Source organism: Mesorhizobium sp. 128a, from assembly GCF_053848025.1.
The window spans coordinates 173,015-228,463 of sequence record NZ_JBSPKY010000007.1 but is presented as its reverse complement, the minus strand read 5'-3'; the positions used below and the strand labels follow the sequence as shown (position 1 = coordinate 228,463).

At 63.3% G+C, this 55,449-nt stretch carries 55 protein-coding genes and 1 pseudogene (2 of these 56 only partly in view); 25 read left to right on the top strand and 31 right to left on the bottom strand.

Annotated elements, in window-relative coordinates:
• The 8 genes from ACWTU9_RS14625 to ACWTU9_RS14590 form a co-directional block, all read right to left on the bottom strand.
• Positions 1–170, bottom strand: partial view of a cytochrome c-type biogenesis protein gene (locus ACWTU9_RS14625; RefSeq protein WP_455858878.1) — the 5' end (the start) only. It extends 298 nt beyond the left edge of the window; only the first 170 of its 468 coding nucleotides appear in the window; its start codon is at positions 168–170; its stop codon lies off the left edge, out of view.
• The gene (locus ACWTU9_RS14620) at positions 167–2,158 is read right to left on the bottom strand and encodes a heme lyase CcmF/NrfE family subunit (RefSeq protein ID WP_455858877.1); all 1,992 of its coding nucleotides are present in this window, start codon (positions 2,156–2,158) and stop codon (positions 167–169) included. Before ACWTU9_RS14620 ends, ACWTU9_RS14625 begins: the two co-directional genes overlap by 4 nt.
• A 2-nt stretch (positions 2,159–2,160) precedes the next feature.
• Positions 2,161–2,601: a cytochrome c maturation protein CcmE gene (ccmE, locus tag ACWTU9_RS14615; RefSeq protein ID WP_455858876.1), complete on the bottom strand. Its 441-nt coding sequence runs from the start codon at positions 2,599–2,601 to the stop codon at positions 2,161–2,163.
• A gap of 3 nt (positions 2,602–2,604) precedes the next feature.
• Positions 2,605–3,744 carry a c-type cytochrome biogenesis protein CcmI gene (gene ccmI, locus ACWTU9_RS14610; protein WP_455858875.1) on the bottom strand — a complete coding sequence of 380 codons (1,140 nt, stop codon included), beginning with the start codon at positions 3,742–3,744 and terminating at the stop codon, positions 2,605–2,607.
• Between the two features lie 117 nt (positions 3,745–3,861).
• Positions 3,862–4,305 carry a hypothetical protein gene (locus ACWTU9_RS14605; protein ID WP_455858915.1) on the bottom strand — a complete coding sequence of 148 codons (444 nt, stop codon included), beginning with the start codon at positions 4,303–4,305 and terminating at the stop codon, positions 3,862–3,864.
• 175 nt (positions 4,306–4,480) lie between these two features.
• On the bottom strand, positions 4,481–5,908 hold the full coding sequence (locus tag ACWTU9_RS14600; RefSeq protein ID WP_455858874.1) for an ATP-binding protein: 1,428 nt from the start codon (positions 5,906–5,908) through the stop codon (positions 4,481–4,483).
• Positions 5,892–6,557, bottom strand: a complete 666-nt coding sequence (locus ACWTU9_RS14595) for a response regulator transcription factor (RefSeq protein WP_454573922.1) — start codon at positions 6,555–6,557, stop codon at positions 5,892–5,894. The genes ACWTU9_RS14600 and ACWTU9_RS14595 overlap by 17 nt, the downstream gene beginning before the upstream one ends.
• A gap of 82 nt (positions 6,558–6,639) precedes the next feature.
• The gene (locus tag ACWTU9_RS14590; protein WP_454573921.1) at positions 6,640–6,894 is read right to left on the bottom strand and encodes a hypothetical protein; all 255 of its coding nucleotides are present in this window, start codon (positions 6,892–6,894) and stop codon (positions 6,640–6,642) included.
• 280 nt (positions 6,895–7,174) lie between these two features.
• On the opposite strand from ACWTU9_RS14590, the gene ACWTU9_RS14585 reads away from it, so the two are divergent.
• On the top strand, positions 7,175–7,561 hold the full coding sequence (locus ACWTU9_RS14585; RefSeq protein WP_455858873.1) for an ester cyclase: 387 nt from the start codon (positions 7,175–7,177) through the stop codon (positions 7,559–7,561).
• Positions 7,562–7,674: 113 nt separating this feature from the next.
• Here ACWTU9_RS14585 and ACWTU9_RS14580 read toward each other — a convergent pair whose 3' ends face one another.
• The 3 genes from ACWTU9_RS14580 to ACWTU9_RS14570 all read right to left on the bottom strand — a co-directional run bounded on the left by ACWTU9_RS14580 (position 7,675) and on the right by ACWTU9_RS14570 (position 8,996).
• Positions 7,675–8,082, bottom strand: a complete 408-nt coding sequence (locus tag ACWTU9_RS14580) for a DUF3168 domain-containing protein (RefSeq protein ID WP_454573919.1) — start codon at positions 8,080–8,082, stop codon at positions 7,675–7,677.
• Between the two features lie 387 nt (positions 8,083–8,469).
• Entirely contained in the window at positions 8,470–8,736 is a 267-nt protein-coding gene (locus ACWTU9_RS14575; RefSeq protein ID WP_454586533.1) for a DUF1488 domain-containing protein, read from the bottom strand.
• Positions 8,733–8,996: a hypothetical protein gene (locus ACWTU9_RS14570; protein ID WP_455858872.1), complete on the bottom strand. Its 264-nt coding sequence runs from the start codon at positions 8,994–8,996 to the stop codon at positions 8,733–8,735. The genes ACWTU9_RS14575 and ACWTU9_RS14570 overlap by 4 nt, the downstream gene beginning before the upstream one ends.
• 392 nt (positions 8,997–9,388) lie before the next feature.
• Here ACWTU9_RS14570 and groL point away from each other — a divergent pair, with 392 nt between their 5' ends.
• From groL to ACWTU9_RS14555, 3 genes are all read left to right on the top strand, one after another.
• Entirely contained in the window at positions 9,389–11,017 is a 1,629-nt protein-coding gene (gene groL, locus ACWTU9_RS14565) for a chaperonin GroEL (protein WP_455858871.1), read from the top strand.
• 111 nt (positions 11,018–11,128) lie between these two features.
• Positions 11,129–11,293: a hypothetical protein gene (locus tag ACWTU9_RS14560; RefSeq protein WP_455858870.1), complete on the top strand. Its 165-nt coding sequence runs from the start codon at positions 11,129–11,131 to the stop codon at positions 11,291–11,293.
• A gap of 193 nt (positions 11,294–11,486) precedes the next feature.
• The gene (locus ACWTU9_RS14555; protein WP_454573914.1) at positions 11,487–11,846 is read left to right on the top strand and encodes an SPW repeat protein; all 360 of its coding nucleotides are present in this window, start codon (positions 11,487–11,489) and stop codon (positions 11,844–11,846) included.
• Between the two features lie 171 nt (positions 11,847–12,017).
• Here the strand turns inward: ACWTU9_RS14555 and ACWTU9_RS14550 are convergent, their stop codons facing one another.
• From ACWTU9_RS14550 to ACWTU9_RS14535, 4 genes are read right to left on the bottom strand one after another with little or no spacing between them, the layout of a single operon-like run.
• Positions 12,018–13,571 (bottom strand): trimethylamine methyltransferase family protein, encoded by a 1,554-nt coding sequence (locus tag ACWTU9_RS14550; RefSeq protein ID WP_455858869.1) that lies wholly within the window; start codon positions 13,569–13,571, stop codon positions 12,018–12,020.
• 20 nt (positions 13,572–13,591) lie between these two features.
• Positions 13,592–13,807 (bottom strand): glycine cleavage T C-terminal barrel domain-containing protein, encoded by a 216-nt coding sequence (locus ACWTU9_RS14545; RefSeq protein ID WP_455858914.1) that lies wholly within the window; start codon positions 13,805–13,807, stop codon positions 13,592–13,594.
• Between the two features lie 57 nt (positions 13,808–13,864).
• Entirely contained in the window at positions 13,865–14,074 is a 210-nt protein-coding gene (locus tag ACWTU9_RS14540) for a hypothetical protein (protein WP_455858868.1), read from the bottom strand.
• The gene (locus ACWTU9_RS14535) at positions 14,074–14,826 is read right to left on the bottom strand and encodes a COG4280 domain-containing protein (protein WP_455858867.1); all 753 of its coding nucleotides are present in this window, start codon (positions 14,824–14,826) and stop codon (positions 14,074–14,076) included. The genes ACWTU9_RS14540 and ACWTU9_RS14535 overlap by 1 nt, the downstream gene beginning before the upstream one ends.
• A gap of 392 nt (positions 14,827–15,218) precedes the next feature.
• Between ACWTU9_RS14535 and ACWTU9_RS14530 the strand changes: the two genes are divergently transcribed.
• The 4 genes from ACWTU9_RS14530 to ACWTU9_RS14515 all read left to right on the top strand — a co-directional run bounded on the left by ACWTU9_RS14530 (position 15,219) and on the right by ACWTU9_RS14515 (position 19,980).
• Positions 15,219–17,375 (top strand): transglycosylase domain-containing protein, encoded by a 2,157-nt coding sequence (locus ACWTU9_RS14530; RefSeq protein ID WP_455858866.1) that lies wholly within the window; start codon positions 15,219–15,221, stop codon positions 17,373–17,375.
• An 80-nt stretch (positions 17,376–17,455) separates the two neighbouring features.
• Complete coding sequence (locus ACWTU9_RS14525; protein ID WP_455858865.1) at positions 17,456–18,040, top strand: DUF1214 domain-containing protein; 585 nt, start codon at positions 17,456–17,458, stop codon at positions 18,038–18,040.
• Positions 18,033–18,581 (top strand): DUF1254 domain-containing protein, encoded by a 549-nt coding sequence (locus ACWTU9_RS14520; protein WP_455858864.1) that lies wholly within the window; start codon positions 18,033–18,035, stop codon positions 18,579–18,581. Before ACWTU9_RS14525 ends, ACWTU9_RS14520 begins: the two co-directional genes overlap by 8 nt.
• 400 nt (positions 18,582–18,981) lie before the next feature.
• Positions 18,982–19,980, top strand: a complete 999-nt coding sequence (locus ACWTU9_RS14515) for a hypothetical protein (RefSeq protein ID WP_455858863.1) — start codon at positions 18,982–18,984, stop codon at positions 19,978–19,980.
• On the opposite strand, the gene ACWTU9_RS14510 is transcribed toward ACWTU9_RS14515, so the two are convergent.
• From ACWTU9_RS14510 to ACWTU9_RS14500, 3 genes are all read right to left on the bottom strand, one after another.
• The gene (locus ACWTU9_RS14510; RefSeq protein WP_455858862.1) at positions 19,967–20,314 is read right to left on the bottom strand and encodes a DUF1491 family protein; all 348 of its coding nucleotides are present in this window, start codon (positions 20,312–20,314) and stop codon (positions 19,967–19,969) included. The two genes, ACWTU9_RS14515 and ACWTU9_RS14510, sit on opposite strands and share 14 nt — an antisense overlap.
• A 73-nt stretch (positions 20,315–20,387) precedes the next feature.
• Entirely contained in the window at positions 20,388–21,176 is a 789-nt protein-coding gene (locus ACWTU9_RS14505; protein ID WP_455858861.1) for a peptidoglycan-binding domain-containing protein, read from the bottom strand.
• Complete coding sequence (locus ACWTU9_RS14500; protein ID WP_455858860.1) at positions 21,151–22,896, bottom strand: PAS domain-containing sensor histidine kinase; 1,746 nt, start codon at positions 22,894–22,896, stop codon at positions 21,151–21,153. Before ACWTU9_RS14500 ends, ACWTU9_RS14505 begins: the two co-directional genes overlap by 26 nt.
• A gap of 537 nt (positions 22,897–23,433) precedes the next feature.
• On the opposite strand from ACWTU9_RS14500, the gene ACWTU9_RS14495 reads away from it, so the two are divergent.
• Positions 23,434–23,808, top strand: coding sequence for a DUF5330 domain-containing protein (locus tag ACWTU9_RS14495; RefSeq protein WP_455858859.1), 375 nt, complete (start codon positions 23,434–23,436; stop codon positions 23,806–23,808).
• A 116-nt stretch (positions 23,809–23,924) separates the two neighbouring features.
• Complete coding sequence (locus tag ACWTU9_RS14490; protein ID WP_455858858.1) at positions 23,925–24,353, top strand: SufE family protein; 429 nt, start codon at positions 23,925–23,927, stop codon at positions 24,351–24,353.
• 60 nt (positions 24,354–24,413) lie between these two features.
• Here ACWTU9_RS14490 and ACWTU9_RS14485 read toward each other — a convergent pair whose 3' ends face one another.
• Positions 24,414–24,839 carry a MucR family transcriptional regulator gene (locus ACWTU9_RS14485; RefSeq protein ID WP_023673680.1) on the bottom strand — a complete coding sequence of 142 codons (426 nt, stop codon included), beginning with the start codon at positions 24,837–24,839 and terminating at the stop codon, positions 24,414–24,416.
• A 415-nt stretch (positions 24,840–25,254) separates the two neighbouring features.
• The gene (locus tag ACWTU9_RS14480; protein ID WP_455858913.1) at positions 25,255–25,626 is read right to left on the bottom strand and encodes an SH3 domain-containing protein; all 372 of its coding nucleotides are present in this window, start codon (positions 25,624–25,626) and stop codon (positions 25,255–25,257) included.
• A 113-nt stretch (positions 25,627–25,739) separates the two neighbouring features.
• Between ACWTU9_RS14480 and ACWTU9_RS14475 the strand changes: the two genes are divergently transcribed.
• From ACWTU9_RS14475 to ACWTU9_RS14465, 3 genes and pseudogenes are all read left to right on the top strand, one after another.
• Positions 25,740–27,857 (top strand): S9 family peptidase, encoded by a 2,118-nt coding sequence (locus tag ACWTU9_RS14475; protein WP_455858857.1) that lies wholly within the window; start codon positions 25,740–25,742, stop codon positions 27,855–27,857.
• Between the two features lie 2 nt (positions 27,858–27,859).
• A pseudogene (locus ACWTU9_RS14470) lies at positions 27,860–28,458 on the top strand (LysE family translocator).
• Between the two features lie 147 nt (positions 28,459–28,605).
• Positions 28,606–28,995, top strand: coding sequence for an SET domain-containing protein (locus tag ACWTU9_RS14465; RefSeq protein WP_454586550.1), 390 nt, complete (start codon positions 28,606–28,608; stop codon positions 28,993–28,995).
• Between the two features lie 6 nt (positions 28,996–29,001).
• On the opposite strand, the gene ACWTU9_RS14460 is transcribed toward ACWTU9_RS14465, so the two are convergent.
• The 4 genes from ACWTU9_RS14460 to ACWTU9_RS14445 all read right to left on the bottom strand — a co-directional run bounded on the left by ACWTU9_RS14460 (position 29,002) and on the right by ACWTU9_RS14445 (position 32,231).
• The gene (locus tag ACWTU9_RS14460) at positions 29,002–29,952 is read right to left on the bottom strand and encodes a c-type cytochrome (protein ID WP_455858856.1); all 951 of its coding nucleotides are present in this window, start codon (positions 29,950–29,952) and stop codon (positions 29,002–29,004) included.
• A 9-nt stretch (positions 29,953–29,961) separates the two neighbouring features.
• Positions 29,962–30,399: a c-type cytochrome gene (locus tag ACWTU9_RS14455; protein ID WP_455858855.1), complete on the bottom strand. Its 438-nt coding sequence runs from the start codon at positions 30,397–30,399 to the stop codon at positions 29,962–29,964.
• 164 nt (positions 30,400–30,563) lie between these two features.
• Entirely contained in the window at positions 30,564–31,166 is a 603-nt protein-coding gene (locus tag ACWTU9_RS14450; RefSeq protein ID WP_112395582.1) for a superoxide dismutase, read from the bottom strand.
• 186 nt (positions 31,167–31,352) lie between these two features.
• Positions 31,353–32,231, bottom strand: coding sequence for a branched-chain amino acid aminotransferase (locus ACWTU9_RS14445; protein ID WP_455858854.1), 879 nt, complete (start codon positions 32,229–32,231; stop codon positions 31,353–31,355).
• A gap of 168 nt (positions 32,232–32,399) precedes the next feature.
• On the opposite strand from ACWTU9_RS14445, the gene ACWTU9_RS14440 reads away from it, so the two are divergent.
• On the top strand, positions 32,400–33,062 hold the full coding sequence (locus tag ACWTU9_RS14440) for a haloacid dehalogenase type II (protein ID WP_455858853.1): 663 nt from the start codon (positions 32,400–32,402) through the stop codon (positions 33,060–33,062).
• A 177-nt stretch (positions 33,063–33,239) separates the two neighbouring features.
• Positions 33,240–34,049 (top strand): L,D-transpeptidase, encoded by an 810-nt coding sequence (locus ACWTU9_RS14435; RefSeq protein ID WP_455858852.1) that lies wholly within the window; start codon positions 33,240–33,242, stop codon positions 34,047–34,049.
• Positions 34,050–34,264: 215 nt separating this feature from the next.
• Here ACWTU9_RS14435 and ACWTU9_RS14430 read toward each other — a convergent pair whose 3' ends face one another.
• The 3 genes from ACWTU9_RS14430 to ACWTU9_RS14420 form a co-directional block, all read right to left on the bottom strand.
• Complete coding sequence (locus ACWTU9_RS14430; protein ID WP_455858851.1) at positions 34,265–34,918, bottom strand: TetR family transcriptional regulator; 654 nt, start codon at positions 34,916–34,918, stop codon at positions 34,265–34,267.
• 85 nt (positions 34,919–35,003) lie between these two features.
• Positions 35,004–38,114, bottom strand: a complete 3,111-nt coding sequence (locus tag ACWTU9_RS14425) for an efflux RND transporter permease subunit (RefSeq protein ID WP_455858850.1) — start codon at positions 38,112–38,114, stop codon at positions 35,004–35,006.
• Positions 38,114–39,220, bottom strand: a complete 1,107-nt coding sequence (locus tag ACWTU9_RS14420; RefSeq protein ID WP_455858849.1) for an efflux RND transporter periplasmic adaptor subunit — start codon at positions 39,218–39,220, stop codon at positions 38,114–38,116. The genes ACWTU9_RS14425 and ACWTU9_RS14420 overlap by 1 nt, the downstream gene beginning before the upstream one ends.
• An 86-nt stretch (positions 39,221–39,306) precedes the next feature.
• On the opposite strand from ACWTU9_RS14420, the gene ACWTU9_RS14415 reads away from it, so the two are divergent.
• On the top strand, positions 39,307–39,885 hold the full coding sequence (locus tag ACWTU9_RS14415) for a TetR/AcrR family transcriptional regulator (RefSeq protein WP_455858848.1): 579 nt from the start codon (positions 39,307–39,309) through the stop codon (positions 39,883–39,885).
• A gap of 46 nt (positions 39,886–39,931) precedes the next feature.
• Positions 39,932–41,239 carry a beta-ketoacyl-ACP synthase II gene (fabF, locus tag ACWTU9_RS14410; protein ID WP_455858847.1) on the top strand — a complete coding sequence of 436 codons (1,308 nt, stop codon included), beginning with the start codon at positions 39,932–39,934 and terminating at the stop codon, positions 41,237–41,239.
• 373 nt (positions 41,240–41,612) lie between these two features.
• Here fabF and ACWTU9_RS14405 read toward each other — a convergent pair whose 3' ends face one another.
• Positions 41,613–43,163, bottom strand: a complete 1,551-nt coding sequence (locus ACWTU9_RS14405) for a helicase HerA-like C-terminal domain-containing protein (RefSeq protein ID WP_455858846.1) — start codon at positions 43,161–43,163, stop codon at positions 41,613–41,615.
• Positions 43,164–43,496: 333 nt separating this feature from the next.
• On the opposite strand from ACWTU9_RS14405, the gene ACWTU9_RS14400 reads away from it, so the two are divergent.
• The 3 genes from ACWTU9_RS14400 (at position 43,497) to ACWTU9_RS14390 (ending at position 47,345) form a co-directional block, all read left to right on the top strand.
• Positions 43,497–44,939, top strand: coding sequence for a methylmalonyl-CoA mutase subunit beta (locus ACWTU9_RS14400; protein ID WP_455858845.1), 1,443 nt, complete (start codon positions 43,497–43,499; stop codon positions 44,937–44,939).
• The gene (gene scpA, locus ACWTU9_RS14395; protein WP_455858844.1) at positions 44,936–47,056 is read left to right on the top strand and encodes a methylmalonyl-CoA mutase; all 2,121 of its coding nucleotides are present in this window, start codon (positions 44,936–44,938) and stop codon (positions 47,054–47,056) included. Before ACWTU9_RS14400 ends, scpA begins: the two co-directional genes overlap by 4 nt.
• Positions 47,057–47,117: 61 nt before the next feature.
• The gene (locus tag ACWTU9_RS14390; protein WP_455858843.1) at positions 47,118–47,345 is read left to right on the top strand and encodes an AbrB/MazE/SpoVT family DNA-binding domain-containing protein; all 228 of its coding nucleotides are present in this window, start codon (positions 47,118–47,120) and stop codon (positions 47,343–47,345) included.
• Between the two features lie 19 nt (positions 47,346–47,364).
• On the opposite strand, the gene greA is transcribed toward ACWTU9_RS14390, so the two are convergent.
• Positions 47,365–47,838: a transcription elongation factor GreA gene (gene greA / locus ACWTU9_RS14385; protein ID WP_455858842.1), complete on the bottom strand. Its 474-nt coding sequence runs from the start codon at positions 47,836–47,838 to the stop codon at positions 47,365–47,367.
• A gap of 137 nt (positions 47,839–47,975) precedes the next feature.
• Here greA and ACWTU9_RS14380 point away from each other — a divergent pair, with 137 nt between their 5' ends.
• The gene (locus ACWTU9_RS14380; protein ID WP_455858841.1) at positions 47,976–49,331 is read left to right on the top strand and encodes a TIGR03808 family TAT-translocated repetitive protein; all 1,356 of its coding nucleotides are present in this window, start codon (positions 47,976–47,978) and stop codon (positions 49,329–49,331) included.
• On the opposite strand, the gene ACWTU9_RS14375 is transcribed toward ACWTU9_RS14380, so the two are convergent.
• Together ACWTU9_RS14375 and ACWTU9_RS14370 are read right to left on the bottom strand one after the other, a co-directional pair.
• Positions 49,324–50,328: an asparaginase gene (locus ACWTU9_RS14375; protein ID WP_455858840.1), complete on the bottom strand. Its 1,005-nt coding sequence runs from the start codon at positions 50,326–50,328 to the stop codon at positions 49,324–49,326. The two genes, ACWTU9_RS14380 and ACWTU9_RS14375, sit on opposite strands and share 8 nt — an antisense overlap.
• 26 nt (positions 50,329–50,354) lie before the next feature.
• On the bottom strand, positions 50,355–51,521 hold the full coding sequence (locus tag ACWTU9_RS14370) for an acetyl-CoA acetyltransferase (protein ID WP_455858839.1): 1,167 nt from the start codon (positions 51,519–51,521) through the stop codon (positions 50,355–50,357).
• A 201-nt stretch (positions 51,522–51,722) separates the two neighbouring features.
• Between ACWTU9_RS14370 and betI the strand changes: the two genes are divergently transcribed.
• The 4 genes in view from betI to betA are tightly spaced (each overlapping or abutting the next) and all read left to right on the top strand, a layout consistent with a single transcriptional unit that may run on beyond the window.
• A complete protein-coding gene (gene betI, locus ACWTU9_RS14365; RefSeq protein ID WP_454573882.1) occupies positions 51,723–52,307 on the top strand; it encodes a choline-binding transcriptional repressor BetI in 585 nt (194 codons plus the stop codon).
• Positions 52,304–53,833: a choline-sulfatase gene (betC, locus tag ACWTU9_RS14360; protein ID WP_455858838.1), complete on the top strand. Its 1,530-nt coding sequence runs from the start codon at positions 52,304–52,306 to the stop codon at positions 53,831–53,833. The genes betI and betC overlap by 4 nt, the downstream gene beginning before the upstream one ends.
• Positions 53,830–54,828: a threonine/serine dehydratase gene (locus ACWTU9_RS14355; RefSeq protein ID WP_455858837.1), complete on the top strand. Its 999-nt coding sequence runs from the start codon at positions 53,830–53,832 to the stop codon at positions 54,826–54,828. The genes betC and ACWTU9_RS14355 overlap by 4 nt, the downstream gene beginning before the upstream one ends.
• Positions 54,821–55,449, top strand: partial view of a choline dehydrogenase gene (gene betA, locus ACWTU9_RS14350; RefSeq protein ID WP_455858836.1) — the 5' portion only. The gene runs 1,024 nt beyond the window's last position; 629 of the gene's 1,653 nt are visible here — the first part of the coding sequence; the start codon lies at positions 54,821–54,823; the stop codon falls past the right edge of the window. Before ACWTU9_RS14355 ends, betA begins: the two co-directional genes overlap by 8 nt.

Here is a 55,449-nt window from a genome sequence, read left to right as displayed (position 1 = left end):
ATGGACTGGTTCTGGCAGACCATGCAACGCAGGCCCTCCGACAGGCTCCGCGCCCTCGCCTCAAGTGCCGGGTCAGCGAGAACCTCGTCCGGCTTGACTGCCTGGGCGGCGCCGGCAAACAAAAGTGCCAGCAACAGGATCAACGAAACCAGCGAGAACCTGGTGCTCACGGCACACCTGCCGACGGCATGGCTGAAGCCTGCTTGCGGCGGCGCGACGGCGCGCCGACACGCAGGCGGCGGTCGAACATTGACATTGCCGCGCCCGCCATCATCACGAGAGCACCGCCCCAGATCAGCGTCACCAGCGGCTTCCACCACAGGCGCACGACGACCGAACCGTCGGTGCCCTCGTCGCCCAGCGACAGATAGAGCTGGCTGAACCCGATCGTCTCGATGCCGGATTCTGTCGTCGTCGTCTGCCGCACCGGAAAGAAGCGCTTGGCCGAGGTGATCTCAGCCGAAACACCGCCATCAGCCCCGATCAGGGAAAAGCGGCCGCGATCTTCGCTATAGTTCGGGCCTTGCGCGGGATAGAGCCCTTCGAAGCGAAGCGTGTGGCCGGACAGTTCGACGCTCTCACCGGCATGCATCGACAGGATTTTTTCGGTGCCGAAGCACAGCGTGCCGACAATGCCGAGCGTCGTCAGCCCAAGACCGAGATGGGCAAGTGCCGTGCCGAACACCGAACGCGGCAGGCCGGCGAAACGGCGCAGCATGATGGCCGGCGACACATTGCCAAAGCCGGATTTGACGGCAAGGTCGGTGAGCGCGCCGCAGACCAGCCAGCAGGCGAGGCCGACGCCGACGGCCGCGAACACCGAGGCGCCGTCGATGAACAAGCCGGTGACCAGTATCGCCGAGAGGGCGACAGCAAAGGCCGCCATGAGGCGCTGGGCGGCGGCATAGAGGTCGCCGCGCTTCCAGGCGAGCAGCGGCCCGAACGGAACCAGGACCAGCAGCGGCAGCATCAGCGGACCGAATGTCAGGTTGAAGAACGGTGCGCCGACCGAGATCTTGCCGGCCGAAAGCGCCTCGACCGCCAGCGGATAGAGCGTACCGACCAGCACGGTGGCGGTCGCAGTGGTCAGGAACAGGTTGTTGAGCACCAGCGCGCCTTCGCGCGAGATCGGGTGGAACAGGCCGCCAGCGGTCAGCCTTGAGGCGCGCAGCGCAAACAGTGCCAGCGAGCCGCCGATGAACAGCGTCAATATGCACAGGATGAAGATGCCGCGCGTCGGATCGGTGGCGAAGGCATGCACCGAGGTCAAGACGCCGGAGCGCACCAGGAAGGTGCCGAGCAGCGACAGCGAGAAGGTCAAAATGGCAAGCAGCAGCGTCCAGATCTTCAGCGCCGACCGCTTTTCCATGACGATGGCCGAATGCAGCAGCGCGGTGCCCGCCAGCCACGGCATGAAGGAGGCGTTCTCGACCGGGTCCCAGAACCAGAAGCCGCCCCAGCCGAGCTCGTAATAGGCCCAGTATGAGCCCATGGCGATGCCGCCGGTCAAAAACATCCAGGCGACCAGCGTCCATGGCCGCACCCAGCGCGCCCAGGACGCATCGATGCGGCCTTCGATCAGCGCCGCCACCGAGAAGGAAAAGCAGATGGAGAAGCCGACATAGCCGAGATAGAGCAGCGGTGGGTGGATGGCGAGGCCGAGATCCTGCAGGACCGGGTTGAGGTCACGACCCTCGATCGGCGCCGGATTGAGCCGGATGAACGGATTGGACGTCGCCAGGATGAACAGGAAGAAGGTGGCGCCGATCGCCCCTTGCACGGCCAGAACATTGGCGCGCAGCGTCGTCGGAAGGTTGGAGCCGAAGACGGCGACGAGCGCGCCGAAGAAGGTCAGGATCAGCACCCACAGCAGCATCGAGCCTTCGTGATTGCCCCAGGTTCCGGTGATCTTGTAGATCAGCGGCTGCAGCGAATGCGAGTTTTCCCACACGCTCGCCACCGAGAAATCGGAGCTTGCATAGGCGCCGGCAAGTGCGGCGAAGGACAGCGCGGTCAGCGCGAAGCCGGTAACTGTGACAGGCCCGCCGACGGCCATCAGCCGCTGGTTGCCGGTGCGGGCGCCGATGAGCGGCACGAGCATCTGCACCAGCGACAGTGCGAAGGCGAGGACGAGCGCGAAATGTCCGGTCTCTACCATTATCAGTTCGTGCTTTCCTGCCAGACGCCCTTGGCCTTCAGCCCGTCGGCCACTTCCTTGGGCATGTAGCGTTCGTCATGCTTGGCCAGCACGCTGTCGGCGACAAAGACGCCGTCGGTGCCGAAAGAACCCTCGGTGATGACGCCCTGCTCCTCGCGGAACAGGTCGGGCAGGATGCCGGTGTAGGTGACCTTGACCGATTTGTGCGTGTCGGTCACCGAGAACGCAACGGTTGCGCCCTGCCCGCGCACGACCGTGCCCTCTTCGACGAGGCCGCCGAGCCTGATGCGCTGACCCGGCTCCAGGCTGGCGGTGGTCAGATCGGCAGGCATGTAGAAATAGGAGGCCTTCTGGCCGAGCGCATAGAAGGTCAGTCCGGTGGCGGCGCCGAGGAAGGCCAGCCCTCCGACAATCACCGACAATCGCTTCTGCTTGCGCGTCATGTCCTACTCCGTCGCCGTCAGGCCGAGCGAGGCGGCAAAGGCGGTGAATTTCTTCGCTTCGTCACTGTCGGCGCCGAAAACGGCAATACCGCGATGCAGCGCGTCGCGCGCCTGGTCGGCCTTGCCCAGCACCACATAGGAACGAATGAGCCGCATCCATCCTTCCGTGTCGCGCGGATTTTGCCGCAGTTTTTCGTCAAGACCAGCGACCATGGTGTCGATCATGGCCTGCCTGTCCTGCGGCGCCATCGACGAAGCGGCATCGACGGCTGCCGCATCGGGGCCTTTCGCGGGTTCTCCTAACGCAACATTGCGGCTGGCGGCCTCGGCCAGCGCCTGCTGGACGGCACCGCGCCAGGGTGAGTCCGGCGGCAGGAGCCCGAGCATCTTCTGCCAGGCAGCGGATGCTTCTGCCAGACGGCCTTCCTGCGCCAGCGCCATGGCCAGGTAGAAGGACGCTTTCGGGTTTGCCGGATCGAGCTTCAACGCCTGCTCGAAAGCGGCTTGGGCATCGGCCGAGACAATACCGCCGGCCGCATTGGCGATCGCCTCGCCGAGCCCGGCCTCGCGGGCAGCGGTGTCGCCGTCGAGGCGGATGGCGTTGCGATAGGCGGTCACGGCATCGGAAAAACGCTGCAGGCGCAGATAGATCGGGGCCAGCACGTCCCAGCCACGTCCATCGCTGGGATTGGCCGCAAGATGAGCCTCGGCGCGTGCCACCAACTCATCCACTGAGCTATCGGCCGGATTCTTGGCCAGCCGTTCGGCAAGGGGCTGCGACGGCAGATCCGGCGAGCCCAGCTGGCTGTACAGGCTCCAGCTGAGCAGCGGGACTAGCAACACCGCTCCCGTCGCCACCAGCCTGGCCGCCCTCGACGGCTGCCGCATGCCGGGTGCATGGGCCGGACCAACATCCCCCAGGCGAAGGATGCGGCGGGCGATTTCGGCACGCGCTTCCTCGGCTTCCGCCGGCTGGATCAGGCCGCGCGCGGCGTCACGCTCGAGCTCGGCCAACTGGTCGCGATAGACTTCGAGATCGTGCTCGCTGCTGGTTGAAGCGCCCTTGCCACCGCCTGTCAGCGGCAGCAGCACCGCCAGGCTTGCGCCCAGCGTGAGGATTGCGGCTATGACCCAGAACAGCATGGTTCTTCCAATAGAACGAGTGCCCTGCCCTGCCAACACGGGCATGCTGCGACGCTTTGACGGGACATCAAGTCCCGATCAAGGCAAGGCCCGGTTCCGATCCGCCGGACCGGGTTGTCAGGTCAGCGGCGTCCAGCTGCCGTCGGCGTTGCGACATGCGGTGCCACGCGCGGTCTGGCCGGCCGTGCCGGTAAACACCGTATGGGTATACTGGCGGCAATCCTGCGAACCGACGCGATAGGGCTGGGCCGCGACGACTTCGCCGGAATGGGCCGAACTGTCGCTCTTCCACGTCACCTTCTGGCCGCTCGCGGTGTATTCGAGCGCCTTGTATTCCGCCTCGAGCGCCTTGCGCTTCTCGGTCTCGTTGAGGCCACTGCCGATGGAGCCACCGACGAGCCCGCCGGCCATGGCCGAAATGATCGTCGTCGCGACTTTGGCCCCTGAAGGAGGCGACGCGGGCGGGTTGGTGATGGAAATATCCGGGCCGCCGCCTTTGCTCAGCGTTCCGCAGCCGGAAAGAGCGAGCAGTGCGGAAACGAGCGCAACGCGAATCTTCATGCCTACAACCAGTTTTCTTGAACGGGATGCGCCGGGGGCCCGCGTCATCAGGGATATCTACAAGCCATACTATTGATATTTGTCGGAAATTTGGCGTTTCCGACGGCTTTTTGAGCAATCGCCGGGCCGCCATAACACAGGCACCCAGCCATGTCGATTGGCCGTGGAAAAAGCATCACTGGAGGCTCCGCAACCGGACTATCGCCTTCAGCCCGCCCATGGCGGAACGCTCCAGCGCCAGAGCGCCGCCATACTCGTTGACGAGGTCGGCGACAATGGCAAGTCCGAGACCGGTCCCCGGCTTTGTCTCGTCAAGGCGCCGTCCGCGTTTCAAGGCATCGCGGGCCTTGTCCTCGGGAATGCCGGGACCGTCATCTTCGATAGCGATCTCGAACAGCCTGGAGGCGTCCTTTCCAGCCGGCATGACGGACACGGCAACAGTGCTCCTTGCCCATTTCATGGCATTGTCCAGCAGATTGCCGAGTAGTTCCTCCAGATCCTCGCGCTCGCCGGCAAAGACGATGTCGGCCGCCGGCAGCGTAAGCGACAGGCTGACATCAGGCTTGAGTTTCTGCAGCACGCGCACCATGCGCTGCACAAGGGGCGTCACGGGGGTGCGGTAGACGACGCTGTCGCGCTGCGCCGCGACCCGGGCCCGCTGCAGATAATGATCGACCTGCTTCTGCATCGAGGCGGCCTGGTCGGCGATGAGCTGGCCCTTGAGGCCGCCCAGTGCCCGCCCCTCATTAATCAGCACCGCCAGCGGCGTCTTCAGCGAATGGGCAAGGTTGCCGACCTGCGTGCGCGAGCGCTCGACGATGCGCTTGTTGTTTTCGATCAGTGCGTTGGTCTCGTTGGCCAACGGCTCGATCTCGGCGGGGAACTGGCCGTCGAGCCGCTGCGCCGTACCTTCGCGCACCAAAGCAAGCGCGTTGCGGACCCGGCGCAAAGGCTGCAGGCCGAGCAGGATGGCGATCGCATTGATGGCGATCATGCCGACGCCGAACAGGCTAAGATAGGTCAGCAGGCGGCCCTGGAAGGTGGCGATCTCCTGCTCGAGCTCCGTCTTGTTGCCCATGACGCGGAAGCGCGCGGCGCGGTTCTTGGCGTCGAGGACGAACTCGCTTTCGAACACCTGCAGTTCCTCGTCACCGATGCCGTCGGTGGAATAGCTGCGCTGGAAACTGGAATTGAAAGGCACCTCGGCGACGGTCGGCGACGGTATCGTCGTGGTCATCGAGGACGAATGAAGGTTTCCATGCACGCCTTCAGACGCCGGCTCCACCGACCAGTACCAGCCCGAGTTCGGTTCCGAGAAGCGCAGGTCACCGAGGTCGGGAGCGCCGGTGAGCTGGCCCGATTCGGAAACGCCGACTGAGCCGATCAGGTTGAACAAATGCGCCGACAAAAGGCTGTCGAAGCCGCGCTCGCTGGCCTGGCGGTAGAGCGTGGTGATCAGGGTGAAGATGACGACCAGGGTGAGGATCGCCCAGATCGTGGAAAAGCCGATGACGCGGAAAGCCAGCGAGCGCGGCCAGAGCCGTGCCGAAAAAGGCTTCCTTGCTGGTATGGGGAGCGGTTCCGCCTTACGCCTCCGGCTCACGCATGCGATAGCCCATGCCGCGCACGGTTTCGATCATGTCGATGCCCATCTTCTTGCGCAACCGGCCGACAAACACCTCGATGGTGTTGGAATCGCGGTCGAAATCCTGGTCGTAGAGATGCTCGACCAGTTCGGTGCGCGACACCACCTCGCCCATATGGTGCATGAGATAGGCAAGCAGGCGGAATTCATGCGAGGTCAGCTTCAGCGGCTGGCCGTCGACATCAGCCTTGGAGGCCTTGGTGTCGAGGCGCAGTGGCCCGCAGGTGAGCTCGGACGAGGCATGGCCGGCGGCGCGCCGGATCAGCGCCCTCACCCGCGCCAGCACCTCCTCGATGTGGAACGGCTTGGTGACGTAGTCGTCGGCGCCTGCATCGATGCCCGACACCTTGTCGCTCCACCGGTCGCGCGCGGTCAGGATCAGCACCGGCATCTTGCGGCTGTTGCGGCGCCAGCGCTCGACGACACTGATACCATCCATCTGCGGAAGGCCGATGTCGAGCACGACGGCGTCGTAAGGCTCGGTGTCGCCGAGGAAATGGCCCTCCTCGCCGTCATAGGCGCGGTCGACGACATAGCCGGCATCGACCAGCGCGTCGGCCAGTTGCCGGTTCAGATCCTTGTCATCTTCGACGACGAGTACGCGCATGATCGGTCAGGCCTGTTGATGTCTCAGATATAGGCCGATTCCGGCGGCCTGGGAAACGAGCCCTGCGAGAGGGAAGATGGGATCAGTTCGCCGGGACGACGATCTCGGAGCGGCGCGGGCGCTGACCGTCCTTGCCAGGAACGAGCACGACGATGACGCAGACCTCCTGGCCGCCACGGGTCGACTGCGAAGCCTTGGCCAGGGTGCCGCCATACTGCTCGGCAACCTGCTGGCCGATCGCATAGCAATCTGCCGCGGCCGCCGGCACCGACGCCAAAACTCCGGCCGCTGCAAGCGCCAGTGTCGCGGTTCCGAAAAGAGAGCGAAGCGTTTTCATGGTCGGCGTTGTAACGCAACTGTGCTGAACGTGAAATGAACGTTGAACGGGCGGAAATCCATCGCCGCAATTCCCCCTGCGCGCGAAACGAATGAATGCAATCATGTTACCCCTGTCCCCTCAGACCGGGCGTGGGATTCATAGCCGGAAAACCGGCTGCGCGGCTATGATTTTTGCGAACGGGCTTCAAATCGTAGGTGGATTGGGAACAGGTCAAGGCGCGACCATTCTCAGAGGCGCCCTAATTAGCCGAGGAAACGCCAAGCCATCGGAGTGCGCCATGACGGATAGTGACCTTGCCGACCTCTACCGGGGCTACATCGCCTGCCTGAATGCCCAGGACTGGGCCAATCTCGGAATGTTTGTCGGCAATGAAGTTCAGCACAATGGCGAAATGCTCGGCCTGTCAGGCTATCGCCGCATGCTCGAAGGCGATTTCGAGGCCATTCCCGATCTCAGTTTCAATATCGAACTGCTGGTCTGCCAACCACCGCGCGTGGCGGCACGCCTGCATTTCGACTGTCATCCCAAGGGCATGCTGTTCGGCCTGCCGGTGAACGGCAAGCGCGTGACGTTCACCGAGAATGTTTTCTACGAATTCGGAGAGGGTGGCATCCGCGAGGTGTGGTCGGTGATCGACAAGGCCGAGATCCAGGCGCAGATTTAGAGCAATTCCAGGAAAAGTGTGAAGCGGTTTTCCCGGGAAATGCGCGTAGCGCTTTCCCTTGGGAATTGCGTCAAACAAGGAGATAGATCGGTTCGGCGTTTCCGCGAAACGCTCTAGGGTGCGCTTTGCGTGAGGGCGCGAATCCGCAGCACCCCGTGATGGAGCGCCAGGTCCTCGTCATAGCGCGCCTCGGCAAACTCGAGGGACAGTCGGGTCTGCTCGCGCGAGCCGGTGGCGAATGCAGCGCCGTCGAGGCGCGCCCGGATGCTGTCCATGATCAGACGCGTCTCGGCCTCGCCTTGCGCCTTCGACCAGACATGCAACGTGATCAGCTGGTCGGCATCATTGTCGGCGCCGGTGTCCAGATCGAACGCACTGGTCCGGCCATAAGTGACATAGGGGAAGGCAGCGCCGTCGGCCGCCTGCTCGCGCAACCCGGCGCCGCCGAGCAGCGCCGTCAGCGAGGCGTCGCTCTTCAATCTCATGAACAAGGCTTGCAGCAAATCGCCGGGCGCCGTCATCGTTGTCTCCGTTCGCCTGTCTCTCCTAAGAGCATGATGTCGTCCGAAAACCGCCTCACACTTTCGGTATCATCCTCTGGAACAAACCTCATGCCGCACCAGTTTCGCGCGCAACCTAACCGCGTTGCACCGGTTTCGCCAGATGACGACCGGCCCGACGCAAGTTGCGAATCGGGCGGCATGGCCGTTTCACGGACCGGTTTCTATTTGGCATGCAGGGAGTTTCAAGAAGGGTGTTATGAGGAGGCCTGTTTGGTGGGCATGACAATACGCGATACCGAAGCGATGGCCGACCGCCTGAACAGCCGGGACGTCAAGCGGCGGGCAAAAGCGGACCCGCAAAGCCTGATCCAGGCTGGTCCCAGCCGTCCTGATTGCGCGAAAGAGCTAGCCGAAATCCGCGGCGGTGAGCACATATATGCTCTTGCGGGTGCGGGCATAGGCCTTGCTGGCAATGTCATGGATGGAGCTGGACGCCGTATCGAAGGCGGCCAGATAGGTGGCTTCCGCGGTCGCCGTCCCCGATGGCGCCTTCGAGATTGCATCGGCGGCGACAGAGAAGGAGATCTGGAACATGCCGTCATGGCCGACAAAGCGGATGCGCTTGCCGGCCTCGTCATAGCTGCGGCTTGGATTGGGGAATGTCAGGCTCATGACTTGGCTCCCTTCGGTGCGGCGGCGGCCCTCTTGACTGTCGCCCGCTTCTTCTTCGGTGTCGGGTTCAGGGCTTCCTCGACGCGGTCGGCCTCTTCCTTGGCCAGGCGCAATCCCCTGAGCCTTGCGGTCTTGATCTCCCTGGCTCTGGCCTCGGATATGTAATCGGAGGTGGCCTTGTCGCGGTCGGCCGTCTTCTTCTGCTTGTCCATGAAGCGGGCCTCAGCTTTTTCCATGATACTCTGATTGCCGTCGACCATCGCTTAAATCTCCCTTGTGCCTGAAACCGTCGAAATGAAACTTTCCATATAAATAGTCGCTTTGGTGCGGAAATTCAATTTTTTGAATTATTTAAACCGAGCGCGATATCTCGAAATTTGCATGCCAAATAATACTTTTTAATATTTTGAGTTGCCCGCGAATAATTTTTGGCACTCCTATCTATCGAGTGCCAACGCGCCTATAAGAATGGCGTGGCCGCCTGTGCAGGGCATTATGGGCGTCATCGACAAGAGCGAGACGGTCGTCATCGGCAAGAGCGAGACGGTCGTTACCGAGAAGAGCGTCAAAGCCAAGAAAGCCGCCTGACCGGCCTGGCTTTTGCCAGGCTCCGCCGAGCCGCTTGCTTCACCACACGAACGGGATTGAAAAAATGTCTGCCAAGGAAATCAAATTCTCCACCGACGCGCGCGACCGCATGCTGCGCGGCGTCGAGATCCTCACCGATGCGGTGAAGGTCACGCTTGGGCCCAAGGGCCGCAACGTCATCATCGACAAGGCCTATGGCGCGCCGCGCATCACCAAGGACGGCGTCACGGTGGCCAAGGAAATCGAGCTTGCCGACAAGTTCGAGAACATGGGCGCGCAGATGGTGCGCGAAGTGGCTTCGAAGACCAACGACCTCGCCGGTGACGGCACCACCACCGCCACGTTGCTGGCCGCCTCGATCCTGCGCGAAGGCGCCAAACTGGTTGCCGCCGGCATGAACCCGATGGATCTTAAGCGCGGCATCGACCAGGCTGTCGCCGCCGTGGTCAAGGACATCAAGGCGAAGGCCAAGAAGGTCAAGTCGTCGGCCGAGATCGCCCAGGTCGGCACCATCGCCGCCAATGGCGACGCCACCGTCGGCGCCATGATTGCCAAGGCGATGGACAAGGTCGGCAATGACGGCGTCATCACCGTCGAAGAGGCCAAGACCGCGGACACTGAACTCGACGTCGTCGAAGGCATGCAGTTCGACCGCGGCTATCTCTCGCCCTATTTCGTCACCAATGCCGACAAGATGCGTGTCGAGATGGAAGAGCCTTACGTCCTCATCCACGAGAAGAAGCTCGGCAATCTGCAGGCGATGCTGCCGATCCTCGAAGCGGTGGTGCAGAGCGGCAGGCCGCTGCTGATCATCTCCGAAGACGTCGAAGGGGAGGCTCTGGCCACGCTGGTCGTCAACAAGCTGCGCGGCGGCCTCAAGGTCGCGGCCGTCAAGGCGCCAGGCTTCGGCGACCGCCGCAAGGCGATGCTGGAAGACATCGCGGTGCTGACATCGGGGCAGATGATTTCCGAAGATCTCGGCATCAAGCTCGAAAACGTCACCATCGAGATGCTCGGCCGCGCCAAGCGCGTGCTGATCGAGAAGGACGCCACCACGATCATCGACGGCGCCGGAACCAAGGCCACCATCCAGGCGCGGATCGCACAGATCAAGGGCCAGATCGAGGAGACGACGTCCGACTATGACAAAGAGAAGCTGCAGGAGCGGCTGGCCAAGCTTGCCGGCGGCGTTGCCGTCATCCGCGTCGGCGGCGTCACCGAGTCGGAAGTGAAGGAAAAGAAAGACCGCATCGACGACGCGCTGAACGCGACCCGCGCGGCGGTCGAAGAAGGCATCGTGCCCGGCGGCGGCGTGGCGCTTCTGCGCGCCAGGTCGGCGCTGGCCGGACTGACCGGCGCCAATGACGATGTGACGGCGGGCATTTCGATCGTGCTTCGCGCGCTCGAAGCGCCGATCCGCCAGATCGCCGAGAATTCCGGTGTCGAAGGCTCGATCGTGGTCGGCAAGCTCTCCGACAGCAAGGATCACAATCAGGGCTTTGACGCCCAGAACGAGGTCTATGTCGACATGATCAAGGCGGGCATCGTAGACCCGGCGAAAGTGGTGCGCACCGCTCTGCAGGATGCCGGCTCGATCGCAGCGCTTCTGATCACCGCCGAAGCCATGATCACCGAGGTTCCGACCAAGGATGCGACGCCCGCGGGTGGTGGCGGCGGCATGGGCGGCTATTGACCGTCGGCTGAAGTGTCCGCCTGGCAAGCCGGGCGGGCCAGACCAGAACAACGGCCGCCGGGGACAATTTCCCGGCGTGCCGGTCAGCAGTCAGCGACAGGAGATCGACAGATGATCACGTTCGCACCGAAGCCAAATGCTGTACCCGCGACCAAGCCGGCGGAGGAAAGCCGCTTCGATCGCATCCGCCGAATTGCCGCCGACAAGCACAGGCTGACCGATGCCGGCACGATCCGCCGCGAACCGCCGAAGACCGGCGACAAGCGGCCGATGTGAGGCGCGCGCCGCTGACCCTCAAGAGGCCGGGGCTGCCTCGACCCTGTTCGGCGTGCTGCGCTATGAATTCGCAGCCACCGGCCGCCCTGGGGCAGGTCCTTGAAGGTCATTTGAAGCGTAATTATATCAACGACTAAGCGTGCGGTGCACGCGACACATAGTGCTTTGGTCAAGCTTCTCTGTGGAGGTTGTCATGGCCAATAAACTCATGGAAGGAAAACGTGGCCAGGATCTGATTAATCTGATCCTTGCCGTTTGCCTGTTCGTCTCACCCTGGATAATCGGCTTCGCCGCTGAAACCACTGCCGCCTACAACGCCTGGATTGTTGGCGTTGTGCTCGGTGCGCTGGCTTTCGCGACGCTTTCCGTATTCGCCGAGTGGGAAGAGTGGGTGAATCTTGTTCTCGGGCTCTGGCTGATCGTCTCGCCCTGGCTGCTTGGTTTCATGGCGAACGCAAACGCAATGGGGACCCACGTGGTTCTCGGCGTGCTGGTGGTTCTCGCATCGGCCTGGGCAGTCTGGGACTTCCGTCACCCGCACGCGCATGCGTGATCGGTGACGACAAAAAGGAGGAGCCCGGCGCGTCAGCGGCGGGCTCCGCTGATCGCTGAGAGCGATACGCCGGCCCGTGAGCCGGGCCGCGTGCATATAGCGTGAAAAACAGGACCGCCCGGTCATTATCCCGGCGGCCGCAGCAGACCGTCATTGCCGGTTGCGCTCCCTTCACGAGACCGGTGCTGCCCCGCCCTGTTCGGTGCGCCGGGCGATGAACTCGTCGAGAATACCCGATGTAGCAGCCGCCGAAGCCGGCGGCTGGAACTCGGCCAACGCCCGCTTCCAGATGCCGGTGGCGCGCTCGGTCGCCGACTTCGAACCGGACTGCGTCCAGTTGCCGAAATTCGACCAGTCAGCAACCAGCGGCTCGTAGAAGGCGGTACGGTAGCGCGCCATGGTATGGCCGGCGGAGAAGAAATGCCCGCCTGGCTGCACTTCGGCGATGGCCTCGAAACCGATCGCATCGTCGTCGCCGGGAGTTGACGCGCAAAGCTCGGCAATCGACTGCACTGCCTCGATGTCGGTGATCAGCTTCTCGAAAGAGACACTCAGGCCACCCTCCAGCCAGCCCGCGGCGTGGATGCAGACGGTGGCGCCGGCAAGCACCGAACCCCAAAGGGCGAACTGCGACTCATGAGCTGCCTGCGCATCGGAAATGTTGGCGGCACTGCCGGCGCCCGAACGCCAGGGAAGGCCGATGAAGCGCGCCAATTGGCCGGCCCCAAGTGTCGCCTTGACGTGTTCGGGCGTTCCGAATGCCGGTGCGCCCGACTTCATGTCAACATTGGAGGAGAAGGAACCGTAAAGCACGGGTGCGCCCGGACGTACGACCTGCGCCAGTGCCAGACCGGCCAGCGCCTCGGAATGCTGCAGCGTCAGCGCGCCGGCGACCGTGATCGGCGCCATGACCCCGGCCAGGCAGAACGGCGTGATGACCAGGACCTGCCCGGCGCGGGCGAAGTCGATGATGCCTTGCGCCATCGGAATGTCGAGCTGGCGCGGCGAATTGGCGTTGATGATGGTGTAGCAATGGGCGCCAGCGCGGAATTCATCCTCTGACAGCCCGCGCGCCAGCCGGATCATCTCAAACCCATCCTCGACCTGCGGCGTTCCACGAGCGAAGACAAAGGGGAACTTGTCGGACAGCGTCAACTGCGCGCGGTTGACGGCATAGTGGCGTAAACGGTTGTCGAGATCCTGCGGCTCGATGCAGGGGCAAAGCATGTGAAGTACGTCGAAATGCTGGATGAGCTTGGTCAATTCCTCGAAGGCGCCGAGCGTTCCCGGCCGGCGGCCGCGTTCGAGATCGGTGACGTTAGGCGCGCCGGCGCCGGCGAGGAAGGTCATGGAGCCGAGTTCGAGCATCAGATCGCGGCTGCGATCGCCCGCCAGCGCCGGGATCGACTTTGGCGCCGAGGCCAGTGCGGCCGCGACGATGTCTCGGCCGACGCGCACCATCTGGCTGTCCTCATCGACCAGCGCACCGGCTTTCGCGTAGATCGCGCGCGCCTCGGGAAGCAGCACCTTGATGCCAAGCTCTTCGAGCACCCGCAGCGCCGTGTCGTGGATGGCGGCGACGCGATCGTCCGAAAACACCGGCTGCGGCAGGAACGGGTTTTTGAGCGAACGGTAATTCGGGTGGCGGCTCGACCCGCTGCCGGCCTCACCGGTGTGTCCACGCCGGCGCTCGCGCCTGGCCTCCCTTACGACGTCATCGACCATGGCCACCACTCCTCATTGCCTCATTGCCGCATAGCCTTGCCGTCAGGGTCGTAGGGCGAAGCCGCAATGACACGCGCCGGACGCTCGACGCCGACAATGTGCACCGAAAGCTCGGTCCCCTCCCCGGCGAAATCGTCGTCGACCAACGCCAGCGCGACGCTTTTACGAACCGTGTAGCCATAGCCACCGGAGGTGACGAAGCCGACGCGCCGGCCCTTGTGCCAGACTGCGGTGATGTCGCCCTTGAGTCGGCCGTCATGGCAGGTTCCCTGCCCTTCGCTATGCCCTGTTGATCATCGCCGCAACGCGGCGCGACGCACGCTGTGCACGAGGGTCGCAAGACAGCCTGTCAACAGGAAGATGCCGCCCAGAAGTGGCGGCAGCGCCAACAGCTTTACCGCCGCCGTGATCGCGGCAATCAGGATCAGCGCCAGCAGGGCCAGATAGCCGTCGTCGACGAACATGCCGACGAGTTCCTTGATGATGAGACGGACGATATTCATCAGGCGAGCCCTCCGGTCTGTACAACATGGGCGCTACGCAGCCAGCGGACGACGGCAAAGGAGGCGAGCGCGATGACAGCGAAGATCCCCAGCAAAGCGAAATCGGCGCCCGGCCAATCGGCGCCTATGGCTTCACCGGTCCAGAAGATGCCGAAGCTGGTCAGCATCAGCCCGACGATGAATTTCAGTGCATTTTCAGGTACACGCGCCAGCGGGCGATGCACGGCGAGGCCAATCAGCATCACCAGCACAAACGCCGCGAGCGCACCCAGGCTGGCATAGAGTGTCTGCCCGTGGGCAGCGCCCACCGCAATGACGATAAACACCACCTCGACACCTTCCAGCAGAACCGCCTTGAACGCCGCCAGCCCTGCCAGATAGTCGGCGCGCCGGTCATTGGCCTGCTGGCCAAGGGCCGCGGCTTCCTTGGAAAAGGCCGCATCCTCGTCGTGCAAAGCGATGACGCCCACGCTGCGCAGGATGGCCTTCCGCAGCCAGCGCATGCCGAACAGGATCAGCAGGACACCGACCACGAATTGCAGCGTGGTGATGGGAACAAGCGCCAGCAGCGACCCGAACGCCAACACCAGTGCCGCCAGCACCGCCAGTGCCAGCGCCGCTCCGGTCAGCGCCGGACGCCAGCTGCGCGTCACGCCGACCGCCAGCACGATGGTAAAGGCTTCGACGACTTCGACGAAGGACGCCAGAAAGGCGGCCGTGATGGTCGGGAGGATCGGCGTCAGGCTTTGCATGAAGGCATCCTATTTCTTCTTGACTGCAAGCTCACGCGGCCAGAACCACGCAGCGCTCGAGCGCCGATCGGCGGAGCATCCGGCCAGTCGAGCCTTGCCCGCAGCCAAGGTCGACCGCCAGCCGCCAGCAACGGCCCCGGAAAGCGCTCAACAGCACCTTGCCCTGCAAGCGATTGCCTGGATAGGCGTCGGCGGGCGCGCATTCGGAAATATCGCTACAGATGTGTGACAGCGAGCGCGGGAACGGTTTTCACACACAACGTGCCAACAACAATCCTCATGGTGCGGCCGCCGCCCTTGTGAGCGAGGGGAAAATGGACGAATAGTCTTATCAAGGCGCGCCCTGAAATTGCCGGCTTGGGTTCTCAGGTTGCGCCGGGGTGGAATTCGGAATGGTCAACTCCTCGACACCACGCAAGAGAAGAGGTCGGATCGCCGCGGCATTGCTGGCGGTAGATGCGTGGATCGATTCCTCGCTCTACGAGATCCGCTTCAAGGCCGGCCAGTTCTGGGAATCGGCAACCATTTTTTCGCGACGCTTTCGCGTCACCGGCTGGCGGCGCGGCATCATCGAAGTGCTGAGCGAAGGTTTCACCATGGGCGCGGGCGGCTTCGTGGTGCTCCTGGCGCTGGCGATGCCGGCCTTCCAGATCACCACGGGCGACTGGCGCAGCCAGGGCGATTTCGCCGTCACTTTCCTCGACCGCTACGGCAACGAGATCGGCCAGCGCGGCATCATCCAGCGCGATTCCGTGCCGGTCGACGAGATGCCGGACCATGTCATCAAGGCGGTGCTGGCAACCGAGGACCGGCGCTTCTTCGAGCACTACGGCATCGACGTGCTCGGCCTGTCGCGCGCCATCTTCGAGAATGTGCGGGCCAATTCCGTCGTCCAGGGCGGCTCCAGCATCACCCAGCAGCTGGCCAAGAACCTGTTCCTGTCGAATGAGCGGACCTTGCAGCGCAAGATCAAGGAAGCCTTCCTGTCGCTATGGCTGGAGGCCAATCTGTCAAAGAAGGAGATCCTGCAGCTCTATCTCGACCGCGCCTATATGGGCGGCGGCACGTTCGGCATCGAGGCGGCGGCGGATTTCTATTTCGGCAAGAGCGTCAAGGACCTGAACCTCGCCGAGGCGGCGATGCTGGCCGGCCTGTTCAAGGCGCCGACCAAATACGCCCCGCACATCAACCTGCCCGCCGCCCGCGCCCGCGCCAATGTGGTGCTGTCGAACCTCGTCGATTCCGGCTTCATGACCGAGGGCCAGGTGCTGCAGGCAAGGCTGCATCCGGCCGACGTCGTCGACCGCGGCGAGCAGAAAAGCCCGGATTACTTCCTCGACTGGGCCTTCGACGAGGTCAAGAAGATCGCCAAGCCCGGCCAGCATTCGCTGGTCGCCCACACCACCTTCGACGCCAACATCCAGAAGGCGGCGGAGGAATCGGTGGAATTCCATCTCCGCCAGTTCGGCAAGGAATACAACGTCACCGAGGGCGCGGTGGTGGTGATCGAGACCAATGGCGCGGTGCGCGCCATCGTCGGCGGCCGCGACTATGGCGCCAGCCAGTTCAACCGCGCCACCAAGGCGCTGCGCCAGACCGGCTCTTCGTTCAAGCCCTATGTCTATGCGACCGCGATGGAGCACGGCTTCACGCCGGACTCGGTCGTCTCCGGAGGCGCAATCAGTTGGGGTGGCTGGTCGCCGCACAACTACAATGGCGGCTCGGCCGGCAACGTGACGCTGATCACGGCGATCGCCAAGTCGATCAACACCGTGCCGGTGCGGCTGGCCAAGGACCATCTCGGCATTGGGCCGATCAAGGCGATGGCCGAATCGATGGGCGTGGAATCGCCGCTTGAAGGGCACAAGACCATGGTGCTCGGCACGTCGGGCATGACGGTGATGGACCAGGCGACGGGCTACAGCGTCTTCGCGCAAGACGGCCTCGTCGGCTCGAGGCACGGCATCACCCAGCTCGTCACCCGCACCGGCGATGTCGTCTATGACTGGGCCAAGGACGCGCCGCCGCCGCACCGGGTGCTGTCGGAGCAGGCGCTGAAATACATGAACACGATGCTGGCGGCGGTACCGGTGATCGGCACGGCACGGCGCGCCCAGCTTCCCAACATCGTCGTCGCCGGCAAGACCGGCACGACGCAATCCTATCGCGATGCCTGGTTCGTCGGTTTCACCGGCAACTACACGGCCGCCGTCTGGCTTGGCAATGACGACTTCACGCCGACCAACAAAATGACCGGCGGCACTCTGCCGGCGATGGTGTGGCAGCGGCTGATGGTCTATGCGCACCAGAACATCGACCTAAAGCCGATCCCCGGCCTCGACAAGCCCTTCGTCGACGAAGAGATTGCGGCCAAGGCCGAGGAAGCGGAGAAGAAAAACGCCGACCAGGCGGCCGCCGACGCCGCCTCCGAGCGCCCACCCGTGCTGTCCAGCCGCACGACGCAGACGCTGCGCGAGATGACCAAGGTGTTCCAGGCAGCACCCGTGCTCTACGCACCATCGGCGCCGGAGACCCTGTCGGCGCTCTGATCCGCCATTCCACTGGGCCGCTTGCCCTATGGCCTGCCCCGCTATATCCCCGAACGACAATTCTCGCGTCCGGGTTCTTCATGCTCAAGACCGCCTTTCTCACGCTGCTTTCGCTTGCCATAGCCATCGGCCTCGGCAGCGGCAGCGTCTGGTATGCGCTGCAGGCGCAGAGCGGCGTCGGCGCGATCAGCATCGGCCAATGGACCGCCTTCCCTGAGATCGGCACCCAAAATGCCGACCCCTATTCGAAGGCGCGCGTGGCGCGTGAGGGCGTGCTGGCGCTCGGCAAGGCGGAGGGGCTGTCTTTTATCGCCGAACGCGATGCGGCCGGTGATCAGCTTCAGCGGCAATGCGACTACAGGATCGAAGGCAGTTTCCCCACCGCCCGGTTCTGGACGCTTTATGCCGCCGATCAGTCGCTCGGCGTGGTCGACACCGGCAAGCCGCGGCTGGCGGCGCTGCAATCCTACCAGGTGCTGCGCCAGCCCGACAATTCGGTGATCATTGCCGTCGGAAATCGCGCGGCGCCCGGCAACTGGCTTCTGACCGAAGGCTTTGGCCGGATGTATTTCGTTCTCACCTTCTACGACACGCCGATCGCCTCGAGCACCGGCCTTTCCGACGTGACGCTGCCCCGCATCGTCAAGGCTGGCTGCAATGCGTAGGCTGCTGCACGCCATACTGCTCGGCCTGCTCGGCGCCGGCATCGTCCACATCGTGGTGCTTTTGCTGGTGCCGGAGTTTACCGAGCGCGACGCCTGGTCACGGCTGGCGCTGGCGTCCGACCTCTACAAGATGACCAGGCTCGACGCCGAGGCCGGCGGTGCGCCAGTGGTCAAGTCGGTCGATCCGCTGTTTTACGCTGCCGCCTGCCGCTTCGACCTTGCCGAGGGGATAGTGCGCATCAAGGCGCCGGGCAGCGTGCCGTTCTGGTCGGTCTCGGTCTATGACCGCAACGGCTACAATTTCTATTCCTTCAACGACCACACGGCGACCGGCAACAAGCTCGACACCGTGGTGCTGACACCGGCGCAGATGATCGACGTGCGCCGGGAGCTGCCGGAAGACCTGCAAGGGGCTATCTTCGTCGAAGCACCGATCGAGGAAGGCATCTTCGTCATCCGTGCCTTCGTGCCCGACGACAGCTGGAAGCCGATAGTCGAACAGTTTCTGGAGCAGAGTTCCTGCGAGCTGCAGGACTACTGATCTCCAGCCCGACGACGCCGTTCAGTGATGCGGAGCAGGCGTCCGTGGTATGTCTGGCTTGTCCGAACCGGCTGGCCGCGCTCCGCCCGCCAATGGCGGATGCTCATAGCGGACGCCGGGGAAAATGATCACCGCCGCCGGTGTACCGGTGTCCTGAACTGCTCGATTGACTGGTGCCCGCCGTGGCACAAAAGACAGTACCATGCCCATGGTTCGCGTATTCCTCTCGGTTGCCCCGGAGCACAACGCAACGCCTCCAAATGTGATTAAGGCAGGCAGAGGGTTAACGGAGCGCTAACGGATCGCGGCTAATTTGATGTTTGTTCCCGGCCTCACGCGAAACCGACACAGTTGCGGTTGAGCATGGTCCGGGTTGTGTCGAGTGTCGGGCGTATCTTCCTTGTCAGCTTCGGATTTCAGGCAAATCGCTATACGGACGGAGTCGGGGAAAGCCGAAAGGCTGTTTCGCGCCGCCGTGTCGGCGTTCTGCTCGCTGACCCGCCCGTCGCGCCGCGAGATCGCCCAGCTCGAGGATCTGACGCTGCCGCTGTTCGACAGCGTGTCGGTCGAATCGCGCCGCTATGTCGCCGCCGCCCTTTCCGAATGCGAATATGCCCCGGCCGCCCTGGTGCGGCGGCTTTGCGAGGAGCCGGTCGATGTCTGCGCTCCTTTGCTCGTCCGTTCGCGGGCACTCAGCGATATCGACCTGATCGCTTTGATCGGCCGCCACGGCCTGCCGCATGCGCGCGCCATCGCTCGCCGCAAGGATCTGCACCCGACCATCGCGCAGCTGATCAAGGCGCTGGAGAAACCGACGCTGGTGCGGGTGCGGCAGCCCGAGCCTATCGCCGAAGTGGCGGGCGACAGCGCCGAACCCGCTGCCGCCGCTCCCAGCCCACCCAAACTGCCCGGCAGCGCTGCCGAAAGCGCCAGGCGCCGGCTGCGCACGATGATGCTCGCCGATGGCGAGGCGACCTCGGTCAATCCCTTCGTCGGCTCAGCGACCTATAGCAAGCTGCGCGAGACGGCGCTGACCGGCAACGCCGCCTTCTTCCAGACCGCGCTTGCCGACGCGCTCGACATCGAGTTTTCGACGGCGCGCGCGCTGACCGAGCAGTCGAGCTACGTCTCGTTGCTCGCCGCCCTGCGGGCGCTCGACCTCAGCGAGGACAGGGCATTCCTGATCGCGGTCGCGGTCTCCCCCCGGGAGTTCCCGCACCCGCAGGCGATCCGCATCTTCCTCGACCGCTACCGTCTGCTGCACCACGATGCGGCCCTCGAAAAGCTCCGCGGCTGGAAGGCCGAGACACTGTCACGAACGGTGCGCGGCAACGCCCCCGTCGCCGCGAATGCCGACCAGGCGCAGGACGGCAAGAAGGCCAGCCTCAAGGCATCTTGACCGAGAGAAGCTCCTCGACGGGAACCGAGCCGGCCTCGATCTCGACCACCCAGATATCGGGATCGAATTTCTTTTCCCGCTCCAGCCTGGCGTCAAACGGGCCGGCATCGTCGCCGGCGCCGAGCAGCGTGAAAAACCGGTCATCCGGTTTGGCCGAATCGTAGCTGGTCTGCGGCGCCGGGCCGAACAGGGAGACCTCGCCCAGCCGGCCGCGCGACAGCACGAAGACAGCGCCGGCCTCGGTGGCGCCGCGCTTGGCGACGGCCGCAAAGCCGCCGGCGCCGAAAACACGGCGCAGCAGGGCCGACACCCAAAGATCGGTGGTTACGCGCATGGCAGGGTTCCGGACGACATGCGCAGCGTCTTAGCCGGATTTTTAGTCGCCCGCGAGCGGTCGCCTGGTCTGTTCAGTTGGTCAGGCCGATTTCGCGCATCTTGACGTAGACGACCTCGTCGGGCTCGCCGGTCTCGGGCAGGCCGAACAGTGACTGGAATTCCTTGATCGCAGCCTTGGTGCGGGCGCCGACGACGCCATCGAGCTGCATGTCGTCATTGCCGAATGCCTTCAACCCGGCCTGGATCTTGACGATGCGGGGATCGAGCGCCTGGGCGGATGCCGGCGCGGAGACCGGAATTGGTGCGGGTGCAGCCGCGGGCGCGACAGCAGGAGCAGCGGCCATATCCACCGGCCGTGGTGCCGGATGCGGAATACCCGCCGTTGTCTGCTTGGCGCCGAGCTGGTCGAGCAGGACGGCGTCGATCTCGCCGGATGCCGGCAAGCCGACCTTCTGCTGGTAGGCCTGGATCGCCTTGTGTGTATTTGGCCCGGAAATGCCGTCGACCGTGCCTGTGTAGAAATCGAGATCTTTCAGGATGCCTTGCACCTGCTCGACCGTCGGGTCGCTCTTGGCCGGCGCCGCGCCGGGCCGCAGGATGTTGATGGTGGTTTCGGGTTCGTCTGTGCCGGGGCGCGGGAAACCCTCGATACTGCGGGTGGCGAAGAAGGCGCCGGCATGCGGAAACGGCTGGTACCACAGCGCGTTGGCGGAAATGTAGAACAGCGTCACCAGGAAGGCGGTCGAGCCACCGACCAGGACCGGATTGCGCGAGATCGCGCCGCCGAGCGCAATCGCGCCGGCCTCGAAAGCGCCGCTGCGGCGCTTGACCGCCTTAGGCTGTCTTGCGGAGCGAGCCATTCCTGTCCCCTTTCGCGTCGCCCTTCGTCCTGGTCACGGGCATCGGCAGCACGCCGTTCCTGTCGGCCGCGCGCTTCTTCGGCCCGTTCACCGGCAGGCTGATCGTGACCGTGGTCCCCTCGCCCGGCATGCTCTCGATCGACATCGTGCCGTCATGCAGGGCCACCAGGCCCTTGACCAGCGACAGGCCGAGCCCGGTGCCCTCGAAGCGGCGGGTATAGTCGTTCTGAATCTGCATGAACGGCTTGCCGAGATTGGCGAAATCCTCCTCGGCGATACCGATGCCGGTGTCCCTGACCCAGAAATGCAGCCGCGAGCCGATTCGCTTGGCGCCGACGACGACATCGCCGCCATCCGGTGTGAACTTGATCGCGTTGGAGACAAGGTTGATCAGGATCTGCTGCACGGCGCGGCGGTCGGCATTGATCTCGCCGGCGTCGGGCGCAATTTGCGCCTGGAGGTCGATGTTCTTGGCGTTGGCCTGCAGCTGCATCATCGACTGGCACATCTCGACCGCTTCGATGAAGCGGAACGGTTCTGGCTCGGTCGCGTAGGCGCCCGCCTCGATCCTCGACACGTCCAGGATCGAGGTGACGACGGCAAGCAGATGCTGGCCCGAATCCCGGACCAGGCCGACATATTCCTTCTGGCGCGGGTCCTTGAAGCCGCCGAACATTTCATGCAGCAGCATGTCGGAAAAACCGATGATGGCGTTGAGCGGCGTGCGAAGCTCGTGGCTGACCACCGCCAGGAAGCGGCCCTTCGCCACCTCGGCCGAGGCTGCCGCCTCACTGGCAGCGGCAAGCTCGTCGCGCAGTTCGGCGATCTCGTCGTTCTCGCGCAGCAGCAGGGTGAAGGTCTCCTGCTGCTCCTCGGCCCGAACCAGTTCGAGCTGGAATGGCCGATAATTGTCGGCCATCGGAGCATTGCCGTCCTGCGGCAGCCTTACCCGAAGATCGAGCCGCCGCGCCAGGGCACCATCGCGCATGTCGGCAAGGGCGCTCAGATAGGCAACGCGATCGGACAGATGGATGCGGTCGAACAACCCGGCGCCGAAAAGCAGTTCCGGCGGCAGCTTCAGCATGGTGCGCGCCTTGGCCGATGCATCCAGGACTTCGCCGTGCCGGGCGACATGCAGGACAACGGCGTCGATCATGTCTTCGAGGCGATCGCTTGGAAGGAGCGCATGCCGCGCGCGTGCGGCATCGCCAAGAGCTGTGAGGCGAGGAACCAGCGTCAGCCCCCAGGCCAGCGGCAGCAGCCAGTGCCACACCGCGACTTCCACCGCGCCGAGCGGGACGACAGAGCCGACAAAGGGCTGCAGCAGCACTGCGGCAAGGGCGGAAATGCCGCCCCAAAGTGCCGCGCGCTTTGAACCACCGATCCACCAGGCTTCGAATGGCAGCGCCAGGACCAGCAGCGCAACCGGCGACGCCAGGCCGCCCGCTGCCGCGATGGCGCCGGCAAGGGCAAGACCGCCGGCGGCAAGCGCGACCTGGGCGGCCAGCGCCATCTTGCCCGACGCCGCCACCAGCAAGGCGGCGAACCAGCAAAGACCGAAGGCGGCGAAGATTGTTGCGACGGTGACGGCGGCACCCATGCCCGAGGTGACCAGTGTCACCGCAGCACCCGCGGCAAAGAACGGAGCGGCAAGCATGATGCCGATGAACCGGCGCTGGCGCAGGCGGTCGTCCCGGCCGACGATGGCTGGATGGACCATGCGTTCGCAACCGGCCGCTAGCGCGCCAGGCAGTTCAATATATCTGGCCTTTATCAAACTCAACTCAACGCACTCGCACCCGGTCGTGACTGCCCCTGCTTTGCAGGTCGTTTTTGTTTGTTTGAAATTCGCATCCAGCGTTTAAGGAATGAATAAGGCTGACCGGAACAACGACGCCCCTGCGGCAAAAATTGCGGTGCCGGTGCCAGAATGAACCGTCATTTGCGGCCATAGTAAACGGAGCGTTATGGGCAAAAGGCGTGCCCGAGGCGGCAAAATCCTGAGCAGGCATGCCGGCACTTCTGGATATATCCATGCATAACAATCGCTTGGATGGTTAGTGCAAGGTTAAGGGAATCGCCGGCAGTTGAAGCCAATGCATTGCAAAATGCTCCGTTTCGAATTTGCCTAAAATTTGAGGAAAATTTTCGCTGGGCAAGCAAGCCGTCCTTTGCGCCTCATGTGTCATTGTCGCTGATATAAAAGAGGTCATGTCGCATGGACGCATGATCCGGTCATGGACGAGAGGGCAGATCGATGGGCTTTCTGATTAGAATGGCGTTCTGGTTTTCGCTGGTGCTGCTGGCGCTGCCGCTGGGCGTCGGCTCCGACGAAGAGGGCCACGAGAGCGTCGGGCCGATCCAGGCACTGTTCGCGGCGCGCGAGGCGGTCGGCGACATCGCCGGCATTTGCGAGCGCAAGCCCGATGTCTGCGAGACCGGCAAGTCGGCGATGCACACGATCACCGCCCGGGCCAAGGAAACCGCCAAGATCGCGGCCGCCATGCTGGACGACAAGGGCACCGAGCCCGCGACATCGCCCGATACCTCGCTGGCCACCGGCAGCGTCGCCGAGGACATCGTGCTGCCGGCGACCGTCAACATACCTGCCAACCTGGTGGTGAAGAACTAAACACCGTTTCCGCTGTCCCTACAGCGACACCGCAGGCCGATCGGACCTCTCGGCGCCTGCGGTGCTTTTCTTCTTTTTCCGTGACGCCACGGCCGCGGATGACTATATCCCAAGCAATGGCCACGACGATCCAGACGATCCGCGACGACTTTTCCCTGCTCGACGAGTGGGAAGACCGCTATCGCTATGTGATCGAGCTCGGCGAAGCGCTGCCGCCATTTCCCGACGCCGAACGCAATGCCGTGAACAAGGTGCCCGGCTGCGTCAGCCAGGTCTGGTTGACCACGGAACAAGCGCAAGGCGCCGATCCTGTCATCACCTTCACCGGCGATTCGGACGCCCATATCGTGCGCGGCCTGGTCGCCATCATGCTGGCGTTGTTTTCGGGACGGTCCGCCAGCCAGATCCTGGAAACCGACGCCGAAGCGACGCTGAAGTCGCTCGGCCTCGACGAACACCTGTCGCCGCAGCGCGCCAATGGCTTGCGCTCGATGGTCAAGCGCATCAAGCGCGACGCCGAAATGGCGCTCAAGCAGACCGCTTAGTTCCGGAAACAAAAACGGCGCCTCGAAGGCGCCGTTGATCTTGTCGTACTGGAGCCGGTGTTACCGGCCCTTGCGCTTGCGGCCGAGGCCCATCTTCTTAGCCAGCTGCGAACGGGCAGCAGCATAGTTGGGAGCAACCATCGGATAGCTCGCGTCGAGATTCCACTTCTCGCGGTATTCATCGGGCGTCAGACCGTAGTGGGTCATCAAATGACGCTTCAGCGACTTGAACTTCTTGCCGTCTTCAAGGCAGACGATGTAGTCGTCATGGACAGAACGCTTCGGGTTTACCGCAGGCTTCTGCTTGTCGGCAGGAGGCTGTTCGCTTGCTCCGCCCACGCGCCCGAGAGCAGCATGGACGTCGGCGATAAGATTCGGCAGTTCGCCGACTGGCACGGGATTGTTGCTGACGTAGGCAGCGACCACATCGGCGGTCAGCTCGATCAGCGCATCGCTATTTCTGGAAGGTGTTTCGACGATATCCATGGTCTTCAGGCCCCAACGAAAGATGTTTCTGTTTGCCCCCTTTTTGAGAGATCGGGCATGGCGCGAATTTCACGCTGGAAGAGCTTCATGGATTCGCGTCCGGGCATCTTAATGAGCCTGCGGACCAAGTAAGTCAATTCGCATCTTGCGCTATATTCAACGATATTCATCGAATAGTCGCTCTTCAGCTTCAATCTTTCGTGCACTCTGTAACTTCGCGATATTTTCTGGTCGGACCAGGACTGGCATGACGTAAGGTCATGCATCGCTAAATCAGCAAGGACTCATAAAGTGGACTGCGATGCTTAGCCTATGCTTTGCAGGCTCGAATGGCTGAAGTGTTTGATTCGTGCAAAATCAGAAGTTGCAAGGTGTCTGCGAGACCCGCCAAAAGAAGACCTGCTTTAGACCAAATTCAATAGGGAGCGAGATATTTTCCGTAGACCCAGCCAGCGACAAAACCGCCATTCTGCGCCGGGTCGTGCCAAACTTGACACCATTGGTAGCGGATTGCCTGTTTCTGCTTCCAGTGCGGCTGGCCGGCGATCTCCAGAAGGTTCAGCCCTCCGGTGCACTTGCCGGTCATCTGCAGCATCGTCCCGTTGGGATAGGCGGCCTGCTTCTGGGATGCGTTGGACGGATATTTGCGAACGTTGAGCGTGTCGCCGAACGGCACCTCAGCCACTTGCCAAGCGGCGAACGCGGTTGCATGAGACTGGCCCGTAACGGCCAGAACGGTCGAAGCGACGGCGAGAGCCGCGGCGGTGCTGGTGTAGAAATTCATCATCCTCTCCTTTCGGCTCATTGTCGTGAGCCGCCGCACCAATGCCTGCCTGCCCTTGAACCCGCGCTGATCGGCGTGTTCATGTGCCATTCAAGTAACTTCTTCAGTGAGACGCAATGACCAAGACCCCAGCCTTTCCGACCGCCAGTCCGCCGAGCCCCGAGAAACACCCCGTCTTCGACACGCATCACGGCTTTACCCGCATCGACGACTATGCCTGGCTGAGGGCTGATAACTGGCAGGCGATGTTCAGGGACCCTTCCCTGCTCGACGGCCGCATCCGCACCCATCTCGAAGCCGAAAACGCCTATCAGGCAACACTGATGGCCGACACGCTAGAGCTGCAGAAGCAGCTGTTCGGCGAGATGAAAGGCCGCATCAAGGAAGACGATTCGACGGTGCCGATGAAGGATGGTCCCTATGCCTATGGCTCATCCTTCAAGCTTGGCGGCGAACAGCCACGCTATTTCCGCACGCCGCGCGATGGCGGCGACGAGCAGATCCTGCTCGACGGCGACGCGGAAGCCGAGGGCAAGCCCTATTTCCGTCTCGGCGGCGTCGACCATTCGGCCGATCACCGCAAGCTTTTGTGGGCGTTCGACGACAAGGGCTCCGAATTCTTCACGCTGCGCGTGCGCGACCTCACCAGCGGCAAGGAATTGCCTGACCAGATAGGCGCCACCAGTGGTGGCGGCACCTGGAATGCCGCCGATGACGGTTTCTACTACACCAGGCTCGACGACAATCATCGCCCGTCCAAGGTGCTGTTCCATGCGCTCGGCGACAGCCCTGAGAATGACCGGCTGATCTATGAGGAAACCGACCCCGGCTTCTTCATGGATGTCGGCGGCACGCGCTCCAATGAATGGATCATGATCGGCATCAACGATCACGAAACCTCGGAATACCGCCTGATGCGCGCCGACGAGCCGTCCGCCGAGCCAAAGCTTGTGGCGGTGCGCGAGACCGGCCTGCAATATGACCTGGAAGAAGGCGGCGACATCTTCTTCATCCTTACCAATGCCGACGGTGCCAAGGACTTCAAGATCATGACGGCGCCGGCTGATGACCCGGTGCGCGCCAACTGGCAAGAGCTGGTGGCGCACGAGCCGGGCCGGCTGATCCTGTCGGTGGTCGGTTTCAAGGACCATATGGTCAGACTCGAGCGCAAGGAGGGCCTGCCGCGCATCGTCGTGCGCGACCGCCGCAACGGCGAGGAGCATCTGATCTCGTTCGACGAAGAGGCCTTCTCGCTCGGCCTCTCGGGATCCTATGAATACGACACCGAGATCATGCGCTTCACCTATTCGTCGATGACGACGCCGGCGCAGGTCTTCGACTACAATATGCGCAGCCGCGAGCGCGTGCTCCTGAAGACCCAGGAAGTGCCCTCCGGCCATGACTCGGACCACTATGTCACGCGCCGGCTGATGGCGCCTGCCGCCGATGGTGAACTTGTGCCGATCTCGCTCCTGCATCACCGCGACACGCCGCTCGATGGTTCCGCACCTTGCCTGCTTTACGGCTACGGCTCCTACGGCATCGCCATTCCAGCCGCCTTCAACACAAACTGGTTCTCGCTGGTCGACCGGGGCTTTGTCTTTGCCATCGCCCATGTCCGCGGCGGCAAGGACAAGGGCTATGGCTGGTATGACGACGGCAAGCGCCAGCACAAGATGAACACCTTCACCGATTTCATCGCCGTCGCGCAGCACCTCGTCGCCGAGCGTTACACACAACACGACCGCATCGTCGCGCAAGGCGGCTCGGCCGGCGGCATGCTGATGGGCGCGATCGCCAATATGGCGCCGCAAAGTTTCGGCGCCATCGTTGCCGAGGTTCCCTTTGTCGACGTGATGACCACCATGCTCGATGCAAGCTTGCCGCTGACGCCGCCGGAATGGCCGGAATGGGGCAATCCGATCGCATCAGCGGAGGACTATCGGATCATCGCCGCCTACTCGCCCTATGACAATGTCGCCGATCACGACTATCCGCCGATCCTTGCGCTGGCCGGCCTGACCGATCCGCGCGTCACCTATTGGGAACCGGCCAAATGGGTGGCGCGGCTGCGCGAACGCAAGAGCGGCGACAATCCGGTGCTGTTCAAGATCAACATGGATTCCGGCCATGCCGGCGCTTCCGGCCGGTTTTCCCGGCTGGAGGAGATCGCCTACACCTATTCCTTTGCGCTGAAGGTGACACGCAAGGCTGAGACTTCAACGGAGGCGTAGAAATGATCGATCTGCCCACTTTGACGACTTACATCGCGGTTGTGCTTGGCTTTGTGTTTATTCCAGGCCCAGCCACGCTTCTGACGGTGGCGCGAGCGACGAGTTCCGGAACGAGAGTTGGCATCGCGACGGGAGCCGGCGTCGCGGCTGGCGATGTGTTCCATACCGTCATGGCGATGGTCGGCATTTCAGCGATCATCGCCACCTCGGCAACGCGGCGTATCTCATTTACCTCGGCGTTCGCGCGATCATCGAGAGAACACCGGCCGATCCTGCTGCCGGCGCGCTCGCGATCTCCGCGGGCAAGGCGTTTCGACAGGCCGTCCTGACTGAAGTACTCAATCCAAAGACCGCGCTTTTCTTCCTCGCCTTCCTGCCGCAGTTCGTGCGACCTGAAAACGGATCGGTGATGCTCCAGCTGATGATGCTGGGTGTAATCTTTGTTCTGCTCGGCCTTTTCAGCACAGTTGTTTTTGCCGTAAGCGCGGGCCGGCTCGGCACTTTCCTGCGCCGCAATCCAACCGTGGTGAAATGGCAAGGCAAGGTGGTTGGCGGCATCTACTGCGCCTTGGGCATTCGCCTGGCTTTGCAGCAGCGCTGATGTCGGTGGCGAAAGCCGCGCCCGTCGAGGCGTGCTGATCATCACTTTTTGAATTTCTCGCTGCTCATTTTTACTCGCATTTGCGATGGCTGCGCGCTACCCAATGCGCGGCACCTTCCAGGTCATGACATACGCAAAGGGTCCGCTATGCTGCTCGTCGACACCTATCTCGAGAAATCGCCGATCCAGGGCATCGGTGTTTTCGCCAAGACCCACATTGCCAAGGGCACGCTGGTCTGGAGGCTCGACCCACGCTTTGACCGCATCATCGACGTCGAGACTTATGAGGGCGAGAGCGGGCCGGTGAAGAGCTATCTCGATCGCTATTCCTATCCCGACCGGCGCGATCCGAGCTACATCGTCTTCGAAGCCGACGACGCGCGCTACATGAACCATGACGACGAACCGAATTGCGATGTTTCCTCGCCCGAGGAGACCTATGCCTTGCGCGACATCGCACCCGGCGAGGAATTGACCTGCAATTACAACCACTTCTTCGACAGCGGCTTCGATTTCCTTGGCGACCGCCACCCGTAACAGGGATCACTTGGCCGGCTTGGCGCGTACCGGGTAGCCGTTGGGATGCGGCGGCACCGCCTTGAGATAGGCGGCTATCGCTGCGCGATCTTCCGGCGGCAGTTCGGCCATGTTGCGCTGCACGTCGACCATGGCGCCGCCGACGGAATCGAAATCGGGCGTGAAGCCGGTTTCGAGGTAATTGGCAATGTCGGCTTCCGACCAATCGCCGATGCCGCCCTCGCCCGATGTGATGTTCGGCACGATGCCGCTGCCTTCGGCGGCAGCCGCACCCGCCAGCCATTGGCCTTTCTTCGTGCCGCCGGTGAAGTCGCGCGGCGTGTGGCATTCGCCGCAGTGGCCGGGTCCTTCAACCAGATAGCGGCCGGCCAGCACCGGGTCGGGCGTGCCGTCGGCAAAGGCAACCACCGGTTCCTTGTCGAGATAGAGCCGCTTCCACAGGCCAAGACCACGACGGATGTTGAAGGGGAAACTGAGCGAGTTGTCCGGCGCCTTGCCGGCAACCGCCGGCAGCGTCTTCAGGAACGCATAGAGATCGGCAATGTCAGCCGGCTTCATGCGGGCATAGGACGCGTAGGGAAAGGCCGGATAAAAATGCTCGCCCGAAGGCGACACGCCCTTCAGCATGGCATTGGCGAGGTCCTCGACCGTCCAGGCGCCGATGCCGTCCTTGGGATCTTGCGAGATGTTGGGCGGCACGAAGGTGCCGAACGGGGTCTTGAGTTCAAGGCCGCCGACCAGTTGCAGGCGGGCTTCGCCCTTGGATCCCGGCCTGGCGTGACAGGAGGTGCAGCCGCCGGCATTGAAGATGCGCTTGCCCTTGGAGGCGTCGCCGGGGTCGAGTTGCGCCAGGGTTTCGGCGTCGAGTTTCACTGGCGCCGACAACAACCAGCCGGCGCCGGCGCCGGCGACGCCCAGGACAAGGGCGGCGCCGATGAGTTTTTTCAACAGGGCCATTGCCCGGGATCAGCCCTTCTTTACCCGGTAGGTCTGGTGGCAGGTGCCACAATCGTTGCCGAGGGTGCCGATCTGCGCCTTGAGCGCATCGACATCGGCAGGGGCGGCTGCGACGGCGGCCTTCACGTCGGCAAGATACTTGTCCCCGGTCGACTTGAAGCCGGCCATGTCTTCCCAGATTTTAGGCGAAGCGGTGGTGTCACCGGTGTCGCTGCCGGCCGGGAACAACGTGTCGGTATCGAATTTCTCGGCATTGACCTGCAATGCCTGCAGCGCCGTCAGCACGGCGGCGGCATCGAAGTCCTGTTCGCCCTTGGCGATTTTCGACAGGCCGCCGACGATCTTTCCGCGCTCCTTCATCAGTCCTTGCCGGTCGAGGATCGGGTCGGCAAAAGCGGCCGATACGGCGAGGCCGAGCATAGAGATGGCGATGACAAGCTTTCTCATTCAATTGGCTCCAAGGGGGGTAATGAGGGTTCGCGACCTGACGTTAACGGATGGCGAGACGGGATTATTCCCTCTCGCCGCCACGGATTCTGCCGATTTGCTGTGTGCTTCCCGTTTCGAGCTGAAAAAGAAAAGCCCCGGGTACCGGGGCTTCTCAGGATCAGTCAGGCTTTCGCTTTTTCGTAGAGTTCGAGGACATGGTCCCAGTTGATCAGGCTGTCGACGAAGGCCTCGAGATATTTCGGCCGGGCGTTGCGGTAGTCGATGTAATAGGAATGTTCCCAGACATCGACGCCCAGGATCGGCGAGGCGCCATGGACCAGCGGATTCTCGCCATTCGGCGTCTTGGAGATTGCCAGCTTGCCGTCCTTGACGGAGACCCAGGCCCAGCCCGAACCGAACTGCGTGGTGCCGGCGGCGATGAAGTCGGCCTTGAACTTGTCATAGCCGCCGAGGTCGGCGTCGACCGCCTTCTGCAGGGCGCCGGGAAGCTTGTTGCCGCCGCCGCCCTTCTTCATCCACTTCCAGAAATGGATGTGGTTGTAGTGCTGGGCGGCGTTGTTGAAGAGGCCGGCATTCTTGCCGAACGACTGCTTGACCACCTCTTCGACCGACAGGTCGCCAAGGCCGGCTTCCGCGGCGAGCTTGTTGCCGTTGTCGACATAGGCCTTGTGGTGCTTGTCGTGGTGATACTCCAGCGTCTCCTTCGACATGTAGGGCTGCAAGGCCTCGTAATCATAGGGCAAAGCGGGCAATTCAAAAGCCATCGGTCATACTCCTCATGGAAAAACCCGGGGTGAATACCGGATTAAGATAGGGCTGGATTGATCTGGAACAACTCCGGAATGAAGTGCCGGCTCCTTTTCTAAGCGGGTTCCGGAAAAGTGTCACACGGTTTTGCCGACAGGATGCCGCGTCAAAAAAGAACGCCTGGCAGGCGAAGCGCCGACGGCTCAGCCGACAGGCTTCGAATGCGCCCATTCCCAATAGAGTTCGCGCGCCTTCTTGGCTACAGGACCGGGCTGCAGATCGCGGTCCTCGATGCGGGTGATCGGCACAACCTTGGAGTGGTTCCCGGTCGAAAAGATCTCGTCGGCTTCGAGGAAGTCGCGTACCGACAGCATCTTTTCGGTGGTCTTGAAACCGTAATCGCCAAGCAGCGTCATGGTGCGCGAGCGGGTGATGCCGGACAGGAAGGTGCCGTTCGGCGCCGGCGTCAGCACATGGCTGTCCTTGACCAGGAAAATGTTGGAGGTTCCGGTCTCGGCGACATTGCCCAGCATGTCCAGCACCAGCGCATTATCGAAGCCGCGCATCTTGGCTTCGAGAATGGCGCGGCCATTGTTGGGGTAGAGGCAGCCGGCCTTGGCATTGGTCGGCATGGTCTCGATCGTCGGCCGCCGGAACGGCGACACGGTGATCGAAAAGCCGGTCGGTGAGATCATCGGCGATTCGTAGAGGCAGAGGCAGAAGCGGGTCGAGGCCGGATCGGCCGGCACGCCCATATAGCCGCCATGCTCGGCCCAGTACATCGGCCGGATGTAGACCGCGGTCTTGCCGTCAAACTTCTTCAGTCCGTCCCAGGTCATTCCGACGATCTCGTCGGCGCTCATCGACGGTTTCAGGCCGAGCGCGATCGCGGACGCGTTCACCCTGGCGGCATGCAGCTCGAGGTCGGGGGCGACGCCTTCGAACCAGCGGGCGCCGTCGAAGACGCTGGTGGCAAGCCACATGGCGTGGCTGCGCGGCCCCAAGATCGCGACGTTGCCTTCGTACCAGTCGCCGTCGAGGAAGGTCCATGTCGTCGAGAGCGCCGCAGTCGCCAGTGTCATTGTTCGGTTCCGCTTCAAAGCTGCCTGTTGCCGACATTGGAAGATGCTTTGGCCGGCGCCGTCAACCGGCATCCGGCGGATTTTGTTGAGGCCAGCGAGCCGCAAGAAAGCGACCAGGACTGCAATCGATGCTTGCACCTTGCCCCGCCTGCCCTCAAAACTGTTGCCATGCATTACGCGGCTTACGTTTTCGACGCCTACGGCACGTTGTTCGACGTGCATGCCGCCGTGCGCCGTCACGACGGCGAGATCGGGCCGGACGGTCAGCTTCTGTCGGAAATCTGGCGCGCCAAGCAGCTGGAATATTCCTGGGTGCGCACGCTGATGGGCGGTTATGCCGATTTCTGGCAGCTCACCGAACAGGCGCTCGATTTCGCCCTGCGCAAGGTTCCCTCAGCAGACAAGGGACTGAAGGCAAAGCTGCTCGAAGCCTATTGGCGGCTCGACTGCTATCCGGAAGTTCCCGCCGTGCTCAAGGCGCTCAAAGCGTCCGGCGCCAAGCTGGCAATCCTGTCCAACGGCTCGCCCGAGATGCTGGAAGCTGCGGTCAGGTCGGCGGCGCTCGATCAGGTACTGGACGACATCTTTTCCGTCGATACCGTCAAGCGCTTCAAGACCGACCAGTTGACCTACGACATGGTGGCGACAGGCTGGCGCCTCTATCCAGGTGCGGTCTCCTTTCAGTCGTCCAACCGCTGGGATATTGCCGGGGCGACCAAATTCGGTTTTCGCACCGTGTGGATCAACCGCGCCAACCAGCCTGAGGAATACAGGGACTTTCCGCCGGCGCTTATCCTGCCGTCGCTGGAAGGGTTGTTGACAGGCGGCTAAGGGCTCTGTTGCCTTGGAGCAACAGTGGCAGGACGGTCACAGCTTCGCCTTTGTTTGTCCACCCTCAGGCCAGAATCGGAACCGCCTATCGCGCCAGGCATTGGGGGGTAGGCCGACACTGCGCCGCCTGAAGGCATTCACGCCTTCTTGCGATCTGAGACTTTAAAAAAGGCAACCATGTTGAAGACCGAAATCGACCCCTATCGCCTGAGCCGTCGCGGCTTCCTGAACGCCGCAGCCCTTGGCGCCGCCTCGATTGCGGTCTCCGCCTGCACCACCACCGGCTCGGCGCCGCCGCCGGCCGAACCGCCGCCGCCGACCTATGAAGAGCCACCGCTCGGCGACTACGCGACGATGTACGGCCCAATGTCGGACAGCGGCTTCGAACTGCCGGCCATCCCGATCAAGAAGATGGACCCGCAGTTCCTGCGCCAGATCGTTCCCGACCCGACCGGCCAGCGGCCGGGCACCATCATCGTCGATACGACCAACCATTTCCTCTATCTGGTGCGCGAGGGTGGCCAGGCGATCCGTTACGGTGTCGGCCTCGGCCGCGCCGGCTTCGAATGGTCTGGAGACGCCGTCGTCCAGTGGAAGCAGAAGTGGCCGAAATGGACGCCGCCGGATGAGATGGTCGCCCGCCAGCCTGAACTGGAACAGTACAGCGCCAAGAATGGCGGCATGCCCGGCGGGCTGAAGAACCCGCTTGGCGCGCGTGCGCTCTATCTCTTCCATGACAATGTCGACACGCTCTATCGCCTGCACGGTTCGCCGGAGTGGAACTCGATCGGCAAATCCGTCTCATCGGGCTGCGTGCGTCTGATGAACCAGGACATCATCGATCTCTACGACCGCGTACCGTCGAAGAGCCCGGTGGTCGTAACGTCCGACATCGGCCAGCCGATGGTGGCGAGCGCAAACCGCCAAGCCATCCCGATCGACGGCGGCGTGCCCGACGGTTCGGTCCTGCTTGGCCCGGTAAACTGAGCGGCGAACGGGATTTTCCGATCCGAAAGAGGTGCGGGGCGGCGACCTTCGCCGCCTTGGGCCTCGTTGAGTTTCGATCAGCTCAACTGGTAACCTTTTTGGGCGCTTTCGTGTTTAGGTTGGTCGCAGGCCCAGCACTAAACGTTTGATTGATTCGCCTGTATCCAAAATCCAGAAACGCCCGAAGCTTCGGCAGCACCTGGCCGCGCGTCACTCTATATTCGACGGTTGCATCGGCTCTGGTGGTGCACCGCTGGGTCCAACTTGCCCAGAGCTTTCAGGATAAAGTGAACCTGCTCGCGCATGCCCGCTTCGATGTCTTCGCCGTGTTGAAGGCAGTGCTCGAGCAGTACCGGATGGAAGAACGGCGTGAACGCGGTCTTGACCGCGCGCGCCGCCTCCGCCGGATCTTCGAACCTGAATTCTCCCGTTTCAATGCCTTCGCGGATGATCGCCTCAAATATCCCTACCATCTGTTCGATATGCGCCTTGATGATCGCCCGGTTTTCCCGCATGGCGGCGACGATCATGTCGTGCATACGCTTTTCCTTGACCAGGGTCGTCTTGGTGTGATGGTGAATCGCGGTCAAAAGCAGGGTGAGTTTCTCCGAGGCTGGCGCGCCCGTTCGCGCGATCACAAAGGCGAACTCTGCCACCTCATCCATCACACGCCCGCAGATGGCCTCGATGATTGCACCCTTGGAGGGGAAGAAACGGTAGACGTTTGCCGTGCTCATGCCGAGCTTGGCGGCAATGTCGGCCACTGACGTTTTATGAAAACCGATGCGGCGAAACTGCTCATCCGCCACCCCCAAGATGCGCGCACGCATCTCCGCGGGATCAGTTCGCATTCGGATTGGACGATCCATGGATGTCTCCAGAGCGGTCGTTCTTGCCGTTGGCTCTGCGGGTCAACGCAAAGCCAACGGAGCCGTCTCCTGCGATAATCGGCCCCTACTCAGCTGCCATTGCAGCTGGCACGTCCGGTTCCTCCATCGAAACCTCATGGATCTCATCCGCGGTCGGCTTGATCCGGAACCAAGCGACATAGAGCGCGGGCAGGAACAGCAGGATCAGCACCGTGCCCGCCGCCGTGCCGCCGATCAGTGTATAGGCCATCGATCCCCAGAAGACGGAGTGGGTAAGAGGGATGAAAGCAAGCACAGCGGCAAGTGCGGTCAGGATCACCGGCCTTGTGCGGTGCACCGTGGCCTCGATCACGGCGTGATAGTTGTCAAGGCCGGCGGCACGATTCTCCTTGATCTGTTCGGTCAGGATCAGCGTGTTGCGCATTAAGATGCCCGCCAGTCCGATCAGACCCAGAATGGCGTTGAATCCGAAGGGCTGGTTGAAGACCAGCAACATCGGTACGACGCCAACGAGGCCGAGCGGTGCCGTCAGCATGACCATCGCCATCGTCGAGAAGGATCGCACCTGAAGTATGATGACGATCAGCATGGCGGCGATCATGACTGGGAAGACCTTACCCAGCGCGGTGTTGGCCTTGGCCGCCTCCTCGATAGATCCGCCCAATTCGATGCGATAGCCGGCCGGAAGGGATGCTATCAGCGGCTGAAGGGCCGTCATGATCTGCTTGGAAACCTCCGGCGGCTGGGTCGCCTCATTGATATCCGAACGGATCGTGATGACCGGTGTGCGATCACGCCGCTTCAGGATCGGCTCCTCCAGACGGATTTCCGAGTGGCCGATCTGGTCTAGCGGGACCTGGCGGCCGTCCCGGCTCATCAGGGAGAAATCCGCCAGACGCGATGGATCCAGTCGCTCTGCGCCGGCGCTGCGTGCCACGATCGGGACATTGCGGATGTCCTCGCGGACCTGCGTGACCGGGATGCCGGTGAGGAGGAACTGGAGCTGCTGGGCCACCTCCGACGGCGACAGGCCGATGAGGTTCAGTCGATCCTGATCCGGGATGAAGCGCAGTACTGGCGTGCGATTGGCCCAGTCGCGATTGGCCTGACGCACGTCCGGGACGCTCCGCATGACCTCGAGGGCTTTTTCAGAGATGGCGTACAATTGCGCGGGATCGGGCCCCATGACCCGGAACTCAACCGGGAACGGGGTGTAAGGTCCGAACACGAGTTGCGTGACGCGGATGCTCGCTTCGGGGGCAAGCCCTGTCGCAACCGCTTCACGCAGCCGGTGCTTCAAGGCCTCGCGCGCCTCCGCGTCCGGTGTCAGCACGACGATTTTGGCGAAGGCTGGATCCGGCAGTTCCGGCGCCATCGCGAAGAAAAAGCGGGGAGCGCCCTGGCCCACGTAGCTGGTCACGATCTTGGCCTCGGGTTGGTCGCCAAGCCAGCGTTCCAGCTTCTCGACCGTAGCGGTCGTCGTCTCGATGCTGGTGCCTTCCGGCAGCCGAACCTCGACCAGCACTTCAGGGCGATCGGATGTCGGGAAGAACTGCTGCTTGAGGCTGCCCATGCCGACAACCGAAAGTGCGAAGACGATGCCGACGGCAGCGCAGGTCACGATCTTGTGGCGCACGGCAAAGGTGATGAGCCGGCGAAGGCGCCGATAGTTCGGTGTGTCGTATATGGCGTGGACGCCGCCTTCGACCGGTTTGATCGCGGGCAGCATCTTGACGCCCATATAAGGGGTGAAGACCACAGCGACGATCCAGGAGACGATGAGGGCGAACCCCACGACCCAGAAGATGTTGCCGGCGTATTCCCCGGCCGTCGAGCGCGCGAAGCCCACCGGGAGGAACCCGGCGATCGTCACGAGCGTGCCTGAGAGCATCGGCGCCGCGGTGTGGCTCCACGCATAGGCCGCCGCCTTGATGCGGTCCATACCCTCTTCCATCTTCACCACCATCACCTCGATGGCGATGATGGCGTCGTCGACGAGAAGTCCAAGTGCCAGAATAAGGGCGCCGAGCGTGATGCGGTCGAAGAACCGGCCAGTTTCCAGCATGATGAGGAACACGACGGCGAGCGTCAGAGGAACGGCGGCCGCCACGACGATGCCGACGCGCCAACCCATGCTGATCAGGGCGATCAGCAGCACCACGCCGAGCGCCATCGCGAATTTGAGCATGAACTCGTTGACCGACGAGCCGATGTTCACCGCCTGGTCGCTGACCTTGGCCAGCGTCATCCCGAGAGGCAGCGTTTGTGCAATCGCCGCCGATCTCTCCTCCAGCGCCTTGCCGAGTTCAAGACCATTCCAGCCCTCCTGCATCACCGCCGCGAGCATGATGGTCGGCTCGCCCTGGTGACGGATGACGTAGGTGGCAGGATCCTCATAGCCGCGCCGGACCTCGGCGATGTCGGAGAGCTTCAGGGTCCGTCCCGCGGCGACGATCGGCGTGTCGGCGATCGTTTGGATACTGTCATAGGCGCCGTTGACCCGGATGAAGACCTGCGGCCCCTCTGTGTCGATCGAGCCCGCCGGTGTGACGGTGTTCTGCCGCTGCAAGGCGGCAATGATGTCCTGTGCCGACACGCCGAGGGTTGCGAGCTTGGCATAGGAAAACTCGACAAATATCTGCTCGGGACGTTCGCCGAGGATGTTGATCTTCTTGACGCCAGGCACATGCAGAAGGTCCTGGCGAATGGTCTCGGCTTGCCGTGCGAGCTCCCGCATCGGCATGCCTTTAGCCTTGATGGCATAAAGGGCGAAGCTGACATCGGAGTATTCGTCGTTGACGAAGGGACCGAACACGCCGGGGGGCAGGTTGCGGGCTTCATCGCCGAGCTTCTTACGGGCCTGGTAGAACTCCTCCTGCACGCTGGATGGCGGTGTGCTGTCCTTCAGCGTGACCGTCAGATACGCATAGCCCGGCCGTGTTGTCGTCTCCACACGATCGTACCAGGTCAGCTCCTGAAGCCGCTTCTCCAACGGTTCGGCGACGAGGTCCTGCATCTCACGCGCCGTCGCGCCCGGCCATACTGTCGTAACCGTCAGGGTCTTGATGGTGAAGTTGGGATCCTCCGCCCGTCCAAGCTTGAGGAAGGCGTAGGCGCCGGCGGCAACCAGCAGAATGATGAAGAAAAGGGTGACGGCTCGCTCGCGAACGGCGATCGCGGAGAAATTGAGGCTCATCAGTTGCTCCTGCTTTCAGAGGCAGTCCTGACACGAGCGCCCTCCTGCAGGAGATGAGCGCCGAGCGAAACAATCGAATCACCCGAGCTAAGCCCGGAGATCACGGCGGTTTCGCTGGTCAAACGAACAAGCTTGACGGGCTGAAAGTGTACGGTCGAGGTTGCGCCATCCAAGATCCAAACGCCGGTTTTCTGGCCATCATCCAGCACGGCCCCCAGCGGCACCTGCACTTCCGGTTGGCTCGCCGGGCTTGCAAGCCGGATGGTTACCGTCGCGCCAAGCGGGGCTGCCGCGGCCTCACCATCGAGCACATAACGGCCCTCATAGGTACGAGTCTGGGGATCGGCGGCGTCCGACAACTGCCGGAGATGCGCCGTAAAATGCCGCCCATCGGCCCCATACATGCTCGCCTCGGCTACCGAGCCGATCGCCGGTCGGATCGTCTCGGGAAGCGCGACCACCGCTTCGCGGGGGCCGGCGTTCGCGATCCGAACCACTGTCTGTCCCGCGGCGACAACCTGTCCCGGCTCGCCAAGCGTTTCGACAACCGTTCCATCGGCGTTCGCGTCCAGGACGGAATAGGCCGCCTCGTTTTCCGCGACCTTCGCATCCGCTTCCGCAGCTGCAAGCTGTGCCGTGGCGGTATCAAGTGCTGCCTTCGCCTGCTCGTAGCGCTGCGGGGTTGCAGCCAATTCCTTCTTGACCAGAACGGCATAGCGCTTTTCGTCCGCACTGGTCTGAACCAGGACAGCGCGTGCCGCGGCGACAGCGTTGCGCTTGGCGGTGAGCGCAAGGGCCAGATCGGTGTCGTCGATCCGTAGCAGTGGTTGGCCCGCCTTGACCTGTTCACCGACATTTACAAGGCGCTCGATGATCTTGCCGGGGACGCGAAAGCCAAGATTGCTCTGCACCCGCGCGGCAATTGTACCTGTGAAGCCGCGGTCGGATCCGGGCACCGGTACCGCAGTCACCAGCCTGACCATCGGAGGTTCCTGCCTTGGATCAGCCGCGGCAGCGGCCGTCTGCGTGCGAAGCGTAATGAATGCGGCCACCCCGAGCCCCACGACCAGGATGCTCCCCAACCCAATAATCAGTCTCTTTTTCACGCCCGTTGCCTCCTGTTGAAATAGATTGCATTCGCACTCTATATCTGCTATTGATTACGAACGCAATCTAAAAAAGGAGACCGACCATGCGCGTTAGTCGCAGTCAGGCTGAGCAGAACCGCCAAACCGTGATCGATGTGGCAAGCCGCCTATTTCGAGAGCACGGCTTTGACGGTATCGGGCTGAAGGATCTGATGAAGGGTGCCGGGCTGACCCAAGGCGCCTTTTACAAGCAGTTCGACTCCAAGGAGGATCTGGCAGCGCAGGCATCGAGGCGAGCGATGGAACACGCGACTCGCAGATGGTCGGCTGCCGTCGCGGCGAAACCGGAGGATCCGCTTGGCGCGGTGATCGACCTCTATCTTAGTAAGGGGCATCGCGAAGAGAGGATGGATGGCTGCCCGGTCGCGGCGCTCGGTTCGGATGCCGCCAGACAGGGCAACGAGGTGAAAGCGTCATTCGAAGCGGGAATCGGGGAATACCTCGGGATGCTAGGCCCCTGGATTGGCGAGGCGGACGGCGAAGCGCCCAGCGGCAAGGCCATGGCCATTCTCTCGACGATGGTCGGTGCGGTGCTCCTCTCGCGGGCGGTCAACGACCCCGACCTCGCGCAGGCTTTTCTGGATGCCGCGATCGATCAGGTTCGCGAAGCCGTCGCGGCTTAAAAGCCGCACGCAGCGCTTGCGACGCACCCAGGCGATAGGAGAATAGATGCGACGGATCGTTGTTACGGGCATGGGAGCGGTCACGCCCCTTGCCGCAGATGTGGAAGCCTCCTGGTCGCGTCTGCTGGCCGGACGCTCTGGCATCCGCAGGCTGCCGGACGATGTCGTGGGAGACCTGCCGGCGAAGATCGGCGGCACGGTTCCTTCCCTGGAACAGGATCCCGAAGCGGGCTTCGATCCGAATACCGTCCTGGCTCCGAAGGACCAGCGCAAGGTCGATCGCTTCATTCTCTTCGCACTGGCGGCGGCGGAAGAGGCGATTGCCCAGGCGAACTGGAAGCCTGTCTCGGAAGATGACAGGGTCCGCACCGCGACAATCATCGCCTCGGGGATTGGGGGGTTCCCGGCCATAACCGAAGCGGTGCGAACGGTCGATCAGCGCGGTGTTCGACGTCTTTCACCGTTCACGGTGCCATCCTTCCTGGTAAACCTCGCAGCAGGACAGATTTCGATCCGTCACGGCTTCAAAGGCCCGCTCGGCGCGCCGGTGACGGCGTGCGCGGCCGGCATTCAGGCGATCGGCGACGCGGCTCGTCTCATCCGCGCCGATGAAGCCGACATCGCGGTGTGCGGCGGGACGGAAGCCTGCATAAACACGGTCAGTCTCGGTGGGTTTGCCGCGGCACGCTCTCTTTCGACCTCTTTCAATCACCGTCCCGAGGAGGCCTCCCGCCCGTTCGACATGTCGCGTGACGGTTTCGTCATGGGCGAAGGTGCCGGCATCCTGGTCATCGAGGAATTGAGCCACGCGCTTGCGCGCGGCGCCGAACCGCTCGCCGAGCTCGTCGGCTACGGCACGACGGCGGATGCTCACCACGTCACGTCCGGTCCCGAGGACGGCGACGGTGCGCGTCGAGCCATGGAGATCGCGATTGCCCAGGCCGGTATTTCGGCGCGTGAGGTGCGCCACCTCAACGCGCACGCGACCTCAACGCCGGTCGGCGACCTGGGAGAAATCGCGGCGATCAGAAGCCTCTTCGGGACGGATTTCGGCATAGCCGTCAGCGGAACAAAGTCGGCGACCGGACACTTGCTTGGAGCCGCCGGTGGGCTTGGAGCCATCTTCACTATCCTGGCGCTCAGGGATCAGGTCGCACCGCCGACGCTCAATCTGGGCGCCCCCGACCCAGCCGCCGAAGGGATCGACTTCGTCGCAAACCGCGCCCGGCCAATGGAGATGGACTACGCGATCTCCAATGGCTTCGGCTTTGGCGGCGTCAACGCCAGCGTGTTGTTCCGACGCTGGACCGACAATGCTGGCCGGCAGGATTTGGGCTATCCCGCCCGCGACTGAGGACGAGCGCTCGCGCCAGCCGCCCGCGCCGCCGCGGCAGCTTCTGCCTCCGCAAGCCGGTTGAGATCCCGGACGATGAACGTCGCCCTTGTCTCAGCGGCCAGTTCCGAGGCAATCCCTGGTCCGTCCTCTGCATCGGCGGTCGAGCATCGGTACGCGCGCGCCGGCTCGCGTCGGCGTCACCGCCTAGGTCCGGCCGAGGCGGGCCAAGGCTGCCGGTCAGAAGCACGACTCGATCGACGAGGACGTTCATTGCCACCTCTTACAGAACGCCGTGGGCTTCATCGATCGAGGTGTCCGCGACGCGGCATGGTGGCAGGCAGCACGCTTGACGTCCACTGCCTCAAATCAGCCTGGCCGGCTAATGCTGTTTTTACCGCCCCCTGGACAGGCTCCCCAGAATCCCCCGCACGATCGCGCGCCCGACAGACGAGCCGACCGACCGCACCACCGCCTTGATCGCGGCTTCGGCGACGGTCTGGCGGTTCGAGGGTCTCGGCGCCGGTGCACGGCGACCGCCTGATTGCGGCGGCGGCGAATCGTCATTGCCGAAGCCCGGAATGGTCCAGCGCGAGCGGCCGCTGTCGGCCTGCTGCGCCTGTTCTTCCGCGTCCTGAGAATCCCTGGCCTTCTTCTGCAGCATCTCGAAGGCCGATTCGCGGTCGATGGTCTGGTCGTACTGTCCGGCGACCGGGCTCTGGTCGATCAGCTTGCGGCGCTCGTCCGCCGTGATCGGGCCAAGCCTGGACGACGGCGGCCGGATCAGCGTCCGCTGCACCATGGACGGCACGCCCTTGGCCTCCAGCGTCGAGACCAGCGCTTCTCCAGTGGCGAGCTGGGTGATCGCGGTGGCGCAATCGAAATCCGGGTTGGGCCGGAAGGTGTCCGCGGCCGTCCTCACCGCCTGCTGTTCGCGCGGCGTGTAGGCGCGCAGCGCGTGCTGCACGCGATTTCCGAGCTGGGCGAGAACCTTCTCAGGGATATCCAAAGGGTTCTGCGTGACGAAATAGACGCCGACGCCCTTGGAGCGGATCAAGCGAACCACCTGCTCGACGCGGTCGATCAGCACCTTCGGCGCTTCGTCGAAAAGCAGATGCGCCTCGTCGAAGAAGAACACCAGCTTCGGCCTGTCCGGGTCGCCGACCTCGGGCAATTCCTCGAACAGCTCCGACATCAGCCAGAGCAGGAAGGTGGCGTAGAGTCTGGGGTTCATCATCAGTCTGTCGGCAGCGAGCACGCTGATGGCGCCGCGGCCATCGCGGGTGGTGCGCATGATGTCGGCGATACGCAAAGCCGGCTCGCCGAAGAAATGCGCCGCACCCTGCTGTTCCAGCACCAGCAGCGTGCGCTGGATGGCGCCGACGGACGGCTTGGTGACATTGCCATAACGGGAGCTGATCTCGTCGGCGCGCTCGGCGATGTTGGCCAGCAGTGCCTGCAGATCCTTCATGTCGAGCAGCAGCAGGCCGTCCTCGTCGGCGATGCGGAAGGCGATGTTCATGATGCCTTCCTGCGCTTCGGAGAGGTTCATCAGCCGCGACAGAAGCAGTGGCCCCATTTCCGAAACGGTGGCTCGAATCGGGTGGCCTTGCTCGCCGAACAGATCCCAGAAGATGACCGGGAATTCCTGGAAGTCATAAGGGTCGAGCTTTACCTGTTCGGCCCGCTTGACCAGGAAATCCTGCGCCTTGCCAATCATGGCGATACCGGACAGGTCGCCCTTGATATCGGCGCAGAACACCGGCACGCCGGCATTAGAGAAGCCCTCGGCCAGGATCTGCAGGCTGACCGTCTTGCCGGTACCGGTGGCGCCGGTGATCAGGCCATGGCGGTTGCCATATTGCAGCAGCAGCTGTTCGGCGCGCTGGTAGCTGTCGTCGGGCCTGCGGCTGGCGCCGAGGAAAATACTGGTGTCGTCGGCCATAGGTTAGGAGTCTCCGAAAACTGATGTGTTAAAGCCAATGACCTTTGCCGCCGGTATAGTGAGGCCGTTGCACAGCGACAATGCTATTCATCCAGATTGGCCATTCATCCAGATTGGGCCAATTGTCCAAATTGGACCAATCCTCCAAATCGGTTTTTGGAGCTTGCGGATTTTGCCGGTGTTTGGCAATCGTTCATGGCTCGTCCACGCAGGTACACATATGTCAGCCGACCGAATTGGGTCCGTGCAGGCGCATTGCATTGCGATATCGGGCGGGGAACCGTAGACTGGAGTGCTGAGGCTGGTGCGGCCGCATAAGAACGAGGAACATGGATGGGCGCCGGAGCCTTGACCAGGAGTGTCGAACCCGCTGATGCAGAGCGCCAGCGTTGGCTGGCCTTGGCCGAAAAGGCGCTTGCCGGCGCCTTCTTCGAGGACAAACTGGTCTCGCATACCGACGACGCCCTTCGCATAGAGCCGCTCTACGACCGCGCTGCTGGCGCCGAACCGCTTGTTCGCGCCAATCCCAGATCGCCCTGGATCGTAAGCCAGCGCATCGATGATCCCGATATCGGCCGTGCCAAGGCGCAGGCTCTCGACGATGTTGCGCAAGGCGCGACGGGATTGTCGCTGGTCTTCGAAGGCGCCCCGAATGCGTTCGGCTATGGCCTGCCGAGGACCGCGCAGGCGCTGGAGACGGTGCTGGACGGCATACCGCTCAACCGCACGCAGATCCGCATCGACGCCCATCCCTGGAGCCGCGCCGTGGCCGACTGGCTGGTGGCGTTCCTGAGCAAGCGCCGCTCCGACCCGACGAAGCTCAACCTCTCCTTCGGAATCGACCCGGCGGCGATCTTCGCCGGAACCGGGCGCTTGCGGATGTCGATCGAGGCGTTGCAGGCATCGATGCCGCAATCGCTGGCGCATTTCTTTTCGCTGGGCGTGCCAGGCGTGCTGCTCGAGGCCGACGGGCGCGTCTTCCACAATGCCGGCGCCACCGAGGCGCAGGAACTCGGCACCATGCTTGCCTCCGCGGTCTCCTATCTCAGAATGTTCGAGGACGCGCGCCAGCCGCTTGTCTATGCCGCACCGCATATCGGCTTTGCGCTGAGCGTCGACCAGGACCAGTTCCTGTCGACGGCCAAGCTCAGAGCCTTGCGCAGGCTGTGGGCGCGGATCCAGGAGACGTGCTCGATCCCGGCCTCCACCGCCAACATCCATGCCGAGACGTCGTTCCGCATGATGACGGCAGCCGACCCCGAGACCAATATTCTACGCACTGCGATCGCAGGCTTTGCCGCGGCCGCCGGCGGCGCCGATTCGATCTCCATCCTGCCGCATACGATCGCTCATGGCCTGCCGGCACCGTTTGCCCGCCGTGTCGCCCGCAACGCACAGCTGATCATGGCCAATGAAAGCCATATCGACCACGTCGCCGACCCCGCCTATGGCTCGGGCGCGGTCGAGGCGCTGACGCTGGGCCTTTGCGAAGCGGCGTGGGAAGAATTCCAGAGGATCGAGGCGGAAGGCGGCGTTCTGGTGAGCCTGCAGCAAGGCCATATCCAGAAGCGCGTCAAGGCAGCATCCGAGCGCCGCGCCGAGGCCTACCGGTCGGGTGAACGAGCAATCATCGGCACCACGCTTTACCCGGCGAAAAGCGAGGTCCCGGTCGAGACGCTGGCGGCCGAGCGGCGGCCTCCCTTCACCGAGGGCGTGGCGGTTTGCGAAGCCCTGTTTCCGGTTCGCATCGACCAGTCAATCGGAGCCGCACCGTGATCCCGGATTTCTCAGAGATCGGCTGGTCGGCGCCACGGCGCGCGCCCGTCGAGGTCAAGGGCCAGCGGCTGACGCCGGAAGGCATTGCCGTCAAGCATCTCTACACGCAGGGCGACCTCAAGGGGCTCACCCATCTCGACACCTATCCCGGCATGCCGCCCTTCGTGCGCGGGCCTTACCCCACAATGTATGTCCAGCAGCCCTGGACCATCCGGCAATATGCCGGCTTCTCGACGGCGGAGGAATCCAACGCCTTCTACCGCCGCAATCTCGCCGCCGGCCAGAAGGGCCTGTCGGTCGCCTTCGATCTGCCCACCCATCGCGGCTATGACAGCGACCACCCGCGCGTATCAGGCGATGTCGGCATGGCGGGCGTGGCGATCGATTCCATCCTCGACATGCGGCAATTGTTCGACGGCATCCCGCTCGGCGAAATGACGGTGTCGATGACCATGAACGGCGCCGTGCTGCCGATCATGGCGCTCTACATCGTGGCGGCGGAAGAACAGGGCGTTGCGCAGAAGGATCTCGCCGGCACCATCCAGAACGATATCCTGAAGGAGTTCATGGTCCGCAACACCTACATCTATCCGCCGAAACCTTCGATGCGGATCGTGTCGGACATCTTCTCCTACACCTCCCAGCACATGCCGAAGTTCAACTCGATCTCGATCTCCGGCTATCACATGCAGGAGGCCGGTGCGACGGCGGACCTGGAACTCGCCTACACCATCGCCGACGGCATCGAATATGCCCGTGCGGGCGTCGCCGCCGGTCTCGACATCGACCGGTTTGCACCGCGGCTTTCCTTCTTCTGGGCGATCGGCATGAACTTCTTCATGGAGGTCGCCAAGCTCCGCGCCGCGCGCCTGTTGTGGGCGACGCTGATGCAGAAGAATTTTGCGCCGAAGGACGAACGCTCGCTGTCGCTGCGCACCCATTGCCAGACCTCCGGCTGGTCGCTGACGGCGCAGGACCCTTACAACAACATCACCCGCACAATGATCGAGGCGATGGCGGCGACGCAGGGACATACGCAGTCGCTGCACACCAACTCCTTCGACGAGGCGATGGCGCTGCCGACCGACCATTCCGCCCGCATCGCCCGAAACACGCAGCTGATCCTGCAAAAGGAATCCGGCACCACCCGCATCATCGATCCATGGGGCGGCTCGGCCTATCTGGAGCGGCTGACGCATGATCTTGCGGCGCGCGCGCTTGCCCACATCGAAGAGGTCGAGGCCCTCGGCGGCATGGCGGCGGCGACCGAGCAGGGCATCCCGAAACTGCGCATCGAAGAGGCGGCGGCGCGCACGCAGGCGCGCATCGATTCCGGCGAGCAGATGCTGGTCGGCGTCAATGCGCATCGGCCGGAGAACGACATCGAAGTCGACGTCTTGAAGATCGACAATGCCGAGGTCAGGGCCCGGCAGTTGTCGAAGCTGCAGAAGCTGAAAGGCACGCGCAATGTCGGCGCGGTCGAGAGCGCGCTCGATGCGCTGACCCGCGCCGCGCAGAGTAACGAAAACCTGCTGGAATTCGCCATCCGCGCCGCGCGCGCCAACGCCACCGTTGGCGAGATCTCGCTGGCGCTGGAAAAGGTCTTTGGCCGTCACGTCGCCTCGGTGCAGACGATCTCCGGCGTCTATCGCAACGCACTTGGCGACAATCTGACGGTCGACAGGCTGCTGCAGAAGTTGGAAGCCTTCGAGAAGAAGGCCGGCGGTAAGCCGCGCATCCTGGTCGCCAAGATGGGACAGGACGGCCACGACCGCGGCCAGAAGGTCATCGCCACGGCCTTCGCCGATCTCGGTTTCGACGTCACTGTCGGCGCGATGTTCCAGACGCCGGAAGAGATCGCCAAGCTGGCGGTCGCGCAGGACGTCCATATCATCGGCGCCTCGTCGCTGGCGGCGGGACATCTTACGCTTATCCCCGAACTGCGCGATACGCTGAAGAAGCTCGGCCACGCCGACATACTGATCGTCGCCGGCGGCGTCATCCCGCCGCAGGATTACGACGCGGTGCTGGAAGCCGGGGCAGCGGAAATCTTCCCGCCGGGCACGGTCATCCCGGAAGCGGCGGATCGGCTGCTGGATCGGCTGCTGGCGGGCTGAACCAAACACCGCTTTTCTGCAACTCAAAGTTGTGTCACAGTGTCTAATGCAATCAAAAGGCGTGAAGACTGCTGTCCACAGGCTCCATGACGGATCAGGCGCGTTGATCTTGCCGCGAGAAATTCTCGACGGCCTGAAACTGCAATTGGGCGATCAACTCGAGATCATCGAAACCGGTAGCGGCATTGTTCTGACGCCGGTGGAAAGTACCGATGTGGAACGGCAGATGCGTACTGCCCGCGCCACCATGGATGAATACGAGGCTGAACTGCAAAAGCTGGCTGTGTAGCAGCTCCTGACGGCCGGCATCAGTTGTCCGAAAGCTTGACGATTTCCCATTGCTTGCCGTTGACGCTTGCCACGTCGCCGACCTTCTTGCCGAACAGCGCCACCGCCATTGGCGAGACGTGGGAAATGCTGCCCTTTGACGGATCGGCTTCATCCTCGCCGACGATCTTCCAGTGCACCTTCTTGCCGTCATCGCTTTCCAGCGTGACGCCCATGCCGAAACGCACCTGGTCGCTGCCCGGTTCGGGTACGGAAAGCTCGGCACTTTCGCGGCGCGCGGTCCAGTAGCGCAGGTCGCGCGAGACGACGGCAATACGCTCGCGATCGGCTTTTCGCTCGGCTTTGGCCAGTATGTCGCGCAGATCGGCAAGATTTTCCTCGATCTGCGCCAGCCCGCGCTCCGTGACCAGATTGCGGTGCGGGCTGATCGGCCGCTCGCCAATGCCGGCAATGGCGTTTTCGCTGTCTTCCTCGCGCGTAAAAGCTCGGCTCATCGGATAAGCTTAGGCCCGCTTCGGCGACTGTACAAGCCACTTGCCGAGCCCGGTCATTGGCCGGACTATGGCCGGGCGAACACCGCTGCGGCTGGCACGATTCTGCGGTTAGCCGGGCGATCGCAAGGGATGTGCCGATGTTGAACAGACGAGCGCTGCTGAAGGGAACGGCTGGCTTTGCCATGCTCGGTCTTTCGCTGGGCAAGGCCTCGGCAAAGACGGCAACGCGTGGCTCGATCGACGCCGCCGAGCTTGGCGTGCAGCCGGACGCAGCGGACGACCAGAGCAAGGCCTTCGCCCGGATGCTTGCCGAGGCCAGCGAAGGCAACATGCCGGTGTTCCTGCCGCCCGGAAACTATTTGGTATCCAACCTGACCTTGCCCGCCCGTGTCAGGCTCTCCGGCGTGCCCGGCGCCTCACGCGTTCTCTATGGCGGTGGTGGCCGTCTGCTGATGGCCGAACAGGCCGAGCATATCGAACTCGCAGGGCTGGTCTTCGACGGCGCGAACAGCTGGCTGGCCGATGATGCGCAGGGTCTGCTCGATCTGCGTCGCGTCGCTCATCTCGTCATCGACAATTGTCAGATCACCGGAAGCAGCAAGCACGGGCTGGCGCTCGAGCATGCGGCGGGCCGCGTCGAGCGTTCCGAAATAACGGGGGCACCTGACGCCGGTATTTATTCCGTCGAGGCGGCCGGCCTGGCGATCTCCGACAATATCGTGTCCGACTGCGGCAATGGCGGCATTCTCGTGCATCGCTGGCAACAGGCCGAAGACGGTACCGTCGTCAGCGGCAACCGTGTCCAGCGGATCGCTGCGCGCAGCGGCGGCACGGGCCAGAACGGCAACGGCATCAACGCCTTCCGCGCCGGCAATGTCTCCATTACAGGCAACATCGTCTCCGACTGCGCCTTTTCGGCGATCCGCGCCAACAGCTCCAGCAATCTGCAGGTGACCGGCAACACCTGCTCGCGTTCGGGCGAAACCGCGCTCTATTCCGAATTCTCCTTCGAAGGCGCCATCATCGGCAACAACATCGTCGATGGTGCGGCCAACGGCATTTCGATCGTCAATTTCAACGAGGGCGGCCGCATGGGCGTGTGCTCGAACAACATCGTGCGCAATCTCTCGACCACAGGCCCCTACCCCGCCGATGCGCCGGGCTTCGGCGTCGGTATCAGCGTCGAGGCCGACACCACCGTCTCGGGCAACGTCATCGAGAACGCGCCGCTCTACGGCATGCAGATCGGCTGGGGCGCCTACATGCGCAATGTGGTTGCGACGGGAAACATCATCCGCAAGGCTGGGACCGGCATTGCCGTCACGGTCGTTGAGGGCGCAGGAAATGCCATCATTTCCGATAATGTCATCGACGGTGCCAAGAACGGCGCCATCATCGGTCAGCGCTGGGCCGAACCGGCGACCGGCGACCTCGCGCGGTCAAGCGATACCGGCTATGCGCATCTGATGGTCGAGCGAAACCGCGTCAGCTAAGCGCCGCGGTCGGGCGTAGCGAGCCGACTTTGGCGCCGATGCGGCTTTCGATTGCTGGATTGGTCTGCTCCAGAAGATTTGCCGCCAGCGCCTCGTCGGCGCTGAGAAGTTTTGCCAGCACCGCTGCGATCATGACCTCGGCGGCGCGGCCGGCGCCATCATCGCATTTCAACGCAATGCCGAGGCCAAGCTCCGGAACGGCGGCGCAATAGACGCCCTCGGCGCCGGTCTTTACGAAGATGCGGCCGGGCGCGGCCTGCATCAGCGCGACGTCCGCCTTGCCGGTGCCGGCAACCAGGAAAGGTTCGGCCATGCAGGCTGACAGCAAACGTTTGGCGGCCTTGGCGCGCTCAGGGCCAAAGCCCCTGCCTGTCGCCATGCGGGCAAAGCCCAGCGCGAAGCTTTTCAGAGGCACGGCGTAGGTCGGGATCGAGCAGCCATCGATGGCCCGGTCATTGGCATCGTGGGCAGCGCCGGTCACCGCCTGCATGGCGTCTCGTACCATCTCCTGAAAGGGATGGCCGGCCTTGACGTAGCCCTGGTGGGCCATGCCCGAGTGCACGCAGGTGCAGAGAAAGCCGGAATGCTTGCCGGAGCAATTGTTGTGCAGTGGGTTTGGCGAACCACCGGCGCGGGCCAGTGCAATCTCCGCACCATGGCTGGAAGGCCAATGCGCGCCGCACTCCAGCGCCGATTTGTCGAGGCCGGCCTTGGCCAGCATCGCCTGCGCCAGTTCGACATGCGCCGGCTCGCCCGAATGCGAGGCGCAGGCCAGCGCCAGTTCGCGGTCGCCGAAGCCGTACGCATCGGCAGCACCCGTTTCGACCAAAGGCAGTGCCTGGATCGCCTTGACCGCGGAGCGCGGAAACACCGGGCGCGCCGTATCGCCGATCTCCAGGACCGGCTTGCCGTCACCATCGAAGACCGCGACAGCGCCGCGATGGGCGCTCTCGACGATCGCGCCGCGCAAGACCTCGACCAGAACCGGATTTGTCATGTCACCTCCCGCAAATGCAGGGCGGTTTATCTGATCCGATCGAGAATGGAAACGTAGTTGGCGACGGCAGCGCCGCCCATGTTGAAGATGCCGCCGAGCTTGGCGCCGGGCACCTGGATGCCGCCGGCCTCGCCGGTCAATTGCATGGCGGACAGCACATGCATCGACACGCCGGTGGCGCCGATCGGGTGGCCCTTGGCCTTCAGCCCACCGGATGGATTGACCGGCAGCCGGCCGTCCTTGGCGGTCGTGCCGTCCAGCGCCAGTTTTGCGCCTTCGCCGGGCTTGGCCAGGCCCATCGCCTCATATTCGATCAGTTCGGCAATGGTGAAACAGTCATGCGTCTCGACGAAGGAAAGATCGTCGAGCGTCACGCCGGCCTTCTTCAGCGCCTGGTTCCAGGCCTGCTCGCAGCCCTCGAACGACAGGATGTCGCGCTTCGACATCGGCAGGAAATCCTGGACGTGTTCGTTGGCGCGGAAGGCGACGGCGCGGCGCATCTTCAGCGCCGTCGACGTGTCGGCCAGCACGAGGGCAGCGGCACCATCGGAGACCAGCGAGCAGTCTGTGCGCTTGAGCGGACCGGCGACGAAGGGATTCTTCTCGCTCTCCTGACGACAGAATTCATAACCGAAATCCTTGCGCATCTGCGCATAGGGATTGTCGACGCCGTTCTTGTGGTTCTTGGCGGCAATCATGGCCAACGCATCCGACTGGTCGCCATAGCGCTGGAAATAGGCCTGCGCGATCTTGCCGAAGACCCCGGCGAAACCGGCAGGGGTGTCGCCCTCCTCCGGCAAATAGGACGCCTTGAGCAGGTTCTTGCCGATCTCGGGACCGGGCGTCGTCGTCATCTGCTCGGCACCGACCACCAGCACGATGCGCGCTGCATTGGCATCGATGGCGCGGATGCCTTGGCGGACCGCGGCAGAGCCGGTGGCGCAGGCATTCTCGACGCGGGTCGCCGGCTTGAAGCGCAGCCGGTCGTCGGCCTGCAGCACCAGGCTGGCGGTGAAATCCTGCGGGGAAAAGCCGGCGTTGAAGTGGCCGAGGACGATCTCGTCGACCTCATCCGGGCCGATGCCGGCATGGTCCAGCGCGTCGACCGCGACCTTGGTGATCAGCCCTTCCAGCGTCTCGCCTTCGAGCTTGCCGAAGCGCGAATGCGCCCAGCCAACGATGCATGCGGTCATGGCGGTCTCCATCCTTGGCGCCAGCCTAACATGGGCTCATATGGCGCACTTCGCCTTTATTGTTCAAATATAAACAATCCCGCCCTCGTCGAAAAGGGCCGCAAGCCGACAATCGCTTGGTGCAGGCTGCAATCGAGTCGATTTTTTGTTGATTGACGGATCAATAAAAAATAATCTGCGGGCAAGGAGCCGGGAACAACAATGCCGAAAGTCGGAATGGAGCCGTTGCGCCGCAAGGCGCTCATCGACGCGACGATCTCGGCGATCGGTGAGCGCGGCTCGCTTGACGTGACCATGTCGGAAATCGCCGGCCGCGCCGGCGTGTCGTCGGCATTGGCGCACCACTATTTCGGCGCCAAGGACGAACTGCTGTTGGCGACGATGCGGCACATACTGGCCGAACTGACGATCGACATGCGGCGCGCGCTGCAATCGGCCGGTTCGCCGCGCGAACGCGTTTCGGCCGTTGTGGCCGTCAACTTCTCCGACATCCAGTTCCGGCCGGAAACCATCGCTGCCTGGCTCGCCTTCTATGTCGAGGCGCAGAAATCATCGGCCTTGCGCCGGCTGCTCAGGGTCTATGCGAGGCGGCTGCATTCCAACCTGATGAGCGGGCTGACCGGCATCCTGGCCAGGCACGAAGCCGACCGCGCGGCGGAAGCAACCGCAGCGTTGATCGACGGCCTCTACATCAGGCGCGCGCTGAAGGACGGCGTGCCGGACGCAGCCACCGCGATCGCGCTGGTCGAGGATTATCTGGAAACCAAACTCGGCGGGCGACAGTGACTGGCAAGCGACCCAACATACTGATCGTCATGGTCGATCAGCTCAACGGCACCTTGTTTCCCGATGGGCCGGCGGACTTTTTGCACGCGCCGCATCTGAAGGCACTGGCAGCGCGTTCGGCACGCTTTGCCAACAACTACACCGCGTCGCCGCTCTGCGCGCCGGGCCGCGCTTCGTTCATGAGCGGTCAGTTGCCGTCGCGCACCGGGGTCTATGACAATGCCGCCGAATTCATCTCCTCGATCCCGACCTTCGCCCACCATCTGCGCGCCGCCGGCTACTACACCTGCCTGTCGGGCAAGATGCATTTCGTCGGGCCGGACCAGATGCATGGTTTCGAGGAGCGGCTGACGACAGATATCTATCCTGCCGATTTCGGCTGGACGCCGGATTATCGCAAGCCCGGCGAGCGCATCGAATGGTGGTACCACAATCTGGGTTCGGTGACAGGAGCGGGCATCGCCGAGACGACCAACCAGATGGAATATGACGACGAGGTCGTGTTCCTGGCGACGCAGAAGCTGTACCAGCTTTCGCGCGATCAGGACGACGCGGAACACCGGCCCTGGTGCCTGACAGTTTCGCTGTCGCATCCGCACGATCCCTATGTGGCGCGCAAGCAGTACTGGGACCTCTACGAGCACTGCCAGGCGCTGGATCCGGAAACCGGGTTCATCGCGCATGACGACCAGGACGCGCATTCGCAGCGGCTCTACCATGCCAGCGACTATCCGTCCTTCGAGATCACCCCGGAGCAGGCCCGTCGCTCGCGACGCGGCTATTTCGCCAACATCTCCTATGTCGACGACAAGCTCGGCGAGCTTCTGGACGTACTGAAGCGGACACGCATGTCCGACGACACAACCATCCTGTTCTGCTCGGATCACGGCGACATGCTGGGCGAGCGCGGCCTCTGGTTCAAGATGAGCTTCTTCGAGGGTTCGGCCCGCGTGCCGCTGATGATCGCCGGCAAGGGCGTTCCGGCCGGGGTGATCGAGGCGCCGGTCTCCAATCTCGACGTCACGCCGACGCTATGCGATCTCGCCGGCATCGACATGAGCGCGATCGCGCCATGGACCGACGGCCAGTCGCTGCTGCCGCTCACCAAGGGCGCGCAGCGCACCGCACCTGTGCTGCTGGAGTATGCCGCGGAAGGCTCCTACGCGCCGCTGGTCGCGATCCGCGACGGCCGCTACAAATTCATCCATTGCGAGCTCGACCCGCCGCAACTGTTCGACCTCGAAGCCGATCCGCTCGAGCGCGTCAATCTCGCCGCCGATCCGGCGCATGGCGAGCTTGTGGCTGCTTTCACGAGAACGGTCCGGGCGCGCTGGGACATGGCGGGTTTCGACGCGGCCGTGCGTGAGAGCCAGGCGCGCCGCTGGGTTGTCTACCCCGCGCTACGCAACGGCGCCTACTACCCCTGGGATTTCCAGCCCCTGCAAAAGGCCTCTGAGCGCTACATGCGCAACCACATGAACCTCGACAATCTCGAGGAAAGCAAACGGTATCCGCGAGGCGAATGATGACCATTCTTGTCCCTTCCCTCGATCACCTCAAGCAGGCCTATGCGGTCACCTCGCAGGCGACGCAGATCACGCCTTTGCTGGAATCGGCGGCACTCGCCAAGGAGACGGGTGCGGCGCGCGTTTTCATCAAACCGGAATCGCTGCAATGGGCCGGCTCGTTCAAAGTGCGCGGCGCCTATTGGCGGCTGAAGCGTCTGTCACCGGATGAAGCGAAGAAAGGCGTCGTCGCCTATTCCTCGGGCAATTTCGCGCAAGGGCTGGCGGCCGCGGGCCAGGCGCTCGGCATTCCCGTCACCATCGTCATGCCGATCGACGCGCCGGCCGCCAAGCGCGATGCCACTGCTGGCTATGGCGCGCGCGTTGTGCTGACCGATCATGGCGATCGCGCCCGTGAAGAGGTCGCTGCCGCCAAGGCGCGCGAGATCGCCGAGACAGAAGGGCTGGCTTTGCTGCATCCATTCGACGATCCTGAGATCGTTGCCGGCCAGGCCGGCGCCGGGCTCGAAGCGCTCGAGCAACTCGAGGCGAAGGGTGCCAGCGCTGACCTGTTGTTTTGCTCGGTCGGCGGCGGTGGGCTGATCGGCGGCGTGTCGCTCGCCTTCCACTATCTGTCACCGGGAACCGAAGTCATCGGCGTCGAGCCGGAAGGGTTCAACGGCATGGGTTCATCGCTGGCGCATGGCACCATCGAGACCATGCCAATCGCGCCGAAGTCGATCTGCGACGGGCTGATGTCGCGGCGGCCGGGCGATGCGCCCTTCGCGGCGGTCAAGGCCGCCGGCGTGCGCGGCATCACTGTCGACGACGCCTCGGTCCGGCGCGCCATGAAGATCGCTTTCGAGCGGATGAAGCTGGTGCTGGAGCCGTCAGGCGCGGCGTCGCTGGCGGCACTGCTCGACGGCACGGTGGATGTGGCGGGTAAAACCGTCCTGGTTGTGGCTACCGGCGGCAATGTCTCGCTCGCCGATTTCATGGCGCATATGAATGCTTGAAGCAGATTTCGTCATCATCGGCTCCGGCTCCGCCGGCTCGGCCATGGCCTACCGGCTGTCGGAAGACGGCAAGCATTCGGTGATCGTCATCGAGTTCGGCGGCACCGATATCGGGCCGCTGATCCAGATGCCATCGGCGCTGTCCATCCCGCTCAACATGAGCCTCTACGACTGGGGCTTTGCCAGCGAGCCGGAGCCGCATCTCGGCGGCCGCGTGCTGGCAACGCCGCGCGGCAAGGTGATCGGCGGCTCGTCCTCGATCAACGGCATGGTCTATGTCAGGGGCCACGCCCGCGACTTCGACCATTGGGCCGAAGAGGGCGCGACCGGCTGGGGTTTTGCCGACGTGCTGCCCTACTTCAAGCGGATGGAGGACAATGACGGCGGCGAGGAAGGCTGGCGCGGCCATGGCGGCCCGCTGCATGTCCAGCGCGGCTCGCGCCGCAATCCGCTCTACGGCGCCTTCGTCGAGGCCGGCCGACAGGCCGGGTTCGAACTGACCGATGACTATAATGGTTCGAAGCAGGAAGGTTTCGGGCCGATGGAGCAGACCATCCGTGGCGGCCGCCGCTGGTCGGCGGCATCGGCCTATCTGAAGCCGGCTCTCAAACGGCAAAATGT

Excerpts from the sequence above, each read along its gene's own strand:
- ACWTU9_RS14620 (WP_455858877.1), bottom strand. The coding sequence starts at position 2,158 with ATGGTAGAGACCGGACATTTCGCGCTCGTCCTCGCCTTCGCACTGTCG.
- ccmE (WP_455858876.1), bottom strand. The coding sequence starts at position 2,601 with ATGACGCGCAAGCAGAAGCGATTGTCGGTGATTGTCGGAGGGCTGGCC.
- ccmI (WP_455858875.1), bottom strand. The coding sequence starts at position 3,744 with ATGCTGTTCTGGGTCATAGCCGCAATCCTCACGCTGGGCGCAAGCCTG.
- ACWTU9_RS14605 (WP_455858915.1), bottom strand. The coding sequence starts at position 4,305 with ATGAAGATTCGCGTTGCGCTCGTTTCCGCACTGCTCGCTCTTTCCGGC.
- ACWTU9_RS14595 (WP_454573922.1), bottom strand. The coding sequence starts at position 6,557 with ATGCGCGTACTCGTCGTCGAAGATGACAAGGATCTGAACCGGCAACTG.
- ACWTU9_RS14590 (WP_454573921.1), bottom strand. The coding sequence starts at position 6,894 with ATGAAAACGCTTCGCTCTCTTTTCGGAACCGCGACACTGGCGCTTGCA.
- ACWTU9_RS14585 (WP_455858873.1), top strand. The coding sequence starts at position 7,175 with ATGACGGATAGTGACCTTGCCGACCTCTACCGGGGCTACATCGCCTGC.
- ACWTU9_RS14580 (WP_454573919.1), bottom strand. The coding sequence starts at position 8,082 with ATGACGGCGCCCGGCGATTTGCTGCAAGCCTTGTTCATGAGATTGAAG.
- ACWTU9_RS14575 (WP_454586533.1), bottom strand. The coding sequence starts at position 8,736 with ATGAGCCTGACATTCCCCAATCCAAGCCGCAGCTATGACGAGGCCGGC.
- ACWTU9_RS14570 (WP_455858872.1), bottom strand. The coding sequence starts at position 8,996 with ATGGTCGACGGCAATCAGAGTATCATGGAAAAAGCTGAGGCCCGCTTC.
- groL (WP_455858871.1), top strand. The coding sequence starts at position 9,389 with ATGTCTGCCAAGGAAATCAAATTCTCCACCGACGCGCGCGACCGCATG.
- ACWTU9_RS14560 (WP_455858870.1), top strand. The coding sequence starts at position 11,129 with ATGATCACGTTCGCACCGAAGCCAAATGCTGTACCCGCGACCAAGCCG.
- ACWTU9_RS14555 (WP_454573914.1), top strand. The coding sequence starts at position 11,487 with ATGGCCAATAAACTCATGGAAGGAAAACGTGGCCAGGATCTGATTAAT.
- ACWTU9_RS14550 (WP_455858869.1), bottom strand. The coding sequence starts at position 13,571 with ATGGTCGATGACGTCGTAAGGGAGGCCAGGCGCGAGCGCCGGCGTGGA.
- ACWTU9_RS14540 (WP_455858868.1), bottom strand. The coding sequence starts at position 14,074 with ATGAATATCGTCCGTCTCATCATCAAGGAACTCGTCGGCATGTTCGTC.
- ACWTU9_RS14535 (WP_455858867.1), bottom strand. The coding sequence starts at position 14,826 with ATGCAAAGCCTGACGCCGATCCTCCCGACCATCACGGCCGCCTTTCTG.
- ACWTU9_RS14530 (WP_455858866.1), top strand. The coding sequence starts at position 15,219 with ATGGTCAACTCCTCGACACCACGCAAGAGAAGAGGTCGGATCGCCGCG.
- ACWTU9_RS14525 (WP_455858865.1), top strand. The coding sequence starts at position 17,456 with ATGCTCAAGACCGCCTTTCTCACGCTGCTTTCGCTTGCCATAGCCATC.
- ACWTU9_RS14520 (WP_455858864.1), top strand. The coding sequence starts at position 18,033 with ATGCGTAGGCTGCTGCACGCCATACTGCTCGGCCTGCTCGGCGCCGGC.
- ACWTU9_RS14510 (WP_455858862.1), bottom strand. The coding sequence starts at position 20,314 with ATGCGCGTAACCACCGATCTTTGGGTGTCGGCCCTGCTGCGCCGTGTT.
- ACWTU9_RS14505 (WP_455858861.1), bottom strand. The coding sequence starts at position 21,176 with ATGGCTCGCTCCGCAAGACAGCCTAAGGCGGTCAAGCGCCGCAGCGGC.
- ACWTU9_RS14500 (WP_455858860.1), bottom strand. The coding sequence starts at position 22,896 with ATGGTCCATCCAGCCATCGTCGGCCGGGACGACCGCCTGCGCCAGCGC.
- ACWTU9_RS14495 (WP_455858859.1), top strand. The coding sequence starts at position 23,434 with ATGGGCTTTCTGATTAGAATGGCGTTCTGGTTTTCGCTGGTGCTGCTG.
- ACWTU9_RS14490 (WP_455858858.1), top strand. The coding sequence starts at position 23,925 with ATGGCCACGACGATCCAGACGATCCGCGACGACTTTTCCCTGCTCGAC.
- ACWTU9_RS14485 (WP_023673680.1), bottom strand. The coding sequence starts at position 24,839 with ATGGATATCGTCGAAACACCTTCCAGAAATAGCGATGCGCTGATCGAG.
- ACWTU9_RS14480 (WP_455858913.1), bottom strand. The coding sequence starts at position 25,626 with ATGATGAATTTCTACACCAGCACCGCCGCGGCTCTCGCCGTCGCTTCG.
- ACWTU9_RS14475 (WP_455858857.1), top strand. The coding sequence starts at position 25,740 with ATGACCAAGACCCCAGCCTTTCCGACCGCCAGTCCGCCGAGCCCCGAG.
- ACWTU9_RS14465 (WP_454586550.1), top strand. The coding sequence starts at position 28,606 with ATGCTGCTCGTCGACACCTATCTCGAGAAATCGCCGATCCAGGGCATC.
- ACWTU9_RS14460 (WP_455858856.1), bottom strand. The coding sequence starts at position 29,952 with ATGGCCCTGTTGAAAAAACTCATCGGCGCCGCCCTTGTCCTGGGCGTC.
- ACWTU9_RS14455 (WP_455858855.1), bottom strand. The coding sequence starts at position 30,399 with ATGAGAAAGCTTGTCATCGCCATCTCTATGCTCGGCCTCGCCGTATCG.
- ACWTU9_RS14450 (WP_112395582.1), bottom strand. The coding sequence starts at position 31,166 with ATGGCTTTTGAATTGCCCGCTTTGCCCTATGATTACGAGGCCTTGCAG.
- ACWTU9_RS14445 (WP_455858854.1), bottom strand. The coding sequence starts at position 32,231 with ATGACACTGGCGACTGCGGCGCTCTCGACGACATGGACCTTCCTCGAC.
- ACWTU9_RS14440 (WP_455858853.1), top strand. The coding sequence starts at position 32,400 with ATGCATTACGCGGCTTACGTTTTCGACGCCTACGGCACGTTGTTCGAC.
- ACWTU9_RS14435 (WP_455858852.1), top strand. The coding sequence starts at position 33,240 with ATGTTGAAGACCGAAATCGACCCCTATCGCCTGAGCCGTCGCGGCTTC.
- ACWTU9_RS14430 (WP_455858851.1), bottom strand. The coding sequence starts at position 34,918 with ATGGATCGTCCAATCCGAATGCGAACTGATCCCGCGGAGATGCGTGCG.
- ACWTU9_RS14425 (WP_455858850.1), bottom strand. The coding sequence starts at position 38,114 with ATGAGCCTCAATTTCTCCGCGATCGCCGTTCGCGAGCGAGCCGTCACC.
- ACWTU9_RS14415 (WP_455858848.1), top strand. The coding sequence starts at position 39,307 with ATGCGCGTTAGTCGCAGTCAGGCTGAGCAGAACCGCCAAACCGTGATC.
- fabF (WP_455858847.1), top strand. The coding sequence starts at position 39,932 with ATGCGACGGATCGTTGTTACGGGCATGGGAGCGGTCACGCCCCTTGCC.
- ACWTU9_RS14405 (WP_455858846.1), bottom strand. The coding sequence starts at position 43,163 with ATGGCCGACGACACCAGTATTTTCCTCGGCGCCAGCCGCAGGCCCGAC.
- ACWTU9_RS14400 (WP_455858845.1), top strand. The coding sequence starts at position 43,497 with ATGGGCGCCGGAGCCTTGACCAGGAGTGTCGAACCCGCTGATGCAGAG.
- greA (WP_455858842.1), bottom strand. The coding sequence starts at position 47,838 with ATGAGCCGAGCTTTTACGCGCGAGGAAGACAGCGAAAACGCCATTGCC.
- ACWTU9_RS14380 (WP_455858841.1), top strand. The coding sequence starts at position 47,976 with ATGTTGAACAGACGAGCGCTGCTGAAGGGAACGGCTGGCTTTGCCATG.
- ACWTU9_RS14375 (WP_455858840.1), bottom strand. The coding sequence starts at position 50,328 with ATGACAAATCCGGTTCTGGTCGAGGTCTTGCGCGGCGCGATCGTCGAG.
- ACWTU9_RS14370 (WP_455858839.1), bottom strand. The coding sequence starts at position 51,521 with ATGACCGCATGCATCGTTGGCTGGGCGCATTCGCGCTTCGGCAAGCTC.
- betI (WP_454573882.1), top strand. The coding sequence starts at position 51,723 with ATGCCGAAAGTCGGAATGGAGCCGTTGCGCCGCAAGGCGCTCATCGAC.
- ACWTU9_RS14355 (WP_455858837.1), top strand. The coding sequence starts at position 53,830 with ATGATGACCATTCTTGTCCCTTCCCTCGATCACCTCAAGCAGGCCTAT.